The sequence below is a fragment of the Pseudobdellovibrio exovorus JSS genome, assembly GCF_000348725.1.
GTDB classification, from domain to species: Bacteria; Bdellovibrionota; Bdellovibrionia; order Bdellovibrionales; family Bdellovibrionaceae; genus Pseudobdellovibrio; species Pseudobdellovibrio exovorus.
This window is the reverse complement of record NC_020813.1, coordinates 2185382-2241525: the sequence shown is the minus strand read 5'-3', so window position 1 is coordinate 2241525 and position 56144 is coordinate 2185382. Positions and strand designations below refer to the sequence as shown.

The following is a 56144-nucleotide window of genomic DNA, read 5'->3' as shown; positions in this document are numbered from 1 at the left end:
CAAAACCCAGTGAGTCGGTCCAGGATGGCCCGAGTTGGTAAATAGGATTTTTACCAATAGCTGTAAAGCAACTTTCAAGGAGGAAAGGCAATGGGATTGAGAATCAATACAAATACTGCTGCCTTAAATGCTCAGTACCAACTGCGCGCTAACACTAAAGGTGTAGCCACAGCGATGGAGCGTTTGTCCTCTGGTCACCGCATTAACCGTGCGTCTGACGATGCTGCCGGTTTAGCTTCTTCTGAATTAATGAAAGCGAATATCCGCGGTTTACAACAAATCGATCGCAACACTCAAGATGGTATTTCATTAACTCAGATTGCAGAAGGTAGTTTAAATCAAATCGGAAATATTATCTCTCGCTTACGTGAGCTGAGCTTACAAGCGGCTTCCGACACTGTATCTGATAGCGATCGCGCTTTGATCGGTCGTGAATATAGTCAGATGTTGCAAGAAGTTGATCGTATTGCCAACACAACTGTTTATAACGGAACTAAATTGTTAACTGGTACTGGTGGAACGATTGATTTTCAAATCAATACACGTAACCAAGCATCAGTAGATCGCATCTCTTTTGATTCTTCAGAAGCAGATGTTCGTACAAGTGCCTTAGGAATCGCTCATACCGATGTGTCTGATAAATACATGGCACAAGATGCAATCGGTCGCCTTGATGAAGCTATGACTGCAATCAGCAGTTTAAGAGCTGGTATCGGCGCGATCCAAAGCCGTCTAATCACAACGGCTGAAAACATGACTAGTAATATAGAGAACATCGCTGCAGCTAACTCTCGCGTTCGTGATACGGACATCGCAGAGGAAAGCTCGATGTTAGCTAAAAATAACATAATGCTACAAGCCGCGACTTCGATCTTGGCTCAAGCAAACCAGCAACCTGGACAGGCCTTAGCTCTTTTAAATAAGGGGTAATGATGTTGAGGGACTCTTGCCAGTGCAAGTGACGACGCTGATGTGAAACGTAATTCCTGCGAGGAAGAACGGGGGTCCGGTCCCCAAAAGGCCGGACCCACAAAATGGATTTTTAAACAATCGCTGAAAAAAGGACTTTCAGCGTTAACAAAAGCGAGCTACGGATAGCGCGCTTCAAGGAAGAAAGAACAGGGAGGATTTATGGGATTAAGAATCGCAACAAACGTACAGGCAATCAACGCACAAAAAAACCTTTACGGTTTAAGCAATGATATCTCGACTACAATGGCTCGCTTGTCATCAGGTTATAGAATTAATAGATCATCAGACGATGCTGCCGGTCTGGCGATTTCAGAAAGTTTAAAGGCACAGATTCGTGGATTCAAACAAGCTAACAGAAATGCTAATGATGGTATCTCGTTAGTGCAAATCGCTGAGGGTGGATTAAACGAAGTTTCAAATATGTTAGTTCGTTTACGTGAGTTATCAATCCAAGCAGCTTCTGACACTATCGGTGATCGTGAAAGAGCTTTAGTAGATGTTGAGTACCAACAATTAAAAGAAGAGATCGAGCGTATCGCGAACACGACACAATTCAACGGGACGCCACTGTTGAATGGTATGGGTGGAACGTTAGACTTCCAAATCGGTGTACAAAATGATGCTTTGAATGATCGCATCAGTTTCGACGCTGGACAAAACAGTGCGACTTTACAGAACTTAATGATTCAGGACATCTCGGTTTTAACTAAAGAGCAGGCGCAACAAAGCTTATCTTTCCTAGATGAGGCATTAAGTAACGTAGGTGCATCTCGTGCGAACTTAGGTGCTTTACAAAATAGACTTGTAGCGACATCACAAGGATTAGCGACAGCAGAAGAAAACTTCGCAGCAGCTAACTCTCGTATCCGTGATACTGATATCGCAGCAGAGTCGACAGCATTAGCTAAGAATAACATCTTAATGAATGCGGCGACTTCGGTTCTAAGCCAAGCTAACACACAACAACAATTAGCGTTGAAGTTGTTACAGTCTTAATTGAAATTATGATAGAAATGAAAGCCGTTGACTCCCAGTGAGTCAGCGGTTTTTTGCGTTTCTATTCAAAGGGAGTTTCTATGTCAGATATGCCATATCGTAAATTAGGGGATTCAGGAATTTCGGTCAGTGCCTTGTCATTCGGTTCATGGGTGACCTTCGGTAAACAGTTAGATAATAATCTGGCGAAAGACTGTATCAAATATGCTTTCGATCACGGAGTGAACTTCTTCGATAACGCCGAAGTTTATGCCAATGGCAAATCCGAAGAATTGATGGCGGAAGCGTTCAAGTCTTTGGGACTTGGGCGGAATGAGTATGTGCTGACGACAAAATTTTTCTGGGGAATTGAAAACCGGATTAATTTTAAGAATACTTTGAACAGAAAATATTTAATGCAGGCAATAGATAATTCTTTACGTCGCCTGCAGACGGACTTTGTGGATGTGGCCTATTGCCATCGTTACGATCCAGAAACCCCGATACATGAAATTTGTTTTGCGATGGATCAGATGATTCGTGATGGTAAGGCTCTTTACTGGGGAACCAGTGAATGGCCGGCGACAGCGATTGATCAGGCCTTTGACTTTGCCGTGGCTAATGGATTGCATCGTCCAATCGTCGAGCAACCGCAGTACAATATGATTCACAAAGATAAGGTCGAAAAAGAATTTGCTCCGCTGTACAAAAAAATGAAATTAGGTCTGACGACTTGGAGTCCGCTGGCTTCTGGTTTATTGACAGGAAAATACTTAAACGGAATCCCTGAAGGAACACGCGCTAGCATGCCATCACTGAGTTGGATCCGTGATGAAATCGAGAACCCAATGAATAAAAAGAAATCGCAAGCATTGCATGAAATTTCAAAACAAAGTGGAATTTCGATGACTCATCTAGCTTTGGGATGGTGTGTGTTGAATCCACACGTCAGCACAGTGATTTTGGGTGCCAGCCGTGTCGAGCAATTAAAAGAAAATTTGGATGTGCTGCCGCACTTGCCACAAATTCAAAAGCTGAAAGCTCAGCTAGACGCGATTTAATTCAACTGAATTAAATTCGCGCGGGCTTAGTTTTCGAGGTAGTGAAATACCTTTTTCATCTTTTCGTCTGACTGACGAAGAACCTCTGACCGCCATGAGGGGTCAGAGGGGTAAAACATTTCGACAAACATATTTTGGATGTCGGTAGATGTTTTACTGTCTGCGGGGAAGTGGAAGTTTTGATTTTCTAGAATCATACGGCGTAAAGATTCAATGGAGCCGAAAGTCTTTTGGCTGTCTAAAGTTCCATACTCGAAAGTCACTCCAGAAGTGTTGAATGCTGAGCGGATTTTTAAACGATTGATGAAATAGTGTAAAAGTTCACCTTGGACAGCATAAAAATTCTTGGCATCGGCAAAATCAATTTCAGATTTTTCAAATATCTTCAGCAGCTCGATAGAATTGGCATCTGTGGATTTTCCTGACATCAAATGCAGGCGACCTCTTTCGCCGTATCCAGTGTGCAGATCAACAATAAAAATCTTCTGATATTTTTTCCCAATAAATTCTGCGATCACCGCCTCAATCAAGCCGGCCTGTGGTTCGATTTGTGCTCCACCATAGAAAATTCCCTGCGGAACGGAATATTGTCCCTGTAAAATAGAGCGTCGTAGGGATTCCATCGAATGCTGCGCTATATTGGCTACAGAGCGTAAAACAAAAAGTGGGCGGCTAAATAAATTTAACGAGGGAGCCTCATTGGGATTTAAAAAAGAATTAAGGCCCGTGTAAGCTTGGTCGTCAGAGGTAAAACCTTTGCGGTCGATAATAAAGTTGCGGTTAAGATCGATGTTGTGTTCGTTAACGCGGCGTTTGTTTTTAAAGCCGTAAAGATTAAATCCGTGAATCATCAGTACCGACGTTTTTTTTAGCTCTGGGAGCTGTGCTAACAGGTTTCTTTGTACGGCTGATCCGGTAAAACCTTCCACTCCGTGCGTTCCTGAAATCATAATCAAGAGGTTTTCGGGAGTCGCCGCTGGGATCAAATAGGATTTGATAGTCCCCTGTGAATATTGAAATTCAAGAACATCGGACTTTGGGTTTTTCTGTTTGATCTGCTTAAAAATTCTATCAAAGTCTTGCTCAGATTCTTCGTAGGTATTTTTAAAATAATTCAGGTCAGTAGCATGTGCGGAAGTGGGCGTGATCATTAGAAAAAATGAAAATATAATAGAGATAGGCATGGGGCAAGTATGGTGGTATTCTACCGCAAATGCAAAATATTAATCTTTTAGAAGCTTCGGGTCTTACCCTTGCGCAGTTGATTCGCGAAAAAAAAATCAGCTCGTATGAAGTGGTATCAACCCATATTGAACGTGCAAAAAAAATCAATCCGCAAATCAATGCTATTGTAGAAGAGTGTTATCAACAGGCTTTAAATGAAGCCCGCGCTGCCGATGAGAAAATCGCGAAAGGTCAGGTAGATTTTTCGAAGTACAAATACTTCGGAGTTCCTCATACCATCAAAGAACTTATGGCGGTTAAAGGGATGCGCTGTACGATTGGCTCGATTCATCGCAAAGATGTCGTATCTGATTTTGATAGCACAGCTTTGCAGCGTATTCGCCAAGAAGGTGCTATTCTGATTGGAACGACCAATGTGCCGGAAGCGGCTATGTGGTTCGAGTGCGATAATGTGGTCTATGGCCCTGCAAAAAATCCTTACAATACAAAACACACACCGGGGGGAAGCTCTGGTGGTGAAGCGGCTATCATTGCCGCTGGTGGATCGCCATTTGGAATTGGCAGTGATATTGGTGGGTCGATTCGTATGCCGGCTGCGTTCTGTGGTATTTTCGGACACAAACCAAGTGAAAAAATCGTTCCATTAACAGGACACTTTCCGATGACACTAGATGTGGCGGAAAGTTTTGTTGGAAGTTATTATCCTTTTTCTGTAGTTGGCCCGATGGCGCGTAAGGCAGATGATCTGTTAACTTTATTTAATATGATTCTTGGCCCAGATGGAATTGATAAAAATATTGACCCACAGTTTAAGTTGAAACCTCTTATTCAGGATTGGACAAAAGTAAAAGTCTATTTGATGCCAGACCCGAGCATGTTTCTAACGACACCAACACAATCGGACCTATCCGAGTCGGTTATACAAGCGGGTCGTTATTTAGAAAGTCTTGGCGCGCAGGTGCAAGAGGCTCCAAGAAAATTACTTTTTAAAGGGTTTGATCACTGGTCAACACGGGCATGGACGATGGAAGGGCGAGATTTCGTCAGCTACATGACTAATGGGCAAAAGCTTTCTTACATGAAAGAGTTTTTTGATGTGGCCCGCGGGACACGTCGTTACACATTCCCTGCATTATTAACTGCATTCTTTGATGATAAATTTTCCCAAAGACACAAATTGCCGAAGTTAGTTGAAAAGTTAAAAGCTTTTCAAGCCGAGGTCGACAGCTTCTTGGATGGGGATAGTATTTTAATTTTGCCACCACATCCAAAAAAGGCTCCAGCGATTGGGAGCACGATTTTTACTCCATTTAACTTTGCGTACACAGCGGTCTTTAATGCTTTAGGTTACCCAGGAACCATTGTTCCCATGGGCTTATCTCAGGATGGATTGCCGCTATCGGTACAAGTTGTAGCGCGTGCGGGTATGGATCATTTAACACTTTCAACGTGTAAACCGCTGGAAGAAAAATTCGGTGGATGGGTGCCGTTAGCTTAATATTTAAAATGAGGTCTTGATGTTAGAAACAATTGAAAAAACTCAATGGGATTTCATCGTAGTTGGCTCAGGTCCCTCTGGAGGGCGAATCGCGTTTGACCTCATTAAAGCTGGGGCTAAAGTTCTTCTTTTAGAAGCGGGACCTCATTTAAAAAAGGCCGATTTTCCAAAACCAGAGATACAGTCTTCATCGCAGATGTTTTGGGGTGGGGGCGTCGAACTTAATCACGATGCGCGTCTAGGATTTTTGCGTGCTAAATGCGTTGGCGGGACATCAGTTGTGAATCAGGCGCTATTCGATCGCTTCGACGAACATGTTTGGAGCGAGTGGAATGAAATTACGGGGTTGAATTTTTCTGACGAATCATTTAAAAAATTATACGAAGAGGTCGAAAGTAGTCTTTCCATACAAACGCTTTCTGAAAAACACTTCGGTCGTAATACTCAATTATTTGTAAAAGCATTTGAAAAAAAGGGTCTAGGATGGGCCCCCTTAAGACGCGGTCAGAAGAGCTGCGATCTGGATAATGGCAATGACTGTATTAATTGTCTTGGGGGCTGTGCTCGTGACTCTAAGCAGAGTTCATTAGTCACTTCCGTAGAACCCGCATTACAGCAGGGACTCGCTTTACTGGCTAACTGTGAAGTTGCAGAGGTTTCAGAAAAACCGAATCAAGACTTTGTCATCACAGCGCATGTTAAAAATCGCCAGAAAGGCAACCAGCAAAAAAGCCAACAGACGATTCATTTGAAAACTAAAGCCGTCGTTTTAGCGGGTGGAAGTTTTGGTACAACGAAAATTTTATTACAATCAGGATATGGTGAAAAGTCGCAGGCATTGGGAAAAAATATTAGCTGTCATCCGCAATACATGACTTATGCTTTGTTTGACCAACCGATTGATGCTTTCAAAGGAGCGTTTCAAGCGGTGAAGTCTTACGATCCTAAATTACGCGAGGCTGGTTTTAAATTTGAAAATGTCTTTGCCCCACCGATAGCCACATCGATGCTATTCAATGGTTTCGGAAAGCAACATCAAGGCAACATGAAGAAGTTCCGCTATATGGCTTCGATGGAAGTGGCCATTCGCGATGAAGCCACGGGGCAGATGAGCTTAGATAAAAAAGGCAAGATGGTCGTCCGCAAGTCACTTACATCCCGTGACCAACATCGCATGAATCAGGGAATGGAAATGATTGCGGACATGTTTGAAAGCGTGGAAGCGAAAGAAATCATTCGCTGTAAGCAAGCATTTGGCCTTCATCTGATGGGAGGCTGTGCGCTGGGAACTGATCCTAGAAAATCCGTGGTGAATCCAGAATTTTCTATGCACGCCAATAAAAGAATTTTTATTGCGGACTCAAGTGTCTTCCCATCGGCTCCGGGGATTAATCCTTCCTTAACTGTGATGGCTTTAAGTCATCAGGCTGTTCCCCACATTCTGAAGGGAGCTATGTAATGTCACGTATTTTAAATGGATTACAAATAAGCGCACTGAATCGCCTAGGTGATGTCATGTGTCCAGCGAACGAAGAGTTCCCCTCGTTTTCGAACTTGGGAGCAGTGGAGCATGTGGATTTATTATTAGAAGAAATTCCGCCGAGTGATTTGGCTGATTTAAAACTGTTGCTGTTATTGTTAGGTTTCATGCCGTCTTTTGTTTTACGTGCCATGATGAATTTTATTGAAGCGAAAGCGGATATGAACGGCGAAGTGGGAACATTGATTCGTATGGTTCGCTTTGGACTTCGAGGGATTATTTTTTCTTTATATTATTCGGGTTTAAAAGGAGCCAAGTCGCAAGTGACTCAGACTCCGGTGGATGTGGTGGGATATCACGTTCAGATGAATCGCTAGCCAGCGCGCGAATAAATCTAGTGTGCTAGAAGTAACACTGTCCAAACCCTCGATAGGTTTTGGCATTGGCTGTGACTTTGCCATCTTGAATTAACACCACATCGTTAAAACGCTCCATCAGTTCGCCGGCTTTAGCATGGCGAAAAATAACAGAGTCCCCAATGGCTAAATTTTCAGTGCGGCTGTACACAGGTGTTTGCACTTCTCCTGCGGCTTCAAAGCCAGAAAGCTTCATATTCGCTTCAGGACGGGGAATGCGGTCCCAGTTAGGCTCGCCCGAGGCGATGAATCCGCCGCCGAGGCAGGTGAACCAATGGGGTTCCGGTTGTCGCACAACTTGCAGTGCAAAAAAGGCAGCCGCCTCTAGATTGAAATTGCTGTAGTAATCAAAAAGATGGGGACAGTAAAAACCACTGCCAGCAGTAAGCTCTGTCAGAGTTTGATTTTCAGGAAGATTAAAACTTAAACTTCCTGTGCCTCCTCCGTTGAACAGAAATTCTGTTTGTGGGAACTCAGCTAGGATGCGTGACTTGAGTTGTTCACGTTTCTGCGCAATTTTCTTTGCCGAGAAATGGCGAAGTGGTTTGAGCAACTTACTGAGTAAAGGTTTGAACGGGTTGCGGTCCCCGACTCCGGCCACTTGCGCTTCATAAGCCATAAAACCACTGAACTTTAAAGAGGAAATGCTTTGAATATGGCGAACCAGTTCCAAAACTTGTTCTGTAGTTCTGAGTGGACTACGGCGCACACCGACAACTAAAGGTCCAAGTCTTAAAGAAAGATCAACTTCAAAAAGTACGCGGAAAGGCCGCGAGCTATTTTGAAAAATTGAGGACAGAGCTTCTAAGTGTGCGATGCTATCGACAACAAGGTAGACCTCTTTGCCTTGATCGTGAATTTTCTTAAGGGCCGAAAGATCCTGTGGACAGACTGTCGGATAGGCAATCAGAAAATCATTAAAACCCTGCTCTGATAAAAATAACGCCTCTTGAGCACTGAAGCACATAAGCCCACGATAGATAGGATCAGAGTTAAGAACTCGTTGAATCAGCTCGGGTACACGTAGCGATTTCGTTGCAACGCGGATATGAAGTCCAGAGGGGCGAACCAGATCCGCCATCTTTTTTGCATTGCGATCAAATTTGTGTAGATCCACAAAGGCTAACGGGCCAGTCAGTTTCAGCTTTTTTAATAGGGCACGATATTCTGAACTCATAGATGCCAGTATGCGAAGAACCCGTATCTTTGTCCAGTCTAGTTAAGGAAGGCCCCAAAATTCCGATAAGAACAAGGTGAAAGCAAAAATCGTATTTCTAATTTTATTGGGTTCGTATTTGGCCGGATGTTCAAGTCTACAGACAGTTGCGGTTAAGCCTGTAGCCACACGAAGTACAGATTTTTCAACGGACGATTTGTCCCGCTCCGAATACTACCGACAACTGGCGGTTTCTTATGGGCAAGAAGGCAACACAGCTCAGTCTATTGAAAACTATCGACTGGCTTTGCTCCACAATCCTCGCTCTTTAGAGGCCCGTATTGGCTTAGCCGACGAGTATCGAAATAGTTCCCGTACACATTTGGCGTTGGTTGAGTACAACCAAGTCTTAGAACAAAAGCCAGATAGTTTATTAGCTCTGAGTCGACTTGGAGAACTTTATGTGGAAACTCGGGTTTACTCGAAAGCCCGTGAAGTCTATGCGCACATTCTTAACTTACAGCCTCAGTACGATCCTGCAAAATGGGCTTTAGTTGAAATTTATAAATTTGAAAATAACTATCAAGGTGCTTTGGATGAGCTAGAAGATATCGAGCTTACACAAGAAAATAGGGCCCAAGTATTTTTCGAGCAGGCACAGCTTTTCCAACAGCTAAAGAATCAAGATAAGTTTGATGAGTTTATTCAGAAAGCCTACAGTGCAAACCCGCGTGATCGTCAGATCACTCAGGCCTATGCAAATTGGTCAGCTAGTCAGTATCGCTATATTCGTGCGACGGAGGCTCTAAGTCGTTACGCCGAAACACAGGATTATGATCGCGAGATTTCATGGCAAATTGCGGATCGAGCCTATCAAGCGGGTCTTTATGATCGCGCTTTAGTCGAATACAATAAAATTAAAAATCAAGGTGATGAAGAGCCCCTAAAGTTAGATCTTCGCATAGCGGGGACATACTTCGTTAAAGGCGATCAGAAAAACGCAGAAAAAAACTATCGCGAGATTTTAAATTATACAGAGTCTTCAGAGGCGCAATATCATTTAGCGCAAATTTTACTTGAACAGAAAAACAGAAGATCGGCGTTTAAGCTCTTTGAAAAAGTTCCTTATTCTTCGGAATACTTTGGCGATGCCAGATCGGCTTTAGCATTTGAAGAACTTAGAAAAGATAACAGTGAAAAAGCGTTAGCTATCATGGCGCAGGCCTATGAGTTGCGTCCAGATCAAGAGTCGATTGCGCGCACTTACTCTGAACTCTTAGTGAAAGAGCAGAAATATGTGACAGCAGCAAAAGTGGCAGAAACAGGTCTAAAGGAATTTCCATACAATGAAGAACTGCGTTTAAACGCGGCCTATTCGTATTACAAGCTAGGTCAGTTTGATAATTTTAATCAGCAAATTCGCACTGTAGAAAAGCTTAATCCTGAAAGTGCAGGAATGTACGCTCTATTAGCAGAGCTTTGGTATCAAGATGGCAAAAAAATAGAAGATACGACCTACTTGCTGACAAAAGCTTTGGAATATAAGTCTCAGAATAAAAATTTAAAACCAATGTTAGCGTGGCTTTTGCTGCAGCAGAATCACACAGACAAAGCTGTGGCTTTGATGGAAGATGTATACGATCAAAATCCACAGGATGCTTTTTATGCAAGAGCCTTGGCTAAGGTATATGCAGCTGCTAATATACAAGATAAAGCACAACAGTTTTTTCGGGTTGCCGCAGCTTTAGATTGGAATACTAAAGCTCAAGGTAAATCTGTAGGACAAAGAATTGAGTTCGCACCTTTGTATGGATCTACGCCATCACGTATGCCAGCGCAAACTCAACCTGAGGGAGCTAAACAAAAATAAAATACTGACTGATGGTCTTAATATGAGGTTAGTATTTTTTATCAGAAAAGATGGCGATGGATTATGAGTACAGTTTATTTTAAACTGGAAGCTCGGGGAGGACACACATGAAACAATGTTTGGGCTTTATGGCTCTAGCAATTCTATTGATTTCAGGTTGCACGACCAGTTATGTGCGTTTGCCAAGCTCGGCGAATCAGGTTTATTCCAACAATGATGTCAGACAGGCCTTGAGTCTTTTAGCTCAAAATGGGGTAGTCGTTCATGTTCCTGAGTCCACGACACGTGAATTTGAAAAAACAGAGATCGATTCAAAATGTCGCCGTTCAGAAGAGCCTCTTTGGTCTTCAAAGCTTTCTATTTATTTAAATGAGTTCCGTAGACGTCCTGAGCTATTGTCGCGCATCCATGTGATTGAAATAAAACGGGGTGATACGGCAGACGTTAAAATTCAAAAAGATCTAGACGATGCTTTGACGATTTCGATTCAATTTGTGAAATTCGAAAATCATGGCAAGGTCTCTTTCCAAACGCAGTTGCCATGTAATGCATCCGTTGCGGAGTATTTGGGAAGAAGTATTGTTAAAACAGATTACGAATTTCCAGATTCGCAGAAGTTTGTCTCTGTTTTACAAAGTTTACCTGAAAGAAAAGAAGTTTCTCGTTTTCAATTTTCACGGGACTTCTTGGGTTATCTAGCTAGTCGTGGAGCCATCTTGAAGTTTTCCCATGAACTGTCTTTCGAAAAGACCGCGCAAGGTGAGTATGTTCTGGTCGAGTTACTGAATCGCCTAGCGGATGAAAGTAAGCAACCATTTCACCAGCACATGAACTATTGGTTCCAGCAGATTCATAAAAACAGTTCTCAGGCTCAGTTGATTCAGCTATTTGCGATCATCAATGAAACCGAATTGAAAGCCGGTGTACGTGTCGAGGATGCACGTGATGTATCACAAGTGGTAAACCCGCAGGCTCCTGATGTGACCTATCTATATATTACATACAATGTAGAAAATGATCGTGTGAATGCGGCAGAGCTTAAAGACTTAGATAAATGTCTGCAAAATTTTACAGACGATATGAGTGGATTTAAGTTTCGTAAGCCGGCTTCGCAGGAAAAAACAAGTTACTTGAAGCCGGGATACAATTGTCGAATTCCATTAGGAACGTAGTTTGAACTTAGTCGTCAGCGTCAGCTAGTGATATCTTCGGTGCTTCCAACTGTTTAATAACATCCTTTAATTTGTAAAGAATGAATAAACCGGGAAGTGCCATCAGTGTTGAAAAGATAAAGAACATAGGCCATCCGATAGTCCCTGTCAGAACTCCCGCTAATGGGCCCACCCACACGCGTCCCACAGCCGAAAAGGCCGATAGAAGAGCGTACTGAGTTGCTGTGAACTTTTGATTACACAGAGCCATCAAGAAGGCCACAAAAGCAGCTGTTCCCATTCCTCCGGTCACATTTTCACTTCCGATAGCAAATAGAAGTAGCCAATCCACTTCGGTCGCTTCTTTCAAAGCCACAATCATAATATCAAAAGCGGGTAGTTGGAATGAACCCCAAGAGCCTTTGCCTAAGACAGCGACTAACCAGAAGCTTAAGTTTGAAAGCAGTTGAAGGACACCGAATAAGAACAGCGAGCGATAGAGGCCGAGCTTCATCATTAAAGCCCCGCCAAAGATGGCTCCGAAAATCGTTAACCACATTCCGATCACTTTATTGACGACGCCAATTTCAGCCTGAGCGTAACCGGCACCTTTGATCAAGAACGGAGTTAACAGTGAACCGGCGAAGGCATCGCCAAGTTTGTACAAGATAATCAGGGCTAAGAAGCTGATAGCCCCTTTCATACTGAAGTAGTTGGCTAGTGAGGTATGAAGTGTTTCAAATTTTGCTTTTTTAGAAGCCCACCATGCCAGAGGCACAGTAAAACCGATTCCCAAAAGTAATGAAATCAGATCAGCCCACTTTTTAACATTAGAGCTAGCGGCCCCATCTGCATCAGGTGGGAAGAGGCTTAATAACGAATTTTCTGCCAATGGAGTCGCAATATGCACAGTGAACTGGTAACCCACAGCCACGGCAATAACTAAGGCAAAGAAACCAATAAGGTCATTCTTGGCATTGGTTTTGGGTGCCGTCATACTTTTTGGTACAGAAGGTAAGAAGACTAATGAAATCGCAGCAGCAATTAACATAATCACAGCCATGATCATATAAATTTTTGACCAGCTCCAGCCATAGCCATTAACGGGGTCAGCCCAAACGAAAGCAATACCACCGGAAATAATCATGGCCATACGATAACCAAATACCGTTAAAGACGCTCCGATACCGCGTTCTTTTGGATCTAGAACATCTGTGCGGTAGGCATCAATCACCACGTCTTGAGACGCGGATAGAAACGCGATCAAAACGGCAACAAGAGCGAAAGCTTGAGTCTGAGCACTTGGTGACAGGCCAGACATTAACGCCAAAGTTCCCGCCAAAGCTAATTGAGTCAGCAGTAACCAACCACGACGGCGTCCTAGCCATGGTGGCTCGAAGCGATCCATCAACGGCGCCCATAAGAATTTAAACGTGTAAGGTAAACCCACTAAGCTAAAGAACCCGATAGTGGCGATATCGATGTTATCGACAGTTAGCCATGCCTGAAGACTTTGTCCTGTTAAGGCTAAAGGAAGGCCGCTGGCAAAACCCAGAATCAAGATGATAGTAAGCCTCCATGCAGGAGTGCTACGTAAGTTGCTAAGCTGGTTAAACATGGGAATTGACGTCCTTTCGCATTTTCCAAAGCAATTGACTGATAAATGGTCGGCGAGTTTCCCCTGTTGTGACCATTAACAGCTTCGTTATCTTTAAATTATGAGGGTCAGTTAGCAATAAGATCAACATTTCTTGAACATAGTTTGTATTCAATGTGATGTAATTGTCAGTACCGACTCCAAGGTGGATGTTCTTTTTCTCCCACCAAGAAAAAGGGTGATCTTTGTAATCTTTAAACTTACCTGTCAGCTTGTTATTCGAAGACGGCAGGGTGATAAGTGAAACACCTTTTTGGATCAGACGATTTAAAACATCATGTTGATATTGTTCAATCTCGCGGGCCGCATGGAATTTTGTTTTTAAGAACAATGTGCGGTCGGCTTCACTCAGAAGTTCTCCGTTTAGGATTTTCTGTAAGACGTGGGCGCTGTGATTCCACTGTAGGTCCACAAGTTCTTTGTAATCCGTAGTTCCAACCTCTACAGGAATTCCTGATAGGTTATTTAAAACAACGCGTTGGTAAAGTTGGTGAAAATACAAGTTAGGATTTATCCCTAAGCTGATCCCATGCTCTAAGGCATCGATATTCCAAATATTCATGGCATTGTCGACGGCTTGAATCCCCTTTTTTAAGGTGTGCCATGTTTCGCCATGATGGGATTTAATTTTAAATCCACGATACTGCAGACGACGAAATCCGTGTTGCAATTCAAAGAAGTGCTCTTTGCGGTACATCTCTTTTTCATCGCCCACTGTATCCACTTCGTTTACGTGCTCAGCTAAGAATGGATATTTATCGATTAATCCCAGAATTTCATCGATCTGTTGCATGAAATGTTCTTTGCGGTGATTAAATCGTGAATTATCGAAGTAGTTACTCTCTTTACGGAAAGATGGTGACAGAATAAATTTGAAGTCTGGGTATTCCTTTTGGAATTTTTTGAAGCCTTCAAATAGGCCTAGTAGAACATCTTCTGAAGTCACCTGATCTAAACCAGGAATTTGATCGTCAGATTTTGAAGTGGCACGATTTAACATAAACTTCAGACGAATAGAACCCACGTTGTGCTTCAAGTAAAGTTCACTGGCCATATGATAAGCGGCCTCAGCGTGGGCTTCTTTTGAAATAAAAATCAAGCTAGCTAAGAAAAGAATGCGCAAATAAGTGGTGAACCCTTCGTCTTCCTGCAAGCGGATTAATTTATCCACATCTTCAGCGGATTGAATGGGCCATGCTTGCTCGCCATAGACACGCTTGATTTTTTTCTCGTAGATCTCTTTATGAGGACCGCTTAAAAGAGGCTGGATTTTTTTCCAGATAAATTCCGCAGTCAATGAGCCTGAAAGATGGATGTGTTCTTCTTTAAACTTTAAAGGGAAGCGGCGAAAGAACTCTTCCAGAACTAAGTTGAATTCATGCTTCTTTAAAACATTGATACTGATTTTGTTGATAATAAAACTATCTAGAAGCTCGCGGTATTCAGCAATACATCTGTAAGCTTCGGCACTTTTTGCTTTAAGCGAAGATGAAAGCATCAGATCTAAAGTGTCAATCAGCGCTATGCCGTTGGTCTCAGATACAATTTCTATAAATTCTTTAACTAATAAATTATGAGTGGAGGTTGTAGTCATGGATTTCCCTCTGTGTGGCTCATTCCACGCTAGCGCTACTTGCGAACGATGTATATATTTTTTATGCACGCAGACGCAGTCGCTCATCTCGATTGAAATCTTAAAAAAAATAACTAATCTGAGAGCAGTTTTGAGGGTTTTTCATGAAAGTAGCTGTGGTTGGTTCGGGGATTAGCGGGTTAGGCTGTGCCTTGATGCTCGAGCAAAAATACGAAGTGCATTTGTTCGAAGCGGACAACCGCTTAGGTGGGCATGCGCACACTTCGTCTATTCAGAACCAAGGTGAAAGCTTTAATGTCGATACAGGATTTTTGGTCTACAATGATCTGACTTATCCACACTTGAAATCGCTTTTTAAGTATTTAGACGTTGAAACGATTCCTTCGGATATGTCTTTGTCGATTCAAGAGCCCAATGTGGGCTTAGAGTGGGCGGGGGATAACCTCAATACGGTCTTTGCTCAAAGAAAAAACATTTTCAACCCTCGTTTTTATAGATTGGTCTACGATATCCTCAGGTTTCATCGTCAGGCGGAACCCAATCGGGATTTAGCCCGTCGCCATCGCTGGACAGTGCAAGAGCTATTTCGGCAGCAACGCTATTCCCCTGAGCTTCAGGAGTGGTACATCCTGCCAATGCTCGCAGCAATTTGGTCCACGCCAGAAAAGGCGATGTTGGATTTTCCGGCCGAGACCTTTCTGACATTTTTTATCAATCACAAATTGCTGCAAGTGAATGATCGCCCTGTTTGGAGGACTGTCAAAAATGGTTCTGTGAACTATGTGCAAAAAATAGCGCAGAAAATTCGAAACATTCATCTGAGTGAGCCAGTTGTCAGTGTTAAACGCCGTGCGGGTCAGTTAGAGCTTATTTCGAATCGCAACACTTACACTTTTGATAAAGTTATTTTTGCGACCCAACCGCAGATGACACAAAAGATGTATCAGTCAGAAAGTTCTGCAACAGAAAAGATTCTGAGTGCATTCAAGTCTGAAAAGAACAGAGCTGTTTTACACAAAGATCAACAATTCATGCCAAGCTCAAAAAAATGTTGGTCGTCGTGGAATGTGCAGGCTAACTTAAAATCCGCACCCCATGCTAAAGTGGCATTGACCTATTTTCTGAATCGCTTACAAGAGCTCAAGACCAAAGATAATATTTTGCTAACACTGAATCCAATGCGAAATCCAGACGCTAACCTGTTAGAAGCTACCTATCATCACCCGATATTTGATCAAGCGGCTATAGACGCTCAAGCCAATATTGGTGATATACAAGGATTGCACGACGTTTATTTTGCAGGAGCATGGACGCGCTATGGATTTCATGAAGATGGATTACTGAGCGCCGTTAAAGTGGCCGAGCGTTTAGAAGTAAACCCGCCGTGGATGGTTTCATGAGTTCCGTGCAGGAGCAGATATTTTTTTTAGAGAGCCTTGTTTATCACTCAAGACAAGAGACTCAGCCCAACAGCTTTCAGTATCCGGTTTTAAATATTCTTTTTGATGTTACACGTGAAGCCGAACTAAAACAGAAGCTTAAACATCAGTTTGGATGGCTACTGAGTTTTAAATCCTCAGATTACTTGTCGCTGGATAAAAAATCACCTCAGAGTTTAGCGGAAGAAATTCATCAGTTTGTAAAAAGTCGTTTCGATTACGAAGCCGAGTCGGTTTATTTGCAAACTCTACCTCGAATGTGGGGTTATGTTTTTAATCCCGTAAGTTTTTGGTATTTCTTTCGTGGGCAAAAGCTGGATGCCGTTTTGTGTGAAGTGAATAACACCTTCGGTGAAAAACACTATTATTGGTTGCATCAGCAAGGCGCGGACCTAAATAAAGAAAAATTAAAGGCGCAAAAAGAATTTCATGTTTCCCCATTTTTTGATGTTCAGGGGATCTATGAATTCTGTTTTGTTTTAGATAAACAGCGTATTTCATCCCACATCAAGCTGTTGCAGCACGATGGGAAATTAAGACTGAATACGTGGATCAAAGGTGAAAAAAAATCGCTTGAAAGTTTAAGTCGTTTGCAACTGTTGCTTCGCTATGGATGGATGACTCCATTGGTGGTTTTGCGGATTCACTATCAAGCTCTGAGGCTTTGGTTTAAAAAAGTTCAGTTTTATACAAAACCGCAAAAGCCTCAGAACGAAGTGACAAGAAATAAATAAATTACACCAACGATTTATACATGACTTTGTGTGGGCCGGCTCCAGGGATATCGAAAATTTCATCTTCCACTAGAAATCCTAATTTGCGATAGAAAGCTTCCGCACTTGTGCGGCCATTAAACCAAATTAAGTCAGCTTTGCGCAGTTTCAACTCTTCTAAAGCGGCGTTGATGACCAATTGCCCGAAGCCTTGTCCTTGGAATTCAGGATCAGTGGCCATTCCTCGTAGACGATAAGTAGATTTAGAATCGGGGAAGTGAGGGTGGGATTGTTTCATGAAAGTTCCATTACTTAAAACACGATCACCTTGCACAACGCCTACATGGAATGTGGTTTCCACCTCGTCACCTGGGTAATAGATAGATTCTGGTGGACGCGGTCCTCTTAAAACGCGGTCGCGTAAGTCGTATGTTTGTTCGGTGCTGATAAGTAGAGTTTTATAAGATTCAGTTGTGCCCATCACTTAGTGATAGCACAAATTAATTTGTTTTGAATCTCAAATAATCTTTCCATGTCGGAGGTGCCTTAGCCTCTTTTTCTTCATCCAAATGAAAGTCAATGACGGGTAGCCATTGGGGCGCTTTGGGCTGTTTCAGCAGAGGCATTTTAGCTTTTTCTGGGGTGCGATTGGCCTTAGTTTGATTGCAACAACGACAGGCGGTCACAATATTGGTCCATGTCTTCGGACCACCTTGTGATGCCGGTAATACGTGATCAATGGTTAGCTCTTTGTAAGTGAACTTCACGGCGCAATACTGACAGGTGTAGTTATCACGAATGTAAACATTTTCGCGGCAAAAACGAACGCCATCTAATTTTTTAGGTTTCACATAGGCTTTCAATCGGAGCACGCTAGGCAATTGAAAAGAGTTAGTCACAGAACGAGCCATAGCCGTGTGATATTCTAAGATTTCTACTTTTTCTTGGAACCACATCAGCAGCGCTTTTTGCCATGAGATGATTCGCAGGGGCTCGTAGCTGGCATTTAGAACCAGAGCTTTTAGGCTTATAGAGAGGACACCGTCAGCCGTCATCATATATATAAGTATAAGTTTTAATGTGATTATTTTTCAAGCAGATATGATTTCAGCCCCTGTATAAAGGTCTAGGGAAATCTAAAAAACAACTGTTTCGTTTTGAGATAAAATCGCCCTAGGTCCAAGGGGCTTTTATGCCACTCAATCATTCTATAGGATAAAAGAATTCGCGCTCTGTAAATACGGCAGGCAATGGGTAAACGCAAGCATAGGAGTTGCTTATGAAGATGATGATAAGTGGAATCATCGTGATGATTTTTTTTGTTTCTTGCAGTAATTCATCATCCGACAAGTTTATTAGTCCTGATGGTTTAGAAGTGGCTCAGCAAGTCGGGGACTTCATGGCATCCGTAGATGAGTTTGGAGCGGGTACTCCAAGTATATCTTCTATTGAAAAATCTGTAGAACGTCATTTTCGCCAGTATTCACCGGCGGACATTGAGCCGACGTTAATTGCACGCCTACTTTTACCTGAAGCATGGGCAGCCTCTTGTTCAACAATGAGTTTTTCCAACTGCGGAACTACGGCGGCGAATGCCCGAAGAAAAAATTTTAGTGGTTGTACAATTGGTAGCATGACTTTTGGAGGCACATCCACTTTGCAATGGGCATCGGCTTCAGCTTGTTTGCTTGCGACGGCATCAGAAACTATTACGAGTGTTCCTAGCATAACAGCTACGGGGCGTTTGGGGGCTACACTTAGTATTACAAAAACAGGAGCTGTCGGGCAAAGATTGACGCTTGTTTCTGCTGCAGCACCAAAAGTTTTTTCTTTATCAAGCGATGGCATCAATCGTAAATTCACGGGTGCAAGTGCGGTTGTTCTGATGGATTTAACCTCACAAACGACTTCTGCGATTACGGTTACAGGAGCAGATCGTCCCGGTCGTGTCCTGAATGGGGGAGAGTTGCGTGTAGTGAATAACCGCAGCTCGATTTCTTGTACTTATGTTCCAAGTGCAATTACTTGGGTAGCAGATTGTAATTGTCCGACAATGGGGACGTGGACAGGAAGTTGTTCAGATGGAAATAGTAGTTCGATTCAGCTAACAGGTTGTGGAACGGCAACTGTACAATTTGATACAGCCCAATCGAGCATCAGCTTTGATCGTTGTGGAACTTAGCCATCAGTATTTGTTATTTTTTCTTGTACCCGTCGCTGATACACGCTACAGCTTAGGCTCGAAATACAAATCGGAGAAATCATGTCAGAAACTCGTGTTATTGCTTTTAATTATGTACTTAAAAATGCTCAGGGTGAGCTTATTGATGCGTCAGAGCCGAATCAGCCGATGCCATTTTTAGAAGGCAAACAGCAGATCATTCCAGCTTTAGAAGCGGTTTTGGTTAAAATGACTGAGGGTGATAAGCAACAGGTAACTCTGGCTGCCAAAGATGCTTATGGTGATTTCCGCCAAGATATGATCATGGAAGTGCCAAAAGAAGAGCTAGCCCACCTTAAAATTGATGTGGGGAGCCATTTGCAACTCCAACTTCAGAATCAAGTTAAAGTGGTTAAAGTGACTAAAATTGGTGATACGCACGTGACGCTAGATGGTAACCACCCGTTAGCAGGTGTGGATTTAGTGTTTGATGTGGAAGTTATGCTGATTCGACTAGCTACGGCGGAAGAAATTCAGCATGGTCATGCCCATGGGTTGCATGGCCACGCCCACCATCACTAGTTCCAAAATAGGCCCAAATTGGCCTCTTGATCTTGGTCCAGCTTTGTGACAAGTTCTTGTCTGAAGATTGGGCCCAAATTAGCCTAATATTCAGATCCCGTCTTTATGTAAGTGAGTTACCTTTCTTGCGTCGTGTCCGGGGTTTTAACTAAAACAGCCTTCGGAGGAACGAAATGGCAAAAAAACTTTATGTAGGGAACTTAGCATTCTCTGTAACTGATGATGAATTAATGCAGGCATTCACATCTTTCGGTAACATCGCGTCTGCACGCGTAGTTATGGATCGTATGACTGGTCGTAGCAAAGGTTTCGGATTCGTAGAAATCGAAGACGATTCTCAAGCTGACGAAGCAGTAAACAAAATGAACGGTCAAACAATCGCTGGTCGTCCAGTGCGTGTTTCTGAAGCTAAGCCTCAAGAAGATCGTCCTCGTGGACCTCGTCGTGATGGCGGTGGTTTCGGTGGTGGCGGTCGTGGTCCTCGTCGTGACGGCGGTGGCTTCGGCGGTGGTAACTACTAGTCGATTAGCCGTGTAATTACGGCAAAGTTTACTGATTTTATCTACAAAATCTAATAAGATCCTAGGCTATGCTTAGGATCTTATTTTTTTATCGTCGTGATAAGTTTTTAACTCCTCTTAAAATCTCTCTTTTTCTATTTTTGATTTTACAAAGTTCAGTGGGCCTCGCAAAGAAGTTGATCTTCTTAGGGGATTCATTAACTGAAGGTTATGGCGTGGCTCAAGAAGCTTCGTTTCCGCAAATCATTCAGAAGAAGTTCAAAGAGGATAAATCAGAATGGCAAATCACAGCCTCAGGCTCCAGTGGTTCTACCAGTGCCTCAACACTGAGTCGCCTCAAGTGGATCAATCGTGAAAAGCCGGATGTCGTCTTTATTCTTATGGGCAGTAACGATGGCCTGCGCGGATTAAAGGTTGAAGAAACTGAAAAGAATCTGAGTGTGGCTTTAGATTGGGCCGCAGAACAAAAAATCAAAATCATTCTGGGGCAACTTCATGTTCCTCCGAACTACGGCAAGAACTATGACACTCAGTTCGCCGCTATTTTTCCAAAACTAGCAAAGAAGCATAAGGTGCTTTTAGCACCTTTCTTATTAAATGATGTTGCAGGACAAGCTAAACTGAATCAGCCGGACGGAATTCACCCGAATGAAAAAGGGCATCAGATCATCGCTGATAATATCTATAAGTTCTTAAAGAAAGAATTACCGAGGTTGAAATGAGTTTATTAATTAATGATCTAAAGAAAACCTATCGCCAAGGGCAAGAGAGTCTAACAATTTTAAGCCATCTTAACTTAGAGGTGAAAACATCTGAAATCGTAGCGGTCGTTGGAGCCTCAGGTAGCGGTAAGTCGACCTTTCTAAGCCTAGTTGCAGGATTAGATTATTTTGATGATGGTGATATCGTGATTAATAACCAGTCGATCAAAAAATTAAATCGCGTACAGATGACTCACTTTCGCGCGCAGAATATAGGTTTCGTCTTTCAGCAATTTCATCTTGTTTCCCATTTAACAGCTTACGAAAATCTTTGCCTGCCGTTAGAAATTTTAGATCGTGATTTTAATAAAGAAGAAATTTTAACAGCATTAGATAACGTGGGATTAGCTCATCGTGTGACTCATAAACCAACGGAAATGAGTGGTGGAGAGTGTCAGCGTTTGGCGTTAGCGCGAGGTTTGATCGCTCGTCCTAGCTTATTGTTGGCGGATGAACCATCAGGAAACTTAGATAGTGAAACTGGCGCAAAAGTGATGAATCTGTTTTTCGAACAAGTCAGATCGACAAAAACAACTACAGTACTTGTTACCCATGATATGGAATTAGCTAAGCGATGTGATCGCCTTGTTGTTCTGAAAAATGGAAACTTTGATCAGAGCTTAGCATGAGTTTAAAAAATCTACTGCGCTTAGCTTTCTTGGAATTAGCTCGCTATCGCAATATCAGTTTATTTCTAGTGCTGAACTTAGCTTTAGGGATTGTGGGATTCTTTTTACTTCAGATATTCCAACAAAGCCTTTTACAGCAGTCAGCCGAAAAGGCTCAGGTTATTCTAGGCGGAGACCTTTCTATCAGCGCGCGACGAGCGTTTGGTGAGCAAGAACGACAGGCGTGGGAATCACAGATTCAATTCGAAAAGAGTTCACATTTTTACAGTATGTTTTCGATGCTGCGAACGCCGACCGATTCAAAACTGACTAGCGTCGGAGTGTTCGATGACAACTACCCATTGTATGGACAATTTAAATTATCCGACGGGCCGTTTGCTAGTGATCGCGCTCGTGTTTGGGTAGATCCTGAAATTCAAGAGATGTTAGATCTTAAAATCGGGGACTTAGTCGAAATTGGTGAAAGCAGTTTTGCCTATTCCGGTGTGATTGTTGAGGACCCGAGCCGTCTGTTTCGTGGGACGGGATTTGCTCCGCGGGTTTTAATTCACAAGAACTTCTTGATAGACGCGGGTTTGCTAAAGCCAGGAAGTACATTCACTGAGTATTGGTCCTACAAAACAGCGCCGACTTATGATGTGGTTTCAGCTAAGTCTAATTTAGAAAAATTGATCGTGGACCCTGTTGTTCGAATTGAAAACACCAAAGACAGCGCGCAGGATTCTAATCGTGTTTTAAAGTACTTCACAGATTATCTGGGACTGGTGGCCTTAGTCGCTTTAGGTCTTTGCTTTTTGTGTGGAAGCTATCTTTTGCAGTGGACGTTCTTAAATAAGAAAAAAAGTATCGCCATATATAAAACTCTAGGATTAAGCGATGAAAAGATCGTTGGGATCTATTTATTGCAAAACTTTATTCTGTCTTTACTGGCATGCTTTCTGGGATATTTACTAGTTCAGGGCGTCTTACCTATCTTACAACGGGTGATCACAGAAGAGTTTAATCTGCCGATTAACTTAGTCTTCAGTTTGAAAGCTCTGATTGTGACCTGCTTAATTGCCGTACTGGGGCCAATGCTGATGGTGGTTCCTCAAATCATTCAGATTGTGGATTTACGCCCTTTGATGTTGTTCCAAAATGTCGAAACGCGAGTTAAAAAAAGCTGGGCTTATTTTTTCTGGTTGGTTTCCTCTGTTTTAGTCTTTTGGGGATTGTCTGTTTGGCAGAGCAATTCGTTCAAGGTCGGCAGTCTGTTTTCGATCGCTTTAGTGGGGTTGATCATTTTCTTCCAAGTTATCAATCGCGTGATTTTATACTTCCTTGAAAAGATGAGCTCTCGTTTTGGTTGGTTGACTCGCTACTCGGTGCGGGGACTTACGCGTAAGCCAGCGTCAGCGGGATTGGTATTTACCACGATGAGTCTTGCAACTCTGGTGTTAAGTCTTTTACCTCATGTGAAATCGTCGATTATAAATGAAATCAGACCGGATGTTTCGTCACAGATACCGAGTTTGTTTTTATTTGATATTCAGCCAGAGCAAGTTCAGGGTTTGCAGGCAATATCACAAGAGCTATTGAAACAAGATCTTGAGTTAAGTCCTCTGGTCCGATCTCGTATTTTAAAAGTGAACGAAGAGAACTACGAACGTGCTGTGCAGACGGGTGAAATTCAAACACGTGAAGCCGATGATGAGGCGCGATTTAGAAATCGCGGTATCAACCTAACGTATCGTGATCACTTGCAAGCCTCTGAAGATCTGATCAAAGGTAAATTTCAAACGGACTTTTCTGAAGAAAATCCAGAATCGCTACCACAGATATCTTTAGAAAAACGCTACGCTGGACGAGTGGGTATCGATATAGGTGATATTGTCACCTTTGATGTTCAGGGCGTAGAACTAAAAGCTATCGTGTCTTCTTTGCGCCAAGTGCGCTGGACGAGCTTTCAACCTAACTTCTTTATTTTATTCCCTAAAGGGGTTTTAGAAGAGGCTCCTCAGATATTTCTAACGTCTATCTCGAGTGAACAAAGATCTGTGGTGAAAGAATTTCAAAGACGGGTGGCGACGAACTACAAAAATGTCTCGATCATAGATGTGACGTCTACTGTTGAAAATTCGCTAAAGTACATTGAGCAGATGTCGATTGGTTTGCAGTTCATGGCATGGTTAGCGGTGCTTGTGGGACTCTTTGTTTTCGTTGTTTTGCTCAACACACAAATTAAAGAGCGCCTACAAGAGATGAACCTGTTGCAGATTATGGGCTCCACTAATGCGCAAGTTTTGAAGGTGGTGTTGACTCAATTTGTGCTGTTGATGACCACTTCTATTGTTTTTGGTGTCATATTAGGACTTGTAATGGCATGGATTGTAATCACAGTTTCTTTTGATCTGACAACTGTTTATGATATTCAATATCTGCTTTTGTTAGGGGCGATTTTGATTCCTGTGTGTGCTTTGGCTCTTTACATTGGCCTTAAACCACTGAAAAAATTAAATCCGATGGATTTGATAAGACAAATATGAAAAAAGAGATGTCAGAACAATTAGATCAGGCTGTTAACCTTATTCTGAAGAATGAGGTTGTGGCTATGCCGACAGAAACTGTTTATGGACTGGCAGCTCGTATTGACTCTGAAGTCGCCATAAAAAAAATCTTCAGTGTTAAAAAGCGTCCTTTTTTTGATCCCTTAATTGTACATGTGTCCTCAGTTCAACAAGCGCAAAGTTGTGTGCAACAGTGGCATGCTATGTGTGATTTGTTAGTGAAAAAATTTTGGCCCGGCCCTTTGACTTTAGTGATGCCGAAGTCGCCGTTGATATCGGATCTGATTACATCGGGACTTCCTAATGTGGGATTACGTTGGCCAGCACATCCAGTGGCTCAGAGCTTGATCAGCCGTGTGGGTGTTCCTTTAGCGGCACCGAGTGCGAATCTATTTGGGCGAACTAGTCCGACAGCAGCTCAGCACGTGCGCGATGAGTTCCAAAATAAGGTCTTTGTTCTAGATGGGGATTCCAGTCAGATTGGTATCGAGTCGACAGTGCTTTTGGTAAAAAATATCGACGCCCGCTACGAACTTTCTATCTTGCGTAAGGGTGCAATCCTACAATCCCAAATCGAGCAAGCTTTAGCCGATAGTGATTTGACATATCAATGGGTAGAATCAGTGGATAAAAAAGAATCCCCTGGTCATATGAAACATCATTATATGCCACAGGTACCTTTGGTGGTTTGTCGTAACTCTCGCATGAAGCTTTCAGATTTGACATCCCATTTGAATCAAAAGTTAAAAGAGTTACCGGACGAGGTGGAAGGGGTTAAAATTGTTAAACCCAAGCAGCCTATAAGCAAGATTGAGTTTCTTAAGCTTTCCGACGACCCTGCACAGGCCGCGCGCGAGCTGTATTCGCAGTTGCGAGCAGCCAGCCAGCGCATGCCAGATGCCCTTTGTTTCATTCAAATGCCCCATCATCAGGGTGAAATGTGGGAAAGTGTCTTTGATAGGCTGTACAAAGCCGCCTCTTTAATTTTAGACTAGATACATGCAGGTGTTTCATTCTTTTTACCTTAATATTCGAGCGGCTTTTCGCCTGTTGCGATTTGCCTTTGTGGTACTGGTCTTCTTTGCAAAGGCCGCCATTATTTACAAAAGAACACCGAACCCTGTCGAGCGCCGACGTCAGTTAACGAACAAAGCTCACATGACCTGCAAAAAAATTATCAAGGCATTCAATGTGGAGCTAATCTGCCGCGAAAATATTTCAGAAGATGAGTCCGCTTTATTGGTCGGAAATCACATGGGTTTTATTGATATCGTTTGTCTATGTGCTTTAAGAAGTAATGTTTTTATTACGTCATTAGAAATGAAGCAGACTCCTGTCTTAGGGCAAATTGCTGAACTTGGTGGCTGCGCCTATGTCAATCGTAAGAACAGAATGTCGATTCAACATGAACTTCAAGACATTGTGAATGTTTTAAAAGAGGGCTTCCGTGTTGTGCTTTATGCTGAGTCGGTGGCTTCTGATGGCGAACAAGTTTTGCCATTTAAAAAAACGTTGATCATGGCGGCTGGATTGGCGGAAAAGCCAATTCGTCCATTTGTTTTTAACTTCAGACAAATCAATCACCAACCAGTCCTATTTGAACATCGTGATTCTGTTTGTTGGTATGGAAGTGAAACGTTCTTACCTGCTATTTGGCGGTCGTTGAAATTAGATTCGGTCACATGTGAAATTGAATTTTTACCGATGGTGTATCCAAAAGCAGAAGATGATCGATCAGAGCTAGCGAAGATGTTGCATGGAATGGTCAGTGCTAAATTTGAACCCTTTCGCCCAGAAATGAATCTGGATGCCACTCGGGTGCGTCCACAAAATCTAATGGCGACTACTGCCAAAGATGTGCATTAGCTGAAATCGTCGCAAAAATTAACATGTACGCCAAAAAAAGTGCTGAAAAGTATTTGATAATCATAAAGTTGTTTTCGGATTATTCTGAAAAAACTTAATAGGTCATTGGCATTTTTTTAGAAAATAACTAAAGAATTTTTGCAGGTATTAATCCGCGAACGGCATTCCCCACAAAAATCTGCATTTCTGAGGTGCTGGATAAGGTCAGATCTTTTTCGTAGGTAGGGTATGGAAGTACTTTATTTTTCAATACAGCTCGGCGAAAGACTCCATTCAGACAGCCGACCTGTAAGGTGGGAGTATAAAAGCAGCTCTCGGCTGGGGAAAAACAAAATACATTGAAACGGCTCGTTTCCTTAATGTGTCCGGTCGGTGTTACCAGTAAAAGATCATCGGCTGAGTCCGGCAGGTGCCTTGTCAGATCAGCCCAGCGCTCCCGTGAGCTCCATTTAAATTGGTCCAGAGCTTCCGGTGGCCGTTGATCTGTCCACGGATACAGGCGAATTGTGGAAGGCAATGGGTCCAGCTCGCGTGGCTCTAATGTGTATTGCAGGTGCTGCTTTGGATGGCCTTGTGTGTGAAAAATCAGGCGGTAGCAGCCTTCTGGATTCTGTTTTTCTATTTCTGAATAGATGTGTTCAAGCTGTTTTGTTTTCTCAGAGGCTACGGCTGAGTTTAAGAAGTTCAGGGCGTCCCAACTGCGTTCGATATGGAATTCTTTTAAAGCGATTTTCTGTCGCTCAATTTTGAACGTATCTAAAATATCGAAAGCAGAAGACACCTTACTCATGGGTTGTCAGGCTTCCTGTTTTTAAAAGAAATTCTTGCCACTCTTTTTCTGGGGAAGAATCGTAAACAATTCCACCACCTGAATGATAGAAAAGCTGATCTTGATACTTCATAAAAGAGCGGATACTGAGGTTTAAGCAGAAGCTGTTATGGGCCCACCAACCAAGGCATCCTGTATAGGCCTGACGGCGATAGGGTTCTAGTTCTGCTATCAGGTTCAGGCTTTCTATTTTAGGACAACCAGAAATAGAACCCCCAGGTGCTGTGGCTTCCAGAATTTCTGCCAGTCCTTTTGAGGTTTCGATTTCGATTTCAGAATAGGTGTGTTGGATGTATTTGAGTTTCAGCAGCGCGCGGTGAGACGTAACCTTAGCCGAATGATCTTCTTCGATGCGATTAAAATCATTGCGAAGAAGATCAACGATCATGGAAAGTTCGGCCTCTTCTTTTTTGCTTGTGATCAGATCTTTGGCTGATGGATCTTCCAGCGAAGCACTGCCTTTGATGGGCTGAGTTTTTAATTTAGTACCAGTCTTTTTTAAAAACAGCTCCGGAGAAAAACTAATCAGATCATACTCTGCTAAAGGTAGAAGCGCGGCATAGGGAGCCGAAAACCGATTCTGATAAAGACTAAAAATATCTGCACCATTAGCAGTCGTAGAGCCTGCCAGTGGAGCCGTTAAGTTGACCTGATACAACCGACCCTGTGCTATCTGCTCTTTAATAAAGTGGACTTTGCGTTCGTAATCAGCTTGCGATTCTAAACTTTTTAAAAGCGGTGGTTCAAATGCTGATTCGGATTGATGGCTGCGTAGTTTTTCTAAGAGCTTGTCGGTCGACAGCATTTCGTGTTGGGTTAAAATAAAAACCGAACACTTATCACTGGGATACAGATTTTTTTGATGTTTGAACAGCTCTTGGTTTTCATATTCAAAGTTAACTTGCACGACTTTAAGATCAGTTTTAAAGGAATGTTCTATTTCATTCAAAAAGTCAGAAATACTTTTTTCTGGTGGGCAGCGGAACAGATTGTAGTTCTGGCTGTAGATAAAGACATCGTCCTGATAAAAGCAAACCACTGGTTTCATGCGTTCAGCCAGTCTTTCACAATTTGCAAATGCAGTTCGGGTTTTTCCGTTAGAAACGATTCGGGGTGAAACTGAACTCCGAGCCATTTTTTCTGACGATGACGTAACCACATAGGGCACTGATCCTCTTCAGCCACAGCTAAAGTTTCAAACTCTTCTGCTGGATAGTCCGTGCAATATAGGGAATGATAACGAGCGACTTCTTTGCCCTGTAGCAGGTGAAGCTCTTCCGAAAGAACTTTGAGTTTTGATTTCTTTCCATGAAGTGGAGGAGAATACGGCTGCACCTTTCCACCATGACTGTGCACCATCAGTTGTAGTCCAAGGCAAACTCCGAACACAGGAGTCTTACTGGAAAGACGTCCTAAAAAGTGAAGTACGTCGGTATAGTCCTCTGGCTTCTTGGGTCCCGGTGACAGAATAAAAAAATCCGCACGCAGATCGGGTGCGGAAGATAGTTCGCGATGATTCACAATAGTCACTTCAGAGCTTAAGGGTTTAAGCCAATGCCGAAGGTTGTAGGTAAAAGAATCATCGTGATCAATCAGTATGGACTTCATGGAAGCCCAAGTTAGCATAAAAGTAGAGTGGACAAAATCATATAGACAGATCCCACAGAAAGTTTAAGGGAGGAGCGATGCGGGCTATCTTGAAATGACAATCAGCTCATGGCCACAGCCAGACTTAAAAGAAGCTGGGCGAACCAGATAATAAGGTTTAACTTATCGAAATAATTTCTTTTTTTAGAAACAAAACCCCTCGAGCTGATGATGGACTTCATATAGACCCCTCTATATATTTTGATTTTATAAGCTATAAAATTACATATAACTTATATATGTATATAATATGTAAATTAAAGTGAAGATCAACGGCTTTAAATAGGAAAATAAGAAACTAGATCAAAGACTAAATGGCAACTAACAGGATTCTGTCAAGATGGGCCCCTTAACCGAATCCTGACTTCGGTCTGGTTCGGTTTGATGTTTAACTGGATTCAATGTTAGATCACCGCTTTTCGTACATAGAGGCTCCGGTTTATCAAGGTCAGAAGAATTTTGGCACAGCACTGGGACCTGCCTTTCTACGGCAGTCATTGCTGGATCAGGGATTTCAATTTAACACGTACTCCGTGCAAGTATCTCAATCTCAGAAGCACATGCCATTTTCCATTTATGAAGAACTGAGTTGGTTGACGGAACGTGAGTTACGTCGCGCGAATCCGATCTTTATTGCTGGTGGGGACCATTCGCTGTCGATTGGTTCTGTGCAAGGGCTGCTACGAGCAGAGCCCGATTTAAAAGTGATTTGGGTGGATGCCCATGGGGATGTCAACACCCGTGCCAGTTCCATGACAGGGTCCTATCACGGAATGCCATTGGCGTATTTGTTAGGGGCAGAAAATGCAGATCATCTACCGTGGTTCACAGAGCGCCTGAAACCACAAAATCTAATTTATTTTGGAGTGCGTGATTTAGATCAGGCGGAACAAGAGTATCTAGATCAGCAGGGCATCACGTATTATACCGCCGAGCAGATTCATAAGACTCCAGAGACCATCATACAAAAAGTTTCCTGTGCAGTTAAAGGAGCCAAGGTGCATTTCAGTGTTGATTGCGATGGCTTTGATCCGATGATTGCTCCGTCGACAGGAGTTCCTGTGGCGCAGGGATTACAGTATCAAGTGGTACGCGATTTAATATGTCAGGTGCAATCTCAGTCACAAATCGTCAGTTACGAGTATGTCGAACTCAATCCACAGATTTTTCAACAGGCCCACGACGTGATGGCCACAGCACAAATCGGCATCGAGTTATTTAAAGAAATTTTAAATGGGTACAAAACACAGGGGGCAATTCATGGTTTCAATGATCGATCAATTAGTGAAAAAGGGACGCGTTTATTACACCGGTCTTTCCAATTGGAAGAGTAAGGCCGAGCTGAACATTGAAGTCGGACCTTATAAACTACAAGTCGCGCAAAACCAATCGCAGGTTCTAGAGTGCTTTCGCTTACGCTATGAAGTTTTTTGCCATGAAATGGCTGGCCTCCCTAAAAAAAGCGGATTGGATTTCGATAAATATGATCACTATTGTGATCACTTAATTATTATTCATCAGCCGACACAAAAGGTGATCGGAACTTATCGTATGAATTTTTCTGAAACATCAGAAAGTCTTTACACCGAGTCCGAGTTTGAGTTGACCGAGTGGCTATCGAATCAACGGGATTCATTTGTAGAGCTAGGCCGAGCTTGTATTCATCGGGAACATCGCCGTGGCGTGGTACTAAGTTTATTGTGGCGAGGTATTGCCGATTATATGAAACTCATGGGAGCGGCAAAGCTCATCGGTTGTTCGAGTGTTAAAGTGACGGATGCCCGTTCTGCGGCGCTACTATTTAAATATTTTGAAGCTCAGCAGATGCTTTCTGCAGAGATTTTTTATCCCCATGAAAAGTATCAAATGCCGGATTTACTATTTTGGCTGATGGCTTTCGCTAAAGGTCTTAATCCAGAGCAAATGCAAGAGGCTGAAGACTTGATTCCCTCTTTGCTTAAATCCTATATTAAGTCGGGTGCGAAAGTAGCCAGTTATCCAGCATTAGATAATGATTTCAAGTGTCTGGATTTTGTAACCATTTTGGAACGCCAGAATTTAGATCAGAAGCTTGTGAAAAAATTCAATTTATAGAATTAAAATGCCGAAAATAAAGAGATGAAAATATCACCACTATTTTGGACTCTTTTCGTTTTGTTTGGCAGTGTGTGCGCACAAGCCCAAGGAACTGGGAATACTCAGAAATATTTTAAAGCGAATTACTTTCGAGTTTGGCAGGGGTTTTCAAAAGACACTCCCGAGCAGATGCTGTCGGCTTTACCTGTATTTATGACAGGCACTGTCGATTTGTACGTAAAGAATAAAGCTTTGAGTAATTACATCGTCATTATTCCGCCTAAAGAAAGTCCTAGCTACATACCACATGAATTGGCCTTAGTGGCCTTAAGCAGTGAATCGGATTACAGACGTATCCGCGAAACGGCCGAGGGAAAGTCGTACAGCGATGCCCATTGGGATGTCTTCAATCGTGCAAATTCGAAAAGTGCACCTTTCGTTAAGCTCGCTGATTTGAAAGCGGAAGAGACACTGATTTCGAACACGGCCTATGAGGTGTTACCCACACCTATTAATTGGGCTCAAGGGGTCAATTATGTCGAAATCAGAACACGTCGTGCATCGTTAGCTTCAGACGTCTATTTAAAAAATCTAAAGTCTCGTTTGCAACGTATACAGGAGTTCGGTGCCTACGTCGGTATTCAAGGGTGTATTGTCCTCGTCAATGAAAATTACGAGGTGATTTATACCAATTGGAAATCACAAAAAGATTTTAAATCCGCACCACGAAAAAAAGCATGGGATGATTTGCTGACGGTGACCCAAGCGGAATCGGATCTGTTGATGTCGCAGCAGACGAAGAAATATAGACCTAAATCGCCAGTGGATTTTGAGCAGGCCTATCACACTCGCTAAGACAGTAATAACTATTAGTTGTACTTTCGCAGTTCAGGCTATGTGATTTGTGACCATTTCTTTATTTGTTGAATAATCCAATCAGGAGCATCTAGGGGCAAATCGTGTCCTGCTGTGGTATGATAGGCGACAGGGCAGTTCCATGCCGCGGCTATTTTTTGACTGCATTGAACACTGACAAAGCGATCTTCCTTCGCGGCTAAGACCAACTTTTTGCCATTGGGAACAATTTTAAAATCTACTTGCGATGTCAGGCGCAGTTGACGAATGAAATTTTTAAAGGAAGCGGGATGCTGTTTTTGAAATTCAATATATTTGGAAAGTATCGTAGACCACTTAGTTGAATCATTGGATGTATGGGATAGAACAAAGTGTTCAATCGCGGCGGCATCGGCTCCTCCGATTAAAAGTTGCCTCAACAAGGGAAAATAGTTACGAGGAAGCAGGCGCTGGTAAAACGGACTTAACGAAGAACTTGAGTTGATCAGCACTAATGAACTTACCTCTTGTGGGTACATCTGTGCCCAGCGCGTAGCGATCATGCCGCCCATTGAAATGCCGATTAACCCAATCTCGGGGCTTGCTGACATTTGCTGTTGGGTTGAAATTTTTTGCTGCAGAAAAGAAACCTGCGAGCGCAACTGTTCAACGGCGACCTCAATCCTGTGGGGTGTTTCTTCTGTATGAAGGAATCCATTTCCAGCGAGTTCAACACTGACAACATCTTCAAGCTGAAGTTCTGTTTGAATTTTTTCTGCAAAATCCAACCAGTGAAACTGGCTGCGCATCAGTCCTCGTAATAGAACCCATTTACGAGGAAAAATTTGCGGAGCATGATGAGGATTATTTGTTTGAGCCATAGTATTTCATTCGTGCACGTTCATTGGTTAAAAAGCTCTGGGCAACAGAGCGTGAGGTCCATACATCGCTAGAGGCCAAGCTATGAAGTACAAAATCAAAAAAAGGACGATGGCGACGTAAAGTTCGATTTAAGCGATGTTCTTTGATGGGATTAAATAATCCGGTTTTAGAAAAAAGCTGTAGAGGATTTTTCTTTACCCAAATCCAAGAGCCCATTTCAAGAGTCAGCGGCAGAAAGATTTGGTGAGGCTGGCGTATATTGAGGAAACAATGATCCCAGATGTCTCCGTGAGTTAGATAGTTTTTAGATTGAGGTTCAATCTTGTAAATGTGATACGGATGGCTTTGACGAAAAAGCTCAAAGAAAAGATAGAGTTCATTCAGCAAGGGAAATTCTTTTCGGCTGCCTGCAAAGGGAAACCAAAGCTGATCACGGAACCCAAACCCAGAGTGAGCGTCGATTGAAATCAGGCAGTTAGATTTTTTTAAAATATCTTGAACGGTATCGGTGATGAAGCGAGTTTCCTGTTGCATTTCGCTGCCACGATACCAATGAATTTTACGACTGAGGCGGTGGCCACCTAAAAGAAAATTAACTTTTTCATCGGCTTCTACCGGAGAATTTCGCATAAGATCTACTCCGTTACCATTTCCACGAATCACTTCAAAATAACCATAGGGATTAGCTAAAGGAATAAAAACAACCTGAACATGTTGAAGCATGTCTTTTAAAGGTTGGTCCCATGTCAGACGTTGGTGGAAGCTATTCAGTAAAGATAGACTCAATTGGGCGCCGATGCGTTCGAGTCCGTGAATGCCTCCGACAAATAAAAGTGTCGGAGCTTCGGGATTTCCATAATGGAGTGAAACTAAAGGAAAACTCTGTTCGCCATACTGTACATGCGAATGCACACGTACAGTGGCAAGGTCTTGATAACTTTGATATTTTGCAATGAAGTCTTCAAGCGTCTTCACAGCAGAGCATCTTTACTCAAGATACAAGTTGCCGCGAGCATCTTTTACTACGATACCCGAAATTGAATCACCACGTCCCACTGGGCAGTCGTGTCCGTTGATATAGCCTACACTAATACCATTAGCTAAAACTTCGTCGATATCTAGGGGGCAAGTCATGCTAGAGCTGTAGTGCTTAATTGATGATGAATCAATAGCCACTTTACATGTCGTGATTGAGTAGTTAGTCACTTCAGAAACTTTTGCAATGATTTGGGCTTCACCAAGGCAGTTGGCTTGAGCTAGTCCAAAAGGGGAAAGAAGTAGGGCGAAAACGGCAAGTTTTTTCATAAAGAGCTCCTCTGCTATTTGCTGGGCAATATAACAGAAGCGAGCTCGTTTTGTGTTAGGGATCTGTTAGGATTCTACGCGGACTATAGTTTTTACCGGATTGTCTACAGTTCAGCTTCAGGAAGTGACGATTTAAGGCCCTTTTTCTTCATCTTTTCCACTAGAGTCGTACGATTTAAGCGTAAAAGCTGTGCGGCTTGGTTTTTATTCCAGCTAGTTTTTTCTAGGGCTTTTAGGATCAAAGCATTTTCGAATTGATCGACAGCTGAATTAAAATCTAAACCATTTTCAGGGATTTCAACGGCTCCGGTTTCTGCAAAGTTAGCCACAGCAGATCTGTATTTGGCTGGAAGGTCATTTACGTCGATAGAGCCAGAGCCTTTTAAAATACTCAAACGCTCGATCAGATTTTCCAATTCGCGGATATTTCCCGGCCAAGAGTATCCCACTAAGCATTTCATAGCATCGTGAGAAAAACCTGTAAGGGTTTTAGATTTGTTGCGGTTGAATTGAGTCATAAAGTGATTCAATAAAAGCGGGATGTCAGTTCTTCTTTCGCGAAGAGCTGGAATTTGAATTGGAATAACGTTCAGGCGATAGTAAAGATCTTCACGGAACCGTCCATCTTTTACTGCTTTGTCTAAATCGACATTGGTTGCAGTGATGACACGGACATTAACCTGTACTGATTTTGTTGAACCCACGGGTTCGAAAATACGCTCTTGCAATGCACGTAAAATTTTAACTTGCATACTTGGGTCAAGATCGCCGATTTCATCTAGGAATAATGTGCCTTCATCGGCCATTTCAAAACGGCCAATACGATTAGAGATCGCTCCTGTAAAAGCTCCTTTTACGTGACCAAAAAGTTCACTTTCTAGAAGTTCACTTGGGATAGCTCCACAGTTGATAGCAATGAAGGGGCCTTTAGCGCGGTTTGAGTTGTAGTGAATCGCGCGTGCGATCAACTCTTTCCCTGTGCCGGATTCGCCCATAATAAGGACTGTTGAATCTGAGTCAGCCACTCGCTCTACTAAAGAAAGACAATGCTTGATTCCTTCACTTTCACCAATGATTTGGTTGAATTGATAGCGAGAGCCCAACTCTGTACGCAGTTGCTTATTTTCCTGCTCTAGATTTTTTTGCGTAAGGGCTTTATCAAGTAAGCTCATTAACTCTTCTACGTTGAAAGGTTTTGTTAAAAAGTGGTAAGCCCCTTTTTGTGTTGCTTGAACAGCGCTATCAATAGAAGCAAAGCCAGTCAGCACGATCACTTGAGTCGCAGGGGATACACGTTTAATTTCAGTTAGAAAATCTAAACCATTACCATCTGGAAGATTCATATCAATGATGGCGATATCAAAAGGTTTTTCAGGAGACATAAAGCTGCGAGCTTCATCTAGACGTTGAGCGGTTACAACTTGGTAGCCTTTGCGATCGAGTAAGCGAAATAGGGCTGTTCTCAGGGTTGACTCATCGTCTAAAATAAGTACGCGTGTAGGCTTCATGAACCTTCCTTCCATGGTAAGTTCCGGTCGTTTTATACCAAATGACCTTTGTCTTAAGATTACCCTAATTTTTGACGGAGGTGTCAAAAAATCTGCATAGTTCAGACGATTTCAGGACCTTAGATGGTTAATTAAATAAATGAATTATTTAGCGGGGAATTTTGATTAAAAGTTGAATCCATTGAGCTTGCGGTTCCGAGATAACAAGTTGAAATCCTTGATCTAAAATACTCTTTTCTAAAGTGATCAGACTCAGATCATTAGTATTCAGTTTTAAATCGTGTGGGCCCAAATTAGCGGCAAGACTTAAATAAGAACTGATTTGGTCTTGGGAAATTTTAACCTCGACTAGGCCGTTGAAGCTGGGTTTGCTTTGACGTCTGAACTTAAGTTTGTACAGAAAGAATTGAAAAGCTAAGTGGATGATGTTTCTAAAATGCAACACGGAAACCGCGTGTGGTACTGGTGTTGCGGGTTCTTGGAAAGAAACCATCAGATGTTCTTTCTTTAACTGCATCTGTAAAAGATCAAGGTTTTTGCGAAAGACTTCGGCTAAATTTACTGTCTCTAATTTAATAGGATCATCTTTGCGTGAAAAGAACAGAAGATCTTCGATATGTTTTTTCATGCGGTTGGCTGCATCCATCAAAAACTGTAAGTCACTTTGAAAAGGATGATCTGCAGGTAATTCCATTTTCATAATCTGTAGATACGAAATAATTCCACCGAGCGGATTATTTAACTCGTGGGCGATAGAGCTTGAAATAAGGCCTAACTCAGAAAGACGTGCGGTCTGCTGGAACTTACTTTCCAGCGCTTTTTGTTCCGAGATATCTTCGTACATGTGAATCCAATAGTTTCGTTCACTGTCTAACAAATTGTTGAATTTACTGGATTGTACCGCGTAAGTGCGCACATCGTGCTGCACTTCAAAGCGCGAACCTAACTGGCAACCGGCACATGGTTTATTGCGTCCAAATAACAACTGGTAACATTTATCCGAATCTGTACTGGCTTTCTTTTCCGCCGCCAGATTGGCTTGTGAAACAGTGTAATCGCTATTGATAATAATAATAGGGTAAGGTGACGAGTGAAAGGCTAAGTCAAACAGACGCTCGTTCTGCTGCAGCGACAGTAAATTGTTGTAGCGATTCAAATTGATCTCAAGAGCTTCGGCGAGTTTGTCGAAATAGTTCAAATCTTGTTTTTTAAAAGCCCGTCGGTCTTTTTTATAAAAATACAAAGTATAAGAGTCTTCGCCAATGGTCAGTTGGTTGTTATAGCAATGGGATTCTTGCGATTTATCTAAATCTATTTCGAAGGCCGCCACTTGTTCTTCCGGCACAATCTTAAGCCAAGACACCATATCGAAACCAATTAACAGTTTATTCAAGGCGACTTCAGCTTCCTGTAGGCTTTTGACCTCTGTCGTTGCGAATAGTGATTTTCGTAGTACTTCTACACGCGTGGTGATTTCTGAAATTTGTCGGCGACTTTCTTGAAGATTTTTTGACTCTTCTTTTAGTTTTCGCTGCAATTCGTTTTTAATAATTTCGTATTGTTGATTCAGTTCGCTTGATAAATTCAGATAGACTTCTTCTTGTTCTTTCTGTGAGATATCTTGCCAAATTTGATGAAGAATAGAGGGCTGCAAATCTTCAATATAAAGGTACTGATCACTTTTGGCCTGACTCAGGACACGCGCAGGAAGCGAGCTGCCTTTTTCTAGAAGCAATAGCGTCTTTTTAAATTCGCGATTCTTCTTATTGGATAAAGCGCTGAGTTGATCAGCAGCTAACTCTAATCGGCTGTCATAAACTAAAATATGTACGTCAAATGTGTGTGAAGTTAGATCTTCTGCAGAAAGAACCACGGGGTCATGCTCGGCCAAATTCAGAATCAAATTTTGATCTGCTGACAGAATAGCGAGCTGTGATTTTATAATTGGCATGTCGGGATCAACTCAGAATGATGATGGATGTGGTAGTGAGGAGGTCTTGGAAGCTGCTCAACAGTTCCGCGACTTTCGCCAAACTCAAAATAGCACGCGATGGCTCCAACTTGTAATGCATCCGAAATTTCTGAAAGAATAGAGTTGCCTACACATAGAAGCGACTCTGGTGGAATAGAGAGATTCTGAACAATATCTAAAAAAACATCTTTTTTGCGTTTTTTAGAAATACTGTCGACGATATAAATTTTTTGAAAATCAGACTGGATGCCCAAAGCCTGAGCTTTCTGTAATTGCGCCTTTTCTGTGCCCGCCGTAACCAAGAATAGAGGGTACTTTCCCTTGAGGTAATCTAGGTTTTGTCTGGCCCCTTCCATCAAAGGCAGCTTTTGCGGAATTTCAGGATGATAGAAAAGGCGGATGGTTTCAGGTAGATGAGCTAGCGTCTGTTCTGTGCCATGCTCGGTGGCTAACTTTTCGAAAACATCGCGATGGGACATGCTTTGAATCAGCTGTAGGCGCATTTCTTCGCACTGGTCTACCGAAAGGTTGAGTCCATTCTTAATCAAGTGATTGAATGCATCCAGTGTGGCCTTTGGGGCTAAAAGGCCCGAGGTGTCCAAAAGGGTGTCATCAAGATCAAGAGCGATAGCTTTTATCATGTTTTTAGTGTGCCGCTAAAGTCACAATTTGACCAGACTTAAAAAGAAAACAACTGACGAAAAACCTCTAGTTTGATTACTATCAGAGCATGGAATTTACAGCTATTATACTTGCAGGCGGGCAAGGCACCCGTATGAAGAGTCCTTTGCCAAAAGTTTTACATCCAGTTGCTGGTCAGCCGATGATTGCCCGTGTGATCGGTACTTGTCGTCAAGCAGGGATCACACAAGTGCGTGTTGTTGTGGGGCACGGACAGAGTTTGGTTAAAACTGTTTTAGAACCTCTGAATGTTTCAACACATGTCCAAGAGCAACAATTGGGAACAGCAAATGCTGTGCAATCTGCAAATCTGGAATCATTAGAAACAGACGTCATCATTATGAATGGTGATCACCCTTTGATTACAGATCAGGATTTGAAAAATTTTATTTCTGATTTCAAAGAACAACAATTGGACTTAGCTGTTATCACTGTCGAGCTAGACAATCCTGCAGAGTTTGGACGTATCGTTAGAAAGCACGATCAGTTGGTTTCTATTGTGGAAGCGAAAGACGCCTCTATGGAAACTCTGAAAATTCGTGAAGTGAATACGGGTATCTATTTAGCAAAAGCTTCAGTTCTGAAAAAATATATTCCATTGATTAAAAATAACAATTCGAAGAAAGAATTCTACCTAACTGACTTGATCGACCTAGCACTGACGGATCGCCTAAAAGTACAAGCGCTATTAAGCAAAAATACTGATGTGGCTCATGGTGTGAACAATCAAGCGGAGCTAGCAGAGGCTACAAAAAAAGTTTTCCAAAGTAAGACTAAAAAATTGATGGAAAACGGAGTGATCTTTATTGATCCGCAAGCGACTCATGTTGAAGAAGGTGTGATCATCGGCGCTGGTAGTGTGATCTACCCCGGTGCTTTTATTCGTGGAAAAACAGCTATCGGCGCCTTTACTGTGATTGAACCAAATTGTTTTATTTCAGATTCAATCATTGGCGACAGTGTTCACATGAAAGCGGGCAGTTACATTGAACAAGTCATCATCAAGAACAAAGCAAGTGTTGGTCCTTACGCACGCTTACGTCCTGAAACCACTATTGGTGAATCAGCTCATGTGGGTAACTTTGTTGAAATGAAAAAAGTAAATTTCGGCAATAAGTCTAAAGCAGGGCATTTAACTTACTTAGGTGATGCTGAGATTGGCGAAGATGTAAACATCGGCTGTGGCACAATCACCTGCAACTACGCAGCTGATAAAAAGAAATATAAAACAGTTATCGGTGATCGTGTGTTTGTGGGAAGTGATACTCAGTTGGTCGCACCTGTAACAGTTGAAAGTGATTCGTTAATTGCGTCGGGTACGACAGTTACGAAAAATGTTCCGGCGGGAGCACTGGCTCTGTCTAGATCTCCGCAAGTGAACAAAGAAGGTTACGCTAAAAAATTTCAAAAAAAATCGGAGTCTTAATTTATGTGTGGAATCGTAGGTTACTTAGGGCCGCAAGATCCTAAAAATATTATTGTTGAAGGTCTAAAAAAATTAGAATATCGCGGTTACGACAGCGCGGGAGTAGCTATCTTGAATGATGGCAAAACAAAACGAGTTCGCGCCGAAGGTAAATTAAAAAATCTAGAAGAAAAACTAGCTGGCGAAAAATTCAATGGACATCTAGGTATTGGACACACACGTTGGGCGACTCATGGTGCGGCGGTGGAAAGAAATGCGCATCCTCACCAAGTGGGTGAAATCAGTATTGTCCATAATGGTATCATCGAAAACTACCTTGAGATCAAACAAGAGCTTTTATCACGTGGTGCTGACATCAGCTCCGATACAGATTCTGAATTAGTGGCTCACTTGATCAATGAAGAAATTAAAAAAACACAAAACCTTTTGCAAGCGGTACAGACAACCTTGTCAAAATTGATCGGTGCGTTCTCGGTTGTGGTGATGTGGGAAAAATCTCCGGATGAGTTAGTAGCTTTTAAAGATGGTCCACCATTAATCGTGGGACTTAATGCTGATAAAAATGAATACTTTGTTGTCAGTGACGTGCAAGCGGCTCTTCAGCACACGAAAGACTATGTCTATCTTGAAGATCGCGAAGTGGTTCATATCCAAAATAAAGATGTGAAGTACTATTCTGCCTTAGGAGCTCCGCTAAAAAAACAAGTGGTCACATTGGATTGGAACCCTGAACAGATCGAGAAGATGGGTTTCAAACACTTCATGTTAAAAGAAATCTACGAGCAGCCGCGTGCAGTGGCGATGGCGATTCAGCCACACATAGATACTGATAAACATGAAGTAAACTTAAAGAACTTGGGTTTCGATAAGCCAGTAGATGAAGTTTTTAAATCTATCGAGCGTATTATTTTCGTGGCATGTGGTACCAGTTTCTATGCCGGAAATGTGGCTCAGTACTTGATCGAACAAGTGAGTGGTATTCCTGTACAAGTGGATATTGCCAGTGAGTTCCGCTACCGTAAGCCGATTATCCCTAAAAATACTTTAGTGATCACGATTTCACAAAGTGGTGAAACAGCTGATACCTTAGCCGCTATTCGTATGGCGAAAGAAAAAGGCGCGCTGACTTTAAGTATTACAAATGTTCAGCGCTCTTCAATTGACCGCGAGGCGCACGGGCATCTTTACATGAACTCAGGTGTGGAAGTCGGTGTGGCGAGTACGAAAGCGTTTACTAGCACCTTGGCTTTAGCCAACTTATTAGCTTTGCAAATTGCAAAAGCTCGCGGAACTTTAAGCCGCGCTCAAGAGCAAGAGTATGTGAAAAGTCTTTTAGCCATTCCAAGTCAGATCGAAGTGGTTTTGGCCTTCGATAAGTATTTCTCTGAGGCTTCTAAGAAGTTACAGGATTTCAAAGGGTTCTTATATCTTGGCCGTGGTGTTAGCTATCCGATTGCCCTTGAGGGCGCTTTAAAACTGAAAGAATTAGCCTATATGCACGCAGAAGGTTATGCCGCAGGGGAAATGAAGCATGGGCCTTTAGCGTTGATTGATGCCCGTATGGCGATTGTTGTGGTGGCGCCAACAGATGAGTTGATTGAAAAGACGATCAGTAATTTACAGGAAGCTAAGGCTCGCGGCGGAAAGATTATCTCAATCGGTACAGATGAAAATCCATCGTTGAAATCTATGAGTGAGTACTATCTTTCGATTCCGGCAACAAGCTGGATGACAAGTCCACTTCTATCAGTGGTGCCATTGCAGCTAATGGCATATCACTTAGCCGACAGTTTAGGTTATGACGTGGATCAACCACGTAACTTGGCGAAGTCAGTAACAGTTGAGTAGTTATTTTATTAGAAGTTGCCGGTTTGTGATTACAGGCCGGCGATAGTTGTTTCCACACTGAATGTGGTGTTCAGAATTTTATAATATCTAAAAACATTATCGACAAAATCGACAGTCTCATTTCCACGGGCCATGCCGTAGCGTAGATCTAAGGCGTAAGTTTCGTCTTCTAGGAAAGGTAAAACTTCTTTTAGATCATTCCATTGGTAAGGATTCTTTTTAAGCTTGGCTGCTAGGCGGTGGGCGTCTCGTAAATGTCCCCAGCCGATATTGTAAGCGGCTAGAGCCTGTGTCCAGCGCTGGTGTGGTTTTAGCTTCTTAGAGGTCTTCCCATAGAGGTATTGAAGATAATAGGCACCACCACGGATGCTTTCATAAGGGTCTTCACGGTCCGATATACCAACGTGGAGGGCTGTTTGTAGGGTTAACTGCATCAGGCCTTTAACGCCCGTATAGCTGACGGCTTTTTCATCCCACTTCGACTCTTGGTAAGCCACTGCGGCTAACAGAGTCCACGGCACGTTATATTTTTGAGAGTACTTTTTAAAGATCTTTTTATAACTAGGCAGACGATCCAAGGTGTGATCTTGGAACTTCCTAAATTCATAGGCATTCATATGCCCATCCCGAACAAATACAGGACGAAACATAGACTCTGAAGTCTTTTCCGGCGTGCCAGAAACTGAAGATGATAAAAGTGCTAAAAAAAGCACCAGTGCTGTCTTTTTCCTCATGGCTGGAGTTTCTGTAGTATAGGCTTTTGTCTGGGTCATTAAAAAAGGGACGGCTTTTTTTTGTACTCGAATATAGCGGCTATCGAAGTGTAAAATTCTGCGTAGCGTGAAATTTTTTTCAAGACAAAGGTCCAAAATCTGAACATCATTTAGTAGTGCCATTTTGGTTAAGAGTGGCGCGCAGACTGCATTTCGGAGGGGGAATAGATGAGCGGTTGGATCGAAGTTGTAGCGGGTTCTATGTACAGTGGAAAAACAGAAGAGCTGATCAGACGTGTGCGTCGCGCTCAATACGCTAAATTAAAAGTACAAGTTTTTAAACCTATTATCGATCAGCGCTATCACCAAACGAATGTGACATCTCATAATCAAAACCAAGTGGAAGCCACTCCTTTGGCGAATATCCATGATGTTTGGGATCATTTGGCAGATGACACGAAAGTTGTCGCTTTTGACGAAGGACAATTCTTCACAATGGAGCTTGTACCTGTTTGCCGTGACTTAGCGGCGCGTGGAGTGCGTGTGATCATCTCGGGATTGGATATGGACTGGAAAGGTCAACCCTTTGAGCCCATTCCAACATTGATGGCGATTGCAGAAGATGTGACAAAACATCGTGCGATTTGCACTAAGTGTGGTGAGCTAGCCACCTACACACAAAAAATTGGTGGTTCTGCAGACTCACAAATTGAAGTGGGATCACAACAGTTCTATGAAGCCCGTTGCCGTCTTCACTTCAGACCTGTGGTCGAAGCGTTAGATGAGTCATCTCGCGCTGAAATGACTTTGACTATCTAATTGATTTACTTGGTTTTACTTGGTGGTTGCGTGATAGATGCGGATATCTTCGATGATATCCGCCACACGCTGACTGTTCACATCAGAAATCTGTGCAAATTCAATTCCTAAAAGAGGATTCGCATTGGGGCGAACTAATACAAATCTCACGATGGCCGAGGTGCTCACTTCGCCGCGTTTATAGATTTGGAATTTGATATGAATAATGTCATCGCGTTTGTAAGAGCAAACGCCTTCAAGCATCTCAAAGCGGATACCTGATAACGAGATATCATGCACTAGGCATTTAAAAGAGGTGCCCTTGATTTGTAAGTTCACAATCGAAGCGGTCTGATTCCATTTTTTAGGAATCATAAAGCGAGGCTCTTTACGTCTTTTAAGCTGAATCACTTTCGACGACATATCGAAATAGTAGCGATTCAGGTGTGACTTCAATGCGGTCTTAACAAAGTAAACTTCGGTTCCGATGTTGAACTTAAATGAAATCTCGCGATTTTCAGGCAGTTGAATTTTTGAAGTTTCCGCATCCAAAATAGCGCGCTTATCGAGGAAGTTAGCAATGCTGACTTTTTGCGGAGTGGGAAACTCATCAATCTTGAAGACAAAAGGGGATTGCTGGCTGTGAGCTTCTCGTAAAGCCGCCAGAGATTCTGATTCCCCAAGCTCATTTAAAAATTCGCTAATTCCACCTGATGCATTCGATGACATATCTCAGATATTATAATCAGTTAGACCAAGACCGCAAAGCTTCTTGTGCTAAACGAACTTGTTGCGTCTTTTTTTCTTTTTTGTCTTTAATCGAGTCAGCTAACGGGGGCAGCAGTCCAAAGTTGATATTGGTCGGCTGAAAGTTTTTTTCTCGAAATGGATCAGTTATGGCTTCTAACAGCGATCCCATAGCACTGGTGCGCGGTGGCGGACTGAAGCTTTGGTCCTGTAACTTTTGACGCAGGAAGCGAGCCACTAACAGACCGATACAAGTGGATTCAAAATAACCTTCGACGCCAGTGATTTGACCTGCAAAAAACAACCAAGGGTCATTCTTACTCGAAAGATCACGATTCAATCGCTTCGGGGAATTAATATACATATTGCGATGGATGCTACCGAGTTTTAGGAACTCCGCATTTTCAAGACCTGGAATCATACGGAAGATACGTGTTTGTTCGCCGTAAGCCATTCGGGTTTGAAATCCCACGATGTTATAGGCGGTGCCCTCTTTATTGTCCTGACGTAATTGAACAGCGGCAAATGGATAGCGTCCTGTCTTTGGATTAGTAAGTCCCACAGGCTTCATGGGACCGAAGCGTAGGGTTTGATCTCCGCGATCAATCATGGCCTCGATGGGCATACAGCCTTCAAAGAACTCGGTGCTTTCGAAATGCTTCGGTTCAATTTTTCGCGCCGCTTTGATTTCGTTAATGAAATTGAAGTACTGTTCTTTATCAAGGGGACAATTGTAGTAATCAGGAGTCCCTTTATCGTAACGATCGGCCTTCCACGCAATATCTGTGTTGATCGAGTCTGCATCAATGATTGGGGCAATGGCATCGAAGAAGTAAAGAAACTCATCCCCGAAGTGTTGTTGTAAACTGGCAGCTAAGCCCTCGTCAGTTAATGGACCGGTGGCAATAACAGCAGGGCGCGGAATTTGATCTAGCGAAGTTACGACATCTCGTTTGACTGTAATTTTAGGATGACTATTGACGAGCTCTGTAACTTTTGCGGCAAAGCGTTCGCGGTCAATTCCCAGAGCTTGCCCTGCGGGAACGGCGAATTCTTTAGCTGCCTTTAAGATGAATGATCCGAGGTGTTCTGCTTCCCACTTCAACTGACCTGGTGCTGAAACTTCAGAAAGGCTACCGAACGAGTTCGAGCAGACGAGCTCAGCAAAATGATCTGTCTTATGGGCCGGTGTATTTTTTACTCCGCGCATTTCATAAAGAACCACGTCAAAGCCAAACTGAGCTAACTGTAAAGCACATTCGCTGCCAGCCAGGCCGGCTCCAACCACTGTAATGTTTTTAGACGTAGATTCAGATATCATCGGGTTATCAGTAGACTTTATTAATGAAAAAAGCAAGGCTTTGTGGTACTTGTAGGTATGTCTTCCGAACAGGATTTTAAATCTAAATTCAATACCAGCGCTGAAGTGCTACACAAGCTCTTAGAGGATAAAGCTGGGCCTGTTTCGGATCAATACTTGCGCTGGAAGTTGTGGCTAAGCTGGAAGGATGTGGTGGGTCCCACTGTATCTGAACATGCAGAGCCGATTTCGTATCACCAAGGTGTCCTGTGGCTGTGGGTGCGTAACTCCGTATGGATGCAGCAGATGAGCTTCATGCTAGAGCCAATTAAACACTCGGTAAATCAGAAGTTTCGTGCGGGTTTTGTTAAAGAAGTGCGATTGACTTTGGATCGTAAAATGACGCCATCAACGAATGACGAAAAGTTCAAAACCAATCTGAAAAAATTTATTAAGTAATATATTAAGTAATAATAAAACTACTCTTCAACGGATGATTTTAAGATGCTGCGGACTTGCTGACTTTTTTGTCCAGCTCCTAGAATGCTCTTAATTCTTTCGTGTACAGAATTGTCATTGATCAAGGCGCCTAAAGTGCCTTCACCACGATCGACTTTATCTAAGATTTTTTCTAGTTTAGCAGCCGAGCGATCTAGACTTCCAGATTTAACAGTTTTGTTCAGTTGCTCTGTCAATTGCACAAGATTAGCAGACGCCTTTTCTAAGTTATTTGTAACGTGACCGACCTTGTTGTTTTCAGCAAGTGCGTGAGTGATTGTCTTTAAGTCTTTGAGGATATCAAAGATATGTTCACTTTCATTTCCACGTTTTGAGATCACCGACAAAATATCATTGCCGTAGTCGGCAACAAGTTCTGAGTCATTGGTTACGAACTCTTCACTACTTCCCGGTGTAACGTACAGATATTTATCTCCTAAAGCTCCTTGCGTTCTGATTTCTACACGGCTGTCTGTGCGTAATTTGCTACGGAAAGAACTGTCAATAACAGAGGTGACACGCACCAAATTGCGATTTTCATCAAAAGCAATATTTTCTACGTTGCCAATTTTTACTCCGGCTAAAGAAACAACAGCTCCTTTATTGAGGCCTTGAACAGAGTCAAAATAGCTTTGTACTTCAATAACTTCTTGAAAAAGTGAACTGTTAGAACCGATTGTGAAAACGGTTACCAGTAAAATCATGATACCAGCAAATAGAAAGGCTCCGACTTTGATTTGTGTCATAAGATATTTCCTTCGATGAATTGATGAATCAAACTGTCAGTTCGGTTTTTTAACTGATCAATTGTACCTTGCTCTTTAATCACTTTATCTTTCAAGAAAGCGAACTTGTCACAGACAGCCAACGCCGTTGGCATATCGTGAGTTACAAGGATGGATGTTACACCTTTAGTTTTTAAATTCAGGATAAGCTCCTGAATGCGTTTTGTATTGTAAGGATCTAAGCCAGCTGTGGGTTCATCATACAGAAGAACTTCTGGCTCTAGCATCATAGCGCGCGCTAACCCTACGCGCTTTTGCATTCCACCTGAAAGCTCATTGGGATACAGGGATTCTGTTCCCGCAAGACCGAAATCAGCCAACTGATTGGCAATGCGCTGTTTGATTTCCTCTTTGGACATTTTCGTGTGTTCAGCTAGAGGATAAGAAAGATTTTGAAAAACGGTCATTGAATCGAATAGGGCGCCGCCTTGAAAAGCATAGGCGACTTTTTTACGTAGTCGAAGCCACTGCGACTCATTGAATTTTGTGATTTCTTCTCCGTTGATGGCGATACTACCTGAGTTAGGTATTTCAAGTCCGATCAAACTGCGTAGTAAAACAGATTTCCCAGTTCCAGAGCCGCCGACAAGGCCAAGGCATTCACCTTTTCGGACGTAAAAACTCACGCCGTCATGGACGACTTTGGGACCAAAGGATTTACGAAAGTCTTTTACTTCAATTACAGCCATTTTTCTAATATCCAGAATAGTTTAGCTAAGAAGAAGTCACCCAATAAGATCAATAAAGAAGAGGTCACCACGGCTTTACGAGTCGCCATTCCTACTTCTTGAGTACCATTCTTCACATTGAGTCCGAAATAACAGGAAGGAACCGCGATAAATAAAGCAAAGAAGAATGTCTTTCCGAAACCAGAAAGGTAGTCACGAATATTGGCTGTATCTAAGATACGACGATAATAAAACTGAGGATCTAATCCTAATTCAGAGACACCGATCAGCCATCCACCGGCATTACCGATAACATTGGCCATAGCCGCTAAAAGCGGAAGAATAATTAAGCAGGCTAAGATACGGGGAAGGACAATCTTTTTTATCGGTGAGGTCCCTAAGGCGCGAATAGCATCAATTTGTTGTGTGACCACCATAGATCCAATTTCACTGGCCATACCGGCTCCCACGCGGGCTGCTAGCATCAGGCTGGTGAACATCGGACCAATTTCGCGAAAAATAGTCGAAGCCACAAGGCGGGGAACATAGGGTTTGCCACCAAACTTTTCCAGACCGAAACCAAACTGCAAAGCCATCACCATCCCAATAGTCCCTGAAGTCACTAATATAAGAGGAAATGAGCGGACACCGATTTGATAAATTTGTTCAACTAAGAGATTGCCATAGAAAGGGCGCTTAAACCCTTCACGTATACAATCGCGCATTAAAAGAGTGATTCCGCCTAAGAAATAAAGCTGCTCTTCGATCCAGTCTTTAAGGGGCAAGGCGGTCTGTCTGATCATTTAAAACTCAAATTATTTAAAAACTGCTCGAAAGAGGCACGATCGGCTTCAAGAGTTCCTTTTTTTCCAGATAAAGAACTGACGTAACCACAAGATTTTTTTCTGAATGATACAGATCGAACTTCGATTGGATAGCCATCTAATTGTGCGTTCACTACTTTTAATAAAGAGGGGCGATCTTGGATCGTGATATTTTCTTCAGAGATGATTTGAGGGCTTTCTAAGCTGCTTTCAATAAGTTGATGTAATGACGAAAGTGTTGCCGGAGAGTTTTCATTACAGTCAGATACGATAGAAATAACATTGCCTGATTGACTGCTTTTCCAAGAAGGAAAAACAGAGGTGCGTGTTCTTGTAAAAGGAGACGACGGATCTTTTAAAGTGATCTCAGAACTAAAAGTCGGCGGCTTGTCCTTTAATATAGAAGAAACACAAGACACAAATAGAAATGGCATGAACACAATAAGAATGGTGGCAACAAGTTGTTTTTGCATGATGTTTTTTAAGTATGTCGGGACTTATTAACTCAGTCGAGTCTAGTTCAAATTAAACTGAGGACACTGGACTCGACTGTCATTGATTTGGCTGGACGAGCCAAAAAAGTTGGATTTTTTTTCCTAGCCTAAAAAATAAAGGCATCTGAGCCTCGATATTTTCTGGCACTTGAAATGCTTTTTGAATACTCCGATGAAAAAGATCTTTTTTTTAGCAGTCTGTTTTTTATTGGTTGATGTCTCTGAGTCTAGTGCTTCTAACGTAAAAGGAGCCGTTAACTTTGAAGGTGAAACTTTAAGCTTTGAGCTTTCTGGTCAGCAAAGTTGGGACTATGATTTAAAACGTGTAAAATCTAAGGGACAAACTAAAGTCCAGCTAGAGGTCAAAAGTGCCGACCAGCAAGCCTTAGAGCAGATTCGTAACGTCAAAAATCCATTTGTTGAATCTATACAGATTGCGGAAAGCCCAGATAAGAAAAAATGGCTTGTTGAATTCATCTTAAAAAATGACCGCGTTGAAACTTTTGATTACTTAACAGATCAACCCTCTAAGTTAATAGTAGATTTCTATAAGTCAGAGGCTCCGATAGCAGCTCAGGAAGAAAAACCAAAGGCCACAGCGAAGACGGCAGCAACGACTAAGTCAGAAGCTACAGACAAAGCCGCAGATCGCCGCCCTGCTGACGTTGATATTTTAAGAATTGATGATCCAGCAGGAATCGAGACCTCTGTTTTAGCCAAAGCGGGATTATACGATGCGGGTGATGCGAAGTTTGCCCGTTTTGCGATGAAAGAATCGGAATATAATGAAGATGCGATTATCAAAAGTCGCAGCAACTACTATTTAAAGTTTCCAATTTTAGAGTCTGAATTTTCTTTTTGGAAGAAAATGAAAGAAAATCCACCGGTTTACGAAGTTCAGCCAGAAAAAACAGAAGAAAATAAACAGGCTAGGCTTCTGCGCACATTATTTAATAGAAAAAAATACTTAGTATTTTTACAGACAGCAGACTGGTTTGCTCAAAAATATCCACAATCGCGCTATCACGAAATGGTGGCCTTTATGAAAGGTGATGCCTTTGTCGAGTTGTGGAAAGAAGAACAAAATGATGCTTTTTACGAGCAAGCGCAAAATGCATATCGTGAAGCGCTAACACAGTATCCAGAGTCTCAATTGAGTGAGCGCACGTCGTTATTAACGGGAATGTTAGCTATTGATAAAGCTGATTATATGTCAGCGATTAGACGATTGAATTTGCATATCGAAAATAAAAAATATGCGAATAAAATTTCTAAATTGTACGCTCAGTTGGGGTTGTCTTATGGCTATTCTAGAATTAATAAGCTGCCAGATGCCTTAGCGGTACTGAACGAAGTTGAAAAAAACACAAAAGATAAATTAGTTTTAGCTGAAGTCGCTGTTAGACGCGGTGACTTTAACTTCTTTGGTAAGAAGTTTGATGAGGCCACAGGTGCTTACGATCAAGCGATCAAAAAGCATCCGCTCGTTTCACAGTTATTTCCAAGTGCATATTTTAATAAAATGGAAGCGCAATTTTGGAAGGAAAAGTATCGCGAATCTCATCAGTCAGCTTTGGATTTTGCCCAAAATTTCCCAACACATGATTTTGCTCCGTATGCTTTAACTCGTGTCGGTGAGCTTTTAGACATTATGGGGGCAGAACAGACAAAATCTGTGGGTGCTTATTTAGAAACTCACTTCCGCTATGGTGATAGCCCTAAAACTATCGTAGCAAGATTGCATCTATTAAGTACCAAGATGAAGTCTATGAAGAATGAAGAGCTAGAACCTACATTGAAAAAAATGGATGAGCTAGCTGAAAAAAGTGATTTACCTAATATCGATCAATTTAAAGTGGTTATGGTGGCGGATGGTTTTGCCAGAAGACAGAACTACTTAAAAGCTATTGATATTTTGTCAAAATTCTATCAGCAGAATCCCAACAGACCAGATGTTAAACAAGTTACGAACAGAATTGCTAAAAACATCAGTGATGAAATCAAGCAGTTGGCAGATAACCAACAGTTTCACTCGCTGTTAAAGACATACAGACAATATGCAGATACATGGCTAAAAACTCATAGCCGCATTGATACCGATTATTTCTTAGGTTTAGCGTATGACAGCGCTGGAGCCTACGAAGTGGCTTTAGAAAAGTATCGCAAAGTTTTAGGAAACTTAAATCAAATTTCAGGTAAACCGGAAGAGAAAGTGGCCCGCGTAAATCAATATTTGCCATCTTTTGATAGCCTTTATTTGAAGTTAGCGAATGGAAGCTACAACAATGTAGCCTACCAAGATGCGTATCACTTTTTAGATAAAATTCAGAATCCTTTAAAACTTTCTGAAAGCGAGCAAGTGGAGCGTGTGCAATTAGCATCGCATTTATATGAACAGCGTGGCGACAGTTCTACATCGGCTCGTTATCTGAAGGATTTATCAGGATTATGGCAAGGCAATGCCAGCTTAGCATTACCAGTGAATTTTAAACTGGCTGAAATGCAAGTGGGCAAAAGCGAGTTCAATGAAGCTATTGGTACATATGAAAAGTGTCGTACGGCTTTGTTAGCTGATGAAAATCCTCAGAAATCAGATTTAGTAAAATTGGCGAATGAGTACTCGCAATTGCTGATTTCCCAAGGAAAAAGTGCACAAGCTATTGATATGCTCTCTTCGCTTTTGAAAAAGCACGGGGCGAAATACGGCATGAATCAAGAGCGTTATTTACTCGGTGATTTGCATTTCAAAGCCGGTGAAATCAAAAAGGCTGAAAATGCATGGAGCTTTATCGAAGCGGATAAAGGCGGCGTTTGGAAACAATTAGCTGACGAGAAAATGAAGCAGGCGTCTTGGGATGTGGACTATAAAAAACATCTGAAACGTATTCCTGCAATGTCTCAATTCGGGGAGCAACAATAATGAAATATCAGTACGGCTCATTTGAAATTACAAGCCCAGTGATGCTCAATGTTCTGGAATCATTGCACGCTCAGTTGGACAAATCTTTTTTCATCATCGTTGGTCAAGATGGTTCTGGAAAAACCACGATGATGAATTATATAAACCGCGTAGCGTTTGGTAATGTGCAAGAGAATCTTTTTGATGAAGTGATGCCACCTGCAGGTTTGGATTCAGCTATTGTCGTGACGTCTAAAGAGATGGCCTATGATGTGATGAAGATGTTTGATCGCCAGAAAACGTGCGTGGTCGAGTTACCGAATTTAGAGGACAGAAAAGCTGATATTGTAGGCTTTGCGAACTTCTTCACTGAGGTTTTAGGGCTTATGAACAACAGTACAGCGGTTAAATTAACCGAAAAGGCAGCGGAAAAGCTCTTACAGTACAATTGGCCGGGGAACTTTCATGAGTTGGAGTCAACGCTGGAGAAAGCATTTTTTAACGCACTAAACGGAGTTGAAGCCAAATCGGTCGTTGAGCCAGAACACATCGAGCTGAACTTACAAACCAAAGAGCTGGAATTCACTATTGGACAAAAGCTGGATGAAATCGAACGTAAGTACATCTTGCAGACGCTTTACTTCGTACACCAAAATCGCACGCGCGCCGCTGAGATTTTGGGAATCTCTATCCGGACATTAAGAAATAAAATCAACCAATACAGAGAAGAGGGGTACTTATGAGCAGTAACCTATTTGATAAAACAACGGCCGCTCTAGCAACATCGTTGGCCATGAGGCAGATCCGTCACAATGTGACTGCTGCTAACATCGCCAATGCAGATACGCCGAATTATCACGCTAAAAAGGTCGACTTTGAAGATGCTTTGTCTCGCGCTCTGGACATGGATGGTAATAATTCTTTGACGACTTCTCACATGGATCACTATGCCGTCGGTGGAAAAATGGAAGTGACACCAGGAATTTATGAAAACCCAGATGTGGCGGTCAGCAATGACGGAAACACAGTGGATCGTGATAAAGAAATGGCAGCTTTGGCTGAAAACTCGATTATGTACAAAGCGGCTCTGCAGTTGATTAACAAAAAAATGGCAGCGATGAAATACGCCATCAGCGAAACGAAATAAGGAGTATAGGGAATGAGTGACTTTTTATCTGGTTTCAGAATCGGCTCAAGTGGTATGGCGGCTCAAAGAGCTCGTCAAAACACGATTTCGTCTAATATTGCCAACATCAATACAACGCGTACTCCTGAAGGGGGGCCGTATCGTCGTAAGGATGTGGTTTTCGAGGCCATGCCCGATGCTAAATCTTTTGGAGATATCATGGGTGTCAATGATCCGAAGGCAGACTTTAATCGAGTTCAGGTCACGGATATTGTTCACGACACGAAAGCGCCTATCTTGAAATATGAGCCAGGGCATCCAGATGCAAACGAGGAAGGCTATGTGGCTTACCCGAATATCAACATCATGGAAGAAATGACGAATATGATACAGGCTACGCGGGCTTACGAGGCTAACGTACAGGCCGTGCAGGCAACCAAAGATATGGCTTTAAGTGCACTGGAAATTGGTAGATAATTAAGAGTAAGAATCATTTGGTACATTTTTAAGAGGAGTATAGACCATGGACGGTTTAACAATCTCAAATGCAAACAGATTTCTAGAAACAGGAAGTCTGGATTCAAAATCAATCAAGATTGATTCAGCCCCTACAGCGGGAACATCTGGACCGTCTTTCGCAGACACTTTGAAAGAAGCTGTGGGCAATGTGAACCAATTGCACCTCGATGCAGATCGCAAAGCGCAAGAGTTAGCAACAGGTAAAACAGATGACATCGCGGGTGTCATGATTGCGACGGAAAAAGCGGACATCGCTTTAAGAACTATGGTTCAAGTCCGCAATAAAATTATCGATGCTTACCAAGAAATCATGAGAATGCAGGTGTAATGTGAATAAGTTCTTTGGCGGGATTGTTGGTCAATTTCAAGAGTTCTATAAATCGCTTGGTCCGACCAAGCGTATGGCTTTGGTTACATCGGTTTTCATCGGTATTATTGCTATTGGTGCAGTTGTATTTATGGCGTCAGGCAAAGACTACGCTGTATTGTTGACGAATGTCCCTCCAGAGCAAGTTCCAGTTATCATCGAGAAATTAAATTCAAAAAACATCCCGTATCAATTGCGTGATGATGGAAAAACAGTAACAGTCCCAAAAGACTTCTTACATGCAACTCAAATGCAGTTGATGTCAGAAGTGGGCTCATCAAAAATGGGCAGTATGGGACTTGAGATTTTTGATAAGCAAGAGTTCGGTGTGAACTCTTACACTCAAAAAATCAATTATCAACGTGCCCTACAAGGTGAGTTGATCCGTGCGATCAACACTCTTTCTGCAGTTAAGCAGTCAAAAGTTATCTTGGCTTTACCAGCAAAGAAAACAATGTTGGAAGAATCGGCTCCACCATCGGCTTCGGTGGTTGTTGAATTGCATGCAGGTAAAGAGTTATCTCAGGATCAAGTTCGCGGTATTCGTTATTTAGTGGCGAATGCAGTGGAAGGTATGGATGCTGAGCGTGTTACCATTTTAGATGATCGTGGAAAAATGATCAGTCGTGTATCTGAAGGTGTGACAGGTGCCTCTAGCGAAATCATGGAACACAAAGCTAGAGTCGAGCGTGATTTCGAAAGTCGTATCGAGTCGATTTTATCTAAGGTTGTCGGTCACGGCAAAGTCGTTGCTAAAGTGGATGCGACAGTGAATCACAAAGTGATCACTTCGGTTGAAGAAAGCGTTGATCCAGATCGTACAGCGATTCGCTCGCAGACGACACAGGAAGAGTCTTTAGACGGAGCGCGTACGAATCCAGTGGGTATTCCAGGTTCTCGTTCTAATATCCCTGGTGCTGAAGACGGCAGTGGACAAGTTGGCTTTAAGCAAGATGTAAAAAAAGAGCTTAAAACAGTAAACTACGATGTTCCTAAAACAGTAAAAAATATCAAAGAAGCTGCAGGTGCTGTTGAAAAAATCACAGTAGCTGTGTTGATTGATGGTGTTAATACGACTGTGACGAACGCTGACGGAACAAGCACAAACTCATGGGCTCCTCGCACAGCAGAAGAAATCGCTAAGTACGAATCACTAGTAAAAAATGCAGTGGGCTTTTCGCCTCAACGTGGTGACAGTGTTAAAATTGAGTCGATTCAGTTCCAAGTTGAAGACTTCAGTGATAGCGAAAGACTGTTAACAAATATCGAAAAGAAAAAATTAGTACAGTCTTTAATGAAATGGGGCTTACTTGGATTCTCGTTATTGTTATTCTTCTTCATGGTGGTACGTCCATTCATGCAATGGATAACCGATTCATTCACAGACTCTGTCGAAGAGATGTTACCAAGAACTTTAGAAGAGCTGGAAGAGCTTCACTCTGTGGATAATTCCCTTCCGGGCCTTTCTTCAGTGTTACCGATTTTACAAGAGTCGATAGACCCTGAAAAAGCAGAAAGTGAACTGTTGAAAGATAGAATTTTAGCCTTGATGCAAAAAGATGAAGAAAAAGCGTCAAGTGCTATCAATATGTGGGTTGCGAGGAAGGAATAGTTAATGAGAATCAGTCGCTTTGAAAACTTAGATTACGATCAATTACGTGGTGTGGATAAAGCTGCGATATTGGTGAATTATCTGGGTAAAGATGCCATTAAGGTGCTTTTTCAGAAGATGGAAGATGGCGATATTCGTAAGTTACTTCACTTGATGTCGAAGTTTAAAATTGTTCCTGTAAGTATTACTAAACGCGTTCTAGAAGAGTACTACGAGCTAGTAAGCGAGTCGGAAGAGTTCATTTTCTCTGAACAAATGGGCAGTAAAGAAAATATCGTAGATGCTTTGGGTGAAGAGCGTGCCCGTGGAATCTTGGGTGGTTTGAATATTAACTCAGGTTCTGGTCGTACATTAGAGTCATTAGAAATGGTGGATGCGAAATCACTGTCGACATTCTTAGTGAATGAGCATCCGCAAACTGTAGCTGTTATTTTAGCTCACTTAGAGCCAGAGAAAAAAGGTGAAGTTTTAAGAAGACTTCCTGAAAGTCTACAGGCAGAAGTGGTTCTAAGAATGGCGAACTTAGATAACGTGGATCCAGAGTTGATTTCAGAGATCGACAAAGTGTTAAAGAATCAATTGTCGAACAGCCATACTGTTGAGCAAGCTTCATTGGGTGGTGTACAGCCAGTGGCCGAAATGCTGAACGTTATGGATAAAAATACAGAGCAATCTATTATGTCTCGCCTAGAAGAGAAAGATCCTCTTTTAGCGGAAGAGATTCGTAAGTTGATGTTCGTATTTGAAGACATCGCGAAAATTGATGATCGTGGTATTCAAATTCTTCTTAAAGAAGTTCCAAATGATAAATTGTTGTTGGCTCTTAAAACAGCAAACGAAGATATTCGTGGAAAAATCTTCAAAAATATCTCGGCTCGTGCGGCAGAAATGTTGCGTGAGGACTTATCGAATATGGGACCTGCTCGTTTATCAGATGTTGAGTCCGCTCAGCAAGAGATCGTTAATGCGGCTCGTAGGTTAGAAGCTGAAGGTAAAATTATCATAGCACGTGGTGGTTCAGAAGATGCGATGGTCTAGTATAGTTAAAACAAATGATGAGGAAATCGAGCAATCGGACGTAACCGTAATGAGTTACGTTCCGAAGCAATTCGATCTACAAACTCCAGATTCTGCTTTGCAATACTTGCAGGAAAAAGCGCGTGGATCTGATTTCGTGATGAATGATGTTCTTCGTGTTTTAACTGGTGTTGAAGATATCGAACGTAAAACTGAAGAACAGACTATCGAATTAAAAGTTCTTGAAAAAGTTTCGGTCCTTCAAGAAGAAGCTTACCAAAAAGCCTATGAATTGGGTTTGGAAGAAGGACGCAAGCAAGCTGTCGGAGACACTTCGGCAGAGCTGCAACAAAAAAGTCAGATGTTAGATCAGTTGCTAGAAAACATGCAGCAGATCAAAGAAGAAATGGTTCGCCAAAATGAAGCTCATATCATGAAAATGATCTATGAAGTGGCGACTCGTTTAGCTTTTGACCATGTAAATGAAAATCAAGATTTAGTTCTAAAAGTTATCAAAAAATCAATTGAAGATGCCC

At 42.3% G+C, this 56144-nt stretch carries 55 protein-coding genes (1 of these 55 cut by a window edge); 33 read left to right on the top strand and 22 right to left on the bottom strand.

Annotated elements, in window-relative coordinates:
- Window positions 1–90: 90 nt before the first annotated feature.
- From A11Q_RS11070 to A11Q_RS11060, 3 genes are all read left to right on the top strand, one after another.
- On the top strand, window positions 91–930 hold the full coding sequence (locus tag A11Q_RS11070; RefSeq protein WP_015470905.1) for a flagellin N-terminal helical domain-containing protein: 840 nt from the start codon (window positions 91–93) through the stop codon (window positions 928–930).
- 201 nt (window positions 931–1131) lie between these two features.
- Window positions 1132–1968 carry a flagellin N-terminal helical domain-containing protein gene (locus tag A11Q_RS11065; RefSeq protein WP_015470904.1) on the top strand — a complete coding sequence of 279 codons (837 nt, stop codon included), beginning with the start codon at window positions 1132–1134 and terminating at the stop codon, window positions 1966–1968.
- A gap of 89 nt (window positions 1969–2057) precedes the next feature.
- Window positions 2058–3008, top strand: a complete 951-nt coding sequence (locus A11Q_RS11060) for an aldo/keto reductase (protein WP_041576089.1) — start codon at window positions 2058–2060, stop codon at window positions 3006–3008.
- 26 nt (window positions 3009–3034) lie between these two features.
- Here the strand turns inward: A11Q_RS11060 and A11Q_RS11055 are convergent, their stop codons facing one another.
- Complete coding sequence (locus A11Q_RS11055) at window positions 3035–4192, bottom strand: M14 family metallopeptidase (RefSeq protein WP_015470902.1); 1158 nt, start codon at window positions 4190–4192, stop codon at window positions 3035–3037.
- A 29-nt stretch (window positions 4193–4221) separates the two neighbouring features.
- On the opposite strand from A11Q_RS11055, the gene A11Q_RS11050 reads away from it, so the two are divergent.
- From A11Q_RS11050 to A11Q_RS11040, 3 genes are read left to right on the top strand one after another with little or no spacing between them, the layout of a single operon-like run.
- Complete coding sequence (locus tag A11Q_RS11050; RefSeq protein WP_015470901.1) at window positions 4222–5691, top strand: amidase; 1470 nt, start codon at window positions 4222–4224, stop codon at window positions 5689–5691.
- 19 nt (window positions 5692–5710) lie between these two features.
- On the top strand, window positions 5711–7150 hold the full coding sequence (locus tag A11Q_RS11045) for a GMC family oxidoreductase N-terminal domain-containing protein (protein ID WP_015470900.1): 1440 nt from the start codon (window positions 5711–5713) through the stop codon (window positions 7148–7150).
- Complete coding sequence (locus A11Q_RS11040) at window positions 7150–7548, top strand: hypothetical protein (protein WP_015470899.1); 399 nt, start codon at window positions 7150–7152, stop codon at window positions 7546–7548. The genes A11Q_RS11045 and A11Q_RS11040 overlap by 1 nt, the downstream gene beginning before the upstream one ends.
- Before the next feature lie 25 nt (window positions 7549–7573).
- Here A11Q_RS11040 and A11Q_RS11035 read toward each other — a convergent pair whose 3' ends face one another.
- On the bottom strand, window positions 7574–8764 hold the full coding sequence (locus A11Q_RS11035; RefSeq protein ID WP_015470898.1) for an alanine racemase: 1191 nt from the start codon (window positions 8762–8764) through the stop codon (window positions 7574–7576).
- Window positions 8765–8840: 76 nt separating this feature from the next.
- Between A11Q_RS11035 and A11Q_RS11030 the strand changes: the two genes are divergently transcribed.
- Both A11Q_RS11030 and A11Q_RS11025 read left to right on the top strand, forming a co-directional pair.
- Window positions 8841–10613, top strand: a complete 1773-nt coding sequence (locus A11Q_RS11030; RefSeq protein ID WP_015470897.1) for a tetratricopeptide repeat protein — start codon at window positions 8841–8843, stop codon at window positions 10611–10613.
- A 107-nt stretch (window positions 10614–10720) separates the two neighbouring features.
- Window positions 10721–11785, top strand: coding sequence for a hypothetical protein (locus tag A11Q_RS11025; RefSeq protein ID WP_015470896.1), 1065 nt, complete (start codon window positions 10721–10723; stop codon window positions 11783–11785).
- A 7-nt stretch (window positions 11786–11792) separates the two neighbouring features.
- On the opposite strand, the gene A11Q_RS11020 is transcribed toward A11Q_RS11025, so the two are convergent.
- Together A11Q_RS11020 and A11Q_RS11015 are read right to left on the bottom strand one after the other, a co-directional pair.
- Window positions 11793–13382 (bottom strand): AmpG family muropeptide MFS transporter, encoded by a 1590-nt coding sequence (locus A11Q_RS11020; RefSeq protein WP_015470895.1) that lies wholly within the window; start codon window positions 13380–13382, stop codon window positions 11793–11795.
- Complete coding sequence (locus tag A11Q_RS11015) at window positions 13375–15015, bottom strand: amidohydrolase family protein (protein WP_015470894.1); 1641 nt, start codon at window positions 15013–15015, stop codon at window positions 13375–13377. Before A11Q_RS11015 ends, A11Q_RS11020 begins: the two co-directional genes overlap by 8 nt.
- Before the next feature lie 143 nt (window positions 15016–15158).
- On the opposite strand from A11Q_RS11015, the gene A11Q_RS11010 reads away from it, so the two are divergent.
- Window positions 15159–16415, top strand: coding sequence for an NAD(P)/FAD-dependent oxidoreductase (locus A11Q_RS11010; RefSeq protein ID WP_015470893.1), 1257 nt, complete (start codon window positions 15159–15161; stop codon window positions 16413–16415).
- Window positions 16412–17188: a DUF1365 domain-containing protein gene (locus A11Q_RS11005; protein WP_015470892.1), complete on the top strand. Its 777-nt coding sequence runs from the start codon at window positions 16412–16414 to the stop codon at window positions 17186–17188. The genes A11Q_RS11010 and A11Q_RS11005 overlap by 4 nt, the downstream gene beginning before the upstream one ends.
- A gap of 1 nt (window position 17189) precedes the next feature.
- Here A11Q_RS11005 and A11Q_RS11000 read toward each other — a convergent pair whose 3' ends face one another.
- Both A11Q_RS11000 and A11Q_RS10995 read right to left on the bottom strand, forming a co-directional pair.
- Window positions 17190–17648: a GNAT family N-acetyltransferase gene (locus A11Q_RS11000; RefSeq protein WP_015470891.1), complete on the bottom strand. Its 459-nt coding sequence runs from the start codon at window positions 17646–17648 to the stop codon at window positions 17190–17192.
- Window positions 17649–17667: 19 nt separating this feature from the next.
- On the bottom strand, window positions 17668–18225 hold the full coding sequence (locus tag A11Q_RS10995) for an HNH endonuclease (RefSeq protein WP_015470890.1): 558 nt from the start codon (window positions 18223–18225) through the stop codon (window positions 17668–17670).
- A gap of 221 nt (window positions 18226–18446) precedes the next feature.
- On the opposite strand from A11Q_RS10995, the gene A11Q_RS10990 reads away from it, so the two are divergent.
- The 8 genes from A11Q_RS10990 (at window position 18447) to A11Q_RS10955 (ending at window position 26233) form a co-directional block, all read left to right on the top strand.
- Window positions 18447–19349: a hypothetical protein gene (locus A11Q_RS10990; protein WP_015470889.1), complete on the top strand. Its 903-nt coding sequence runs from the start codon at window positions 18447–18449 to the stop codon at window positions 19347–19349.
- A gap of 81 nt (window positions 19350–19430) precedes the next feature.
- Window positions 19431–19910: an FKBP-type peptidyl-prolyl cis-trans isomerase gene (locus A11Q_RS10985; protein WP_015470888.1), complete on the top strand. Its 480-nt coding sequence runs from the start codon at window positions 19431–19433 to the stop codon at window positions 19908–19910.
- Between the two features lie 173 nt (window positions 19911–20083).
- Complete coding sequence (locus A11Q_RS10980) at window positions 20084–20431, top strand: RNA recognition motif domain-containing protein (protein WP_015470887.1); 348 nt, start codon at window positions 20084–20086, stop codon at window positions 20429–20431.
- Window positions 20432–20499: 68 nt separating this feature from the next.
- Window positions 20500–21153, top strand: coding sequence for an arylesterase (locus tag A11Q_RS10975; protein WP_015470886.1), 654 nt, complete (start codon window positions 20500–20502; stop codon window positions 21151–21153).
- Entirely contained in the window at window positions 21150–21821 is a 672-nt protein-coding gene (locus A11Q_RS10970) for an ABC transporter ATP-binding protein (RefSeq protein WP_015470885.1), read from the top strand. The genes A11Q_RS10975 and A11Q_RS10970 overlap by 4 nt, the downstream gene beginning before the upstream one ends.
- Window positions 21818–24346: an ABC transporter permease gene (locus A11Q_RS10965; protein WP_015470884.1), complete on the top strand. Its 2529-nt coding sequence runs from the start codon at window positions 21818–21820 to the stop codon at window positions 24344–24346. Before A11Q_RS10970 ends, A11Q_RS10965 begins: the two co-directional genes overlap by 4 nt.
- Complete coding sequence (locus tag A11Q_RS10960; RefSeq protein WP_015470883.1) at window positions 24343–25362, top strand: L-threonylcarbamoyladenylate synthase; 1020 nt, start codon at window positions 24343–24345, stop codon at window positions 25360–25362. The genes A11Q_RS10965 and A11Q_RS10960 overlap by 4 nt, the downstream gene beginning before the upstream one ends.
- 4 nt (window positions 25363–25366) lie before the next feature.
- Window positions 25367–26233, top strand: coding sequence for a lysophospholipid acyltransferase family protein (locus A11Q_RS10955; protein ID WP_015470882.1), 867 nt, complete (start codon window positions 25367–25369; stop codon window positions 26231–26233).
- A 127-nt stretch (window positions 26234–26360) separates the two neighbouring features.
- Here A11Q_RS10955 and A11Q_RS10950 read toward each other — a convergent pair whose 3' ends face one another.
- Genes A11Q_RS10950 through A11Q_RS10940 form a run of 3 tightly spaced genes read right to left on the bottom strand, consistent with a single transcriptional unit; the run spans window position 26361 to window position 28670 of the window.
- On the bottom strand, window positions 26361–27023 hold the full coding sequence (locus tag A11Q_RS10950) for an aminotransferase class IV (RefSeq protein WP_015470881.1): 663 nt from the start codon (window positions 27021–27023) through the stop codon (window positions 26361–26363).
- Window positions 27016–28110 carry a chorismate-binding protein gene (locus tag A11Q_RS10945; RefSeq protein ID WP_015470880.1) on the bottom strand — a complete coding sequence of 365 codons (1095 nt, stop codon included), beginning with the start codon at window positions 28108–28110 and terminating at the stop codon, window positions 27016–27018. The genes A11Q_RS10950 and A11Q_RS10945 overlap by 8 nt, the downstream gene beginning before the upstream one ends.
- Window positions 28107–28670: an aminodeoxychorismate/anthranilate synthase component II gene (locus tag A11Q_RS10940; protein WP_015470879.1), complete on the bottom strand. Its 564-nt coding sequence runs from the start codon at window positions 28668–28670 to the stop codon at window positions 28107–28109. Before A11Q_RS10940 ends, A11Q_RS10945 begins: the two co-directional genes overlap by 4 nt.
- A gap of 440 nt (window positions 28671–29110) precedes the next feature.
- Here A11Q_RS10940 and A11Q_RS10935 point away from each other — a divergent pair, with 440 nt between their 5' ends.
- From A11Q_RS10935 to A11Q_RS10925, 3 genes are read left to right on the top strand one after another with little or no spacing between them, the layout of a single operon-like run.
- A complete protein-coding gene (locus tag A11Q_RS10935) occupies window positions 29111–30043 on the top strand; it encodes an arginase family protein (RefSeq protein WP_015470877.1) in 933 nt (310 codons plus the stop codon).
- Window positions 29970–30803, top strand: coding sequence for a GNAT family N-acetyltransferase (locus tag A11Q_RS10930; protein WP_051056769.1), 834 nt, complete (start codon window positions 29970–29972; stop codon window positions 30801–30803). The genes A11Q_RS10935 and A11Q_RS10930 overlap by 74 nt, the downstream gene beginning before the upstream one ends.
- 24 nt (window positions 30804–30827) lie before the next feature.
- A complete protein-coding gene (locus A11Q_RS10925; protein ID WP_015470875.1) occupies window positions 30828–31640 on the top strand; it encodes a hypothetical protein in 813 nt (270 codons plus the stop codon).
- 38 nt (window positions 31641–31678) lie between these two features.
- Here A11Q_RS10925 and A11Q_RS10920 read toward each other — a convergent pair whose 3' ends face one another.
- From A11Q_RS10920 to A11Q_RS10895, 6 genes are all read right to left on the bottom strand, one after another.
- Window positions 31679–32500 carry an alpha/beta fold hydrolase gene (locus A11Q_RS10920; protein ID WP_015470874.1) on the bottom strand — a complete coding sequence of 274 codons (822 nt, stop codon included), beginning with the start codon at window positions 32498–32500 and terminating at the stop codon, window positions 31679–31681.
- On the bottom strand, window positions 32484–33476 hold the full coding sequence (locus A11Q_RS10915; protein ID WP_015470873.1) for a M14 family zinc carboxypeptidase: 993 nt from the start codon (window positions 33474–33476) through the stop codon (window positions 32484–32486). Before A11Q_RS10915 ends, A11Q_RS10920 begins: the two co-directional genes overlap by 17 nt.
- Before the next feature lie 12 nt (window positions 33477–33488).
- Window positions 33489–33806, bottom strand: coding sequence for a hypothetical protein (locus tag A11Q_RS10910; protein WP_015470872.1), 318 nt, complete (start codon window positions 33804–33806; stop codon window positions 33489–33491).
- 104 nt (window positions 33807–33910) lie between these two features.
- Window positions 33911–35314 carry a sigma-54-dependent transcriptional regulator gene (locus tag A11Q_RS10905; protein WP_015470871.1) on the bottom strand — a complete coding sequence of 468 codons (1404 nt, stop codon included), beginning with the start codon at window positions 35312–35314 and terminating at the stop codon, window positions 33911–33913.
- Window positions 35315–35462: 148 nt separating this feature from the next.
- Window positions 35463–37265 carry a histidine kinase dimerization/phospho-acceptor domain-containing protein gene (locus A11Q_RS10900; protein WP_015470870.1) on the bottom strand — a complete coding sequence of 601 codons (1803 nt, stop codon included), beginning with the start codon at window positions 37263–37265 and terminating at the stop codon, window positions 35463–35465.
- Window positions 37253–37927 (bottom strand): HAD family hydrolase, encoded by a 675-nt coding sequence (locus tag A11Q_RS10895; protein ID WP_015470869.1) that lies wholly within the window; start codon window positions 37925–37927, stop codon window positions 37253–37255. Before A11Q_RS10895 ends, A11Q_RS10900 begins: the two co-directional genes overlap by 13 nt.
- Before the next feature lie 89 nt (window positions 37928–38016).
- Here A11Q_RS10895 and glmU point away from each other — a divergent pair, with 89 nt between their 5' ends.
- Window positions 38017–39393: a bifunctional UDP-N-acetylglucosamine diphosphorylase/glucosamine-1-phosphate N-acetyltransferase GlmU gene (gene glmU / locus A11Q_RS10890; RefSeq protein ID WP_015470868.1), complete on the top strand. Its 1377-nt coding sequence runs from the start codon at window positions 38017–38019 to the stop codon at window positions 39391–39393.
- A 3-nt stretch (window positions 39394–39396) separates the two neighbouring features.
- Entirely contained in the window at window positions 39397–41241 is a 1845-nt protein-coding gene (glmS, locus tag A11Q_RS10885) for a glutamine--fructose-6-phosphate transaminase (isomerizing) (protein WP_015470867.1), read from the top strand.
- 29 nt (window positions 41242–41270) lie between these two features.
- Here glmS and A11Q_RS10880 read toward each other — a convergent pair whose 3' ends face one another.
- The gene (locus tag A11Q_RS10880; RefSeq protein ID WP_158320374.1) at window positions 41271–41975 is read right to left on the bottom strand and encodes a transglycosylase SLT domain-containing protein; all 705 of its coding nucleotides are present in this window, start codon (window positions 41973–41975) and stop codon (window positions 41271–41273) included.
- Between the two features lie 207 nt (window positions 41976–42182).
- Between A11Q_RS10880 and A11Q_RS10875 the strand changes: the two genes are divergently transcribed.
- Window positions 42183–42773 carry a thymidine kinase gene (locus tag A11Q_RS10875; RefSeq protein WP_015470865.1) on the top strand — a complete coding sequence of 197 codons (591 nt, stop codon included), beginning with the start codon at window positions 42183–42185 and terminating at the stop codon, window positions 42771–42773.
- 15 nt (window positions 42774–42788) lie between these two features.
- Here A11Q_RS10875 and A11Q_RS10870 read toward each other — a convergent pair whose 3' ends face one another.
- Entirely contained in the window at window positions 42789–43481 is a 693-nt protein-coding gene (locus A11Q_RS10870) for a PilZ domain-containing protein (protein ID WP_015470864.1), read from the bottom strand.
- Between the two features lie 16 nt (window positions 43482–43497).
- Window positions 43498–44820, bottom strand: a complete 1323-nt coding sequence (gene trmFO / locus A11Q_RS10865) for a methylenetetrahydrofolate--tRNA-(uracil(54)-C(5))-methyltransferase (FADH(2)-oxidizing) TrmFO (protein WP_015470863.1) — start codon at window positions 44818–44820, stop codon at window positions 43498–43500.
- Window positions 44821–44862: 42 nt separating this feature from the next.
- On the opposite strand from trmFO, the gene A11Q_RS10860 reads away from it, so the two are divergent.
- Window positions 44863–45258 carry a DciA family protein gene (locus A11Q_RS10860; protein WP_148284992.1) on the top strand — a complete coding sequence of 132 codons (396 nt, stop codon included), beginning with the start codon at window positions 44863–44865 and terminating at the stop codon, window positions 45256–45258.
- A gap of 20 nt (window positions 45259–45278) precedes the next feature.
- On the opposite strand, the gene A11Q_RS10855 is transcribed toward A11Q_RS10860, so the two are convergent.
- Genes A11Q_RS10855 through A11Q_RS10840 form a run of 4 tightly spaced genes read right to left on the bottom strand, consistent with a single transcriptional unit; the run spans window position 45279 to window position 48047 of the window.
- Complete coding sequence (locus A11Q_RS10855) at window positions 45279–46043, bottom strand: MlaD family protein (protein ID WP_015470861.1); 765 nt, start codon at window positions 46041–46043, stop codon at window positions 45279–45281.
- A complete protein-coding gene (locus A11Q_RS10850; RefSeq protein WP_015470860.1) occupies window positions 46040–46771 on the bottom strand; it encodes an ABC transporter ATP-binding protein in 732 nt (243 codons plus the stop codon). Before A11Q_RS10850 ends, A11Q_RS10855 begins: the two co-directional genes overlap by 4 nt.
- Window positions 46762–47553, bottom strand: a complete 792-nt coding sequence (locus A11Q_RS10845; RefSeq protein WP_015470859.1) for an MlaE family ABC transporter permease — start codon at window positions 47551–47553, stop codon at window positions 46762–46764. Before A11Q_RS10845 ends, A11Q_RS10850 begins: the two co-directional genes overlap by 10 nt.
- On the bottom strand, window positions 47550–48047 hold the full coding sequence (locus tag A11Q_RS10840; protein ID WP_015470858.1) for a hypothetical protein: 498 nt from the start codon (window positions 48045–48047) through the stop codon (window positions 47550–47552). Before A11Q_RS10840 ends, A11Q_RS10845 begins: the two co-directional genes overlap by 4 nt.
- A gap of 193 nt (window positions 48048–48240) precedes the next feature.
- Between A11Q_RS10840 and A11Q_RS10835 the strand changes: the two genes are divergently transcribed.
- The 8 genes in view from A11Q_RS10835 to A11Q_RS10800 are tightly spaced (at most 46 nt apart) and all read left to right on the top strand, a layout consistent with a single transcriptional unit that may run on beyond the window.
- A complete protein-coding gene (locus A11Q_RS10835) occupies window positions 48241–50988 on the top strand; it encodes a tetratricopeptide repeat protein (RefSeq protein WP_015470857.1) in 2748 nt (915 codons plus the stop codon).
- On the top strand, window positions 50988–51710 hold the full coding sequence (locus tag A11Q_RS10830; RefSeq protein ID WP_015470856.1) for an AAA-type ATPase lid domain-containing protein: 723 nt from the start codon (window positions 50988–50990) through the stop codon (window positions 51708–51710). The genes A11Q_RS10835 and A11Q_RS10830 overlap by 1 nt, the downstream gene beginning before the upstream one ends.
- The gene (gene flgB, locus A11Q_RS10825; protein ID WP_015470855.1) at window positions 51707–52114 is read left to right on the top strand and encodes a flagellar basal body rod protein FlgB; all 408 of its coding nucleotides are present in this window, start codon (window positions 51707–51709) and stop codon (window positions 52112–52114) included. The genes A11Q_RS10830 and flgB overlap by 4 nt, the downstream gene beginning before the upstream one ends.
- Before the next feature lie 12 nt (window positions 52115–52126).
- Window positions 52127–52570, top strand: a complete 444-nt coding sequence (flgC, locus tag A11Q_RS10820; RefSeq protein ID WP_015470854.1) for a flagellar basal body rod protein FlgC — start codon at window positions 52127–52129, stop codon at window positions 52568–52570.
- Window positions 52571–52616: 46 nt separating this feature from the next.
- On the top strand, window positions 52617–52940 hold the full coding sequence (gene fliE, locus A11Q_RS10815) for a flagellar hook-basal body complex protein FliE (RefSeq protein ID WP_015470853.1): 324 nt from the start codon (window positions 52617–52619) through the stop codon (window positions 52938–52940).
- A 1-nt stretch (window position 52941) separates the two neighbouring features.
- Window positions 52942–54591: a flagellar basal-body MS-ring/collar protein FliF gene (fliF, locus tag A11Q_RS10810; protein WP_015470852.1), complete on the top strand. Its 1650-nt coding sequence runs from the start codon at window positions 52942–52944 to the stop codon at window positions 54589–54591.
- A gap of 3 nt (window positions 54592–54594) precedes the next feature.
- Window positions 54595–55629, top strand: coding sequence for a flagellar motor switch protein FliG (gene fliG / locus A11Q_RS10805; RefSeq protein WP_015470851.1), 1035 nt, complete (start codon window positions 54595–54597; stop codon window positions 55627–55629).
- Window positions 55616–56144: the 5' portion of a FliH/SctL family protein gene (locus A11Q_RS10800; protein ID WP_015470850.1), read on the top strand. 260 nt of this gene lie beyond the right edge of the window; the window shows 529 of its 789 coding nt (coding positions 1–529); it begins with the start codon at window positions 55616–55618; the stop codon falls past the right edge of the window. Before fliG ends, A11Q_RS10800 begins: the two co-directional genes overlap by 14 nt.

What these genes read in the sequence shown, in the direction of transcription:
- A11Q_RS11065 (WP_015470904.1), top strand. Translation starts at nt 1,132, where the DNA reads ATGGGATTAAGAATCGCAACAAACGTACAGGCAATCAACGCACAAAAA.
- A11Q_RS10945 (WP_015470880.1), bottom strand. Translation starts at nt 28,110, where the DNA reads ATGAAACCAGTGGTTTGCTTTTATCAGGACGATGTCTTTATCTACAGC.
- A11Q_RS10990 (WP_015470889.1), top strand. Translation starts at nt 18,447, where the DNA reads ATGAAGATGATGATAAGTGGAATCATCGTGATGATTTTTTTTGTTTCT.
- A11Q_RS11000 (WP_015470891.1), bottom strand. Translation starts at nt 17,648, where the DNA reads ATGGGCACAACTGAATCTTATAAAACTCTACTTATCAGCACCGAACAA.
- A11Q_RS11035 (WP_015470898.1), bottom strand. Translation starts at nt 8,764, where the DNA reads ATGAGTTCAGAATATCGTGCCCTATTAAAAAAGCTGAAACTGACTGGC.
- A11Q_RS11005 (WP_015470892.1), top strand. Translation starts at nt 16,412, where the DNA reads ATGAGTTCCGTGCAGGAGCAGATATTTTTTTTAGAGAGCCTTGTTTAT.
- A11Q_RS10830 (WP_015470856.1), top strand. Translation starts at nt 50,988, where the DNA reads ATGAAATATCAGTACGGCTCATTTGAAATTACAAGCCCAGTGATGCTC.
- A11Q_RS11055 (WP_015470902.1), bottom strand. Translation starts at nt 4,192, where the DNA reads ATGCCTATCTCTATTATATTTTCATTTTTTCTAATGATCACGCCCACT.
- fliG (WP_015470851.1), top strand. Translation starts at nt 54,595, where the DNA reads ATGAGAATCAGTCGCTTTGAAAACTTAGATTACGATCAATTACGTGGT.
- A11Q_RS10850 (WP_015470860.1), bottom strand. Translation starts at nt 46,771, where the DNA reads ATGGCTGTAATTGAAGTAAAAGACTTTCGTAAATCCTTTGGTCCCAAA.
- A11Q_RS10840 (WP_015470858.1), bottom strand. Translation starts at nt 48,047, where the DNA reads ATGCAAAAACAACTTGTTGCCACCATTCTTATTGTGTTCATGCCATTT.
- A11Q_RS11060 (WP_041576089.1), top strand. Translation starts at nt 2,058, where the DNA reads ATGCCATATCGTAAATTAGGGGATTCAGGAATTTCGGTCAGTGCCTTG.
- A11Q_RS10995 (WP_015470890.1), bottom strand. Translation starts at nt 18,225, where the DNA reads ATGATGACGGCTGACGGTGTCCTCTCTATAAGCCTAAAAGCTCTGGTT.
- flgB (WP_015470855.1), top strand. Translation starts at nt 51,707, where the DNA reads ATGAGCAGTAACCTATTTGATAAAACAACGGCCGCTCTAGCAACATCG.
- A11Q_RS10855 (WP_015470861.1), bottom strand. Translation starts at nt 46,043, where the DNA reads ATGACACAAATCAAAGTCGGAGCCTTTCTATTTGCTGGTATCATGATT.
- A11Q_RS10835 (WP_015470857.1), top strand. Translation starts at nt 48,241, where the DNA reads ATGAAAAAGATCTTTTTTTTAGCAGTCTGTTTTTTATTGGTTGATGTC.
- A11Q_RS10985 (WP_015470888.1), top strand. Translation starts at nt 19,431, where the DNA reads ATGTCAGAAACTCGTGTTATTGCTTTTAATTATGTACTTAAAAATGCT.
- A11Q_RS10940 (WP_015470879.1), bottom strand. Translation starts at nt 28,670, where the DNA reads ATGAAGTCCATACTGATTGATCACGATGATTCTTTTACCTACAACCTT.
- A11Q_RS11070 (WP_015470905.1), top strand. Translation starts at nt 91, where the DNA reads ATGGGATTGAGAATCAATACAAATACTGCTGCCTTAAATGCTCAGTAC.
- A11Q_RS10880 (WP_158320374.1), bottom strand. Translation starts at nt 41,975, where the DNA reads ATGAGGAAAAAGACAGCACTGGTGCTTTTTTTAGCACTTTTATCATCT.
- A11Q_RS10845 (WP_015470859.1), bottom strand. Translation starts at nt 47,553, where the DNA reads ATGATCAGACAGACCGCCTTGCCCCTTAAAGACTGGATCGAAGAGCAG.
- A11Q_RS11020 (WP_015470895.1), bottom strand. Translation starts at nt 13,382, where the DNA reads ATGTTTAACCAGCTTAGCAACTTACGTAGCACTCCTGCATGGAGGCTT.
- A11Q_RS10970 (WP_015470885.1), top strand. Translation starts at nt 21,150, where the DNA reads ATGAGTTTATTAATTAATGATCTAAAGAAAACCTATCGCCAAGGGCAA.
- A11Q_RS11045 (WP_015470900.1), top strand. Translation starts at nt 5,711, where the DNA reads ATGTTAGAAACAATTGAAAAAACTCAATGGGATTTCATCGTAGTTGGC.
- A11Q_RS10975 (WP_015470886.1), top strand. Translation starts at nt 20,500, where the DNA reads ATGCTTAGGATCTTATTTTTTTATCGTCGTGATAAGTTTTTAACTCCT.
- A11Q_RS10875 (WP_015470865.1), top strand. Translation starts at nt 42,183, where the DNA reads ATGAGCGGTTGGATCGAAGTTGTAGCGGGTTCTATGTACAGTGGAAAA.
- A11Q_RS10910 (WP_015470872.1), bottom strand. Translation starts at nt 33,806, where the DNA reads ATGAAAAAACTTGCCGTTTTCGCCCTACTTCTTTCCCCTTTTGGACTA.
- fliE (WP_015470853.1), top strand. Translation starts at nt 52,617, where the DNA reads ATGGACGGTTTAACAATCTCAAATGCAAACAGATTTCTAGAAACAGGA.
- A11Q_RS10925 (WP_015470875.1), top strand. Translation starts at nt 30,828, where the DNA reads ATGAAAATATCACCACTATTTTGGACTCTTTTCGTTTTGTTTGGCAGT.
- trmFO (WP_015470863.1), bottom strand. Translation starts at nt 44,820, where the DNA reads ATGATATCTGAATCTACGTCTAAAAACATTACAGTGGTTGGAGCCGGC.
- A11Q_RS11025 (WP_015470896.1), top strand. Translation starts at nt 10,721, where the DNA reads ATGAAACAATGTTTGGGCTTTATGGCTCTAGCAATTCTATTGATTTCA.
- A11Q_RS10950 (WP_015470881.1), bottom strand. Translation starts at nt 27,023, where the DNA reads ATGAGTAAGGTGTCTTCTGCTTTCGATATTTTAGATACGTTCAAAATT.
- glmU (WP_015470868.1), top strand. Translation starts at nt 38,017, where the DNA reads ATGGAATTTACAGCTATTATACTTGCAGGCGGGCAAGGCACCCGTATG.
- glmS (WP_015470867.1), top strand. Translation starts at nt 39,397, where the DNA reads ATGTGTGGAATCGTAGGTTACTTAGGGCCGCAAGATCCTAAAAATATT.
- A11Q_RS10900 (WP_015470870.1), bottom strand. Translation starts at nt 37,265, where the DNA reads ATGCCAATTATAAAATCACAGCTCGCTATTCTGTCAGCAGATCAAAAT.
- A11Q_RS10870 (WP_015470864.1), bottom strand. Translation starts at nt 43,481, where the DNA reads ATGTCATCGAATGCATCAGGTGGAATTAGCGAATTTTTAAATGAGCTT.
- A11Q_RS11040 (WP_015470899.1), top strand. Translation starts at nt 7,150, where the DNA reads ATGTCACGTATTTTAAATGGATTACAAATAAGCGCACTGAATCGCCTA.
- A11Q_RS11050 (WP_015470901.1), top strand. Translation starts at nt 4,222, where the DNA reads ATGCAAAATATTAATCTTTTAGAAGCTTCGGGTCTTACCCTTGCGCAG.
- A11Q_RS10930 (WP_051056769.1), top strand. Translation starts at nt 29,970, where the DNA reads ATGGTTTCAATGATCGATCAATTAGTGAAAAAGGGACGCGTTTATTAC.
- A11Q_RS10935 (WP_015470877.1), top strand. Translation starts at nt 29,111, where the DNA reads ATGTTAGATCACCGCTTTTCGTACATAGAGGCTCCGGTTTATCAAGGT.
- A11Q_RS10895 (WP_015470869.1), bottom strand. Translation starts at nt 37,927, where the DNA reads ATGATAAAAGCTATCGCTCTTGATCTTGATGACACCCTTTTGGACACC.
- A11Q_RS11010 (WP_015470893.1), top strand. Translation starts at nt 15,159, where the DNA reads ATGAAAGTAGCTGTGGTTGGTTCGGGGATTAGCGGGTTAGGCTGTGCC.
- A11Q_RS10980 (WP_015470887.1), top strand. Translation starts at nt 20,084, where the DNA reads ATGGCAAAAAAACTTTATGTAGGGAACTTAGCATTCTCTGTAACTGAT.
- A11Q_RS10955 (WP_015470882.1), top strand. Translation starts at nt 25,367, where the DNA reads ATGCAGGTGTTTCATTCTTTTTACCTTAATATTCGAGCGGCTTTTCGC.
- A11Q_RS10920 (WP_015470874.1), bottom strand. Translation starts at nt 32,500, where the DNA reads ATGGCTCAAACAAATAATCCTCATCATGCTCCGCAAATTTTTCCTCGT.
- A11Q_RS10905 (WP_015470871.1), bottom strand. Translation starts at nt 35,314, where the DNA reads ATGAAGCCTACACGCGTACTTATTTTAGACGATGAGTCAACCCTGAGA.
- A11Q_RS11015 (WP_015470894.1), bottom strand. Translation starts at nt 15,015, where the DNA reads ATGACTACAACCTCCACTCATAATTTATTAGTTAAAGAATTTATAGAA.
- flgC (WP_015470854.1), top strand. Translation starts at nt 52,127, where the DNA reads ATGAGTGACTTTTTATCTGGTTTCAGAATCGGCTCAAGTGGTATGGCG.
- A11Q_RS10960 (WP_015470883.1), top strand. Translation starts at nt 24,343, where the DNA reads ATGAAAAAAGAGATGTCAGAACAATTAGATCAGGCTGTTAACCTTATT.
- A11Q_RS10965 (WP_015470884.1), top strand. Translation starts at nt 21,818, where the DNA reads ATGAGTTTAAAAAATCTACTGCGCTTAGCTTTCTTGGAATTAGCTCGC.